Origin of the sequence: Arthrobacter sp. CAN_C5 (assembly GCF_017875735.1) — a bacterium.
GTDB lineage: Bacteria > Actinomycetota > Actinomycetes > Actinomycetales > Micrococcaceae > Arthrobacter_D.
In genome coordinates this window covers 1,662,619-1,718,661 of the sequence record NZ_JAGGMZ010000001.1, presented here as the reverse complement: position 1 = coordinate 1,718,661, position 56,043 = coordinate 1,662,619, and the positions used below count along the sequence as shown (strand labels likewise).

Annotated in this window: 50 protein-coding genes, 6 tRNA genes, 2 pseudogenes and 4 riboswitches (2 of these 62 cut by a window edge); of the genes and pseudogenes, 28 read left to right on the top strand and 30 right to left on the bottom strand. The window is 64.7% G+C overall.

Going from position 1 to position 56,043, the window contains the following annotated elements; all coding sequences use genetic code 11:
• Positions 1-1,068, bottom strand: partial view of a replication-associated recombination protein A gene (locus H4V95_RS08140; RefSeq protein WP_196866195.1) — the 5' portion only. The gene continues 324 nt to the left of window position 1, outside the view; only the first 1,068 of its 1,392 coding nucleotides appear in the window; the start codon lies at positions 1,066-1,068; its stop codon lies beyond the left edge, outside the window.
• Positions 1,069-1,179: 111 nt separating this feature from the next.
• Here H4V95_RS08140 and H4V95_RS08135 point away from each other — a divergent pair, with 111 nt between their 5' ends.
• Positions 1,180-1,836: an acVLRF1 family peptidyl-tRNA hydrolase gene (locus H4V95_RS08135; protein WP_312883974.1), complete on the top strand. Its 657-nt coding sequence runs from the start codon at positions 1,180-1,182 to the stop codon at positions 1,834-1,836.
• A gap of 98 nt (positions 1,837-1,934) precedes the next feature.
• Here H4V95_RS08135 and rpe read toward each other — a convergent pair whose 3' ends face one another.
• The 5 genes from rpe to H4V95_RS08110 form a co-directional block, all read right to left on the bottom strand.
• Positions 1,935-2,606 carry a ribulose-phosphate 3-epimerase gene (gene rpe, locus H4V95_RS08130; RefSeq protein ID WP_196866196.1) on the bottom strand — a complete coding sequence of 224 codons (672 nt, stop codon included), beginning with the start codon at positions 2,604-2,606 and terminating at the stop codon, positions 1,935-1,937.
• 100 nt (positions 2,607-2,706) lie between these two features.
• Positions 2,707-4,227 (bottom strand): RsmB/NOP family class I SAM-dependent RNA methyltransferase, encoded by a 1,521-nt coding sequence (locus H4V95_RS08125; protein ID WP_196866197.1) that lies wholly within the window; start codon positions 4,225-4,227, stop codon positions 2,707-2,709.
• A gap of 13 nt (positions 4,228-4,240) precedes the next feature.
• Positions 4,241-5,203: a methionyl-tRNA formyltransferase gene (gene fmt, locus H4V95_RS08120; protein WP_196866198.1), complete on the bottom strand. Its 963-nt coding sequence runs from the start codon at positions 5,201-5,203 to the stop codon at positions 4,241-4,243.
• Positions 5,200-5,805, bottom strand: coding sequence for a peptide deformylase (def, locus tag H4V95_RS08115; RefSeq protein WP_209731314.1), 606 nt, complete (start codon positions 5,803-5,805; stop codon positions 5,200-5,202). Before def ends, fmt begins: the two co-directional genes overlap by 4 nt.
• Positions 5,806-5,998: 193 nt before the next feature.
• Positions 5,999-6,877: a cytochrome gene (locus tag H4V95_RS08110; RefSeq protein ID WP_196866200.1), complete on the bottom strand. Its 879-nt coding sequence runs from the start codon at positions 6,875-6,877 to the stop codon at positions 5,999-6,001.
• A gap of 173 nt (positions 6,878-7,050) precedes the next feature.
• Between H4V95_RS08110 and H4V95_RS08105 the strand changes: the two genes are divergently transcribed.
• The 4 genes from H4V95_RS08105 to H4V95_RS08090 all read left to right on the top strand — a co-directional run bounded on the left by H4V95_RS08105 (position 7,051) and on the right by H4V95_RS08090 (position 7,477).
• Positions 7,051-7,124: transfer RNA gene (locus tag H4V95_RS08105), tRNA-Gly, on the top strand.
• Between the two features lie 55 nt (positions 7,125-7,179).
• Positions 7,180-7,253: transfer RNA gene (locus H4V95_RS08100), tRNA-Cys, on the top strand.
• 25 nt (positions 7,254-7,278) lie between these two features.
• Positions 7,279-7,350: transfer RNA gene (locus H4V95_RS08095), tRNA-Val, on the top strand.
• Between the two features lie 50 nt (positions 7,351-7,400).
• Positions 7,401-7,477, top strand: a tRNA-Gly gene (locus tag H4V95_RS08090).
• A gap of 367 nt (positions 7,478-7,844) precedes the next feature.
• Here H4V95_RS08090 and H4V95_RS08085 read toward each other — a convergent pair.
• Positions 7,845-8,159, bottom strand: coding sequence for a multidrug efflux SMR transporter (locus H4V95_RS08085; RefSeq protein ID WP_196866201.1), 315 nt, complete (start codon positions 8,157-8,159; stop codon positions 7,845-7,847).
• A 15-nt stretch (positions 8,160-8,174) separates the two neighbouring features.
• Positions 8,175-8,236: riboswitch (guanidine-III (ykkC-III) riboswitch) on the bottom strand.
• Positions 8,237-8,396: 160 nt separating this feature from the next.
• Between H4V95_RS08085 and H4V95_RS08080 the strand changes: the two genes are divergently transcribed.
• Positions 8,397-8,648, top strand: a complete 252-nt coding sequence (locus tag H4V95_RS08080) for an antitoxin (RefSeq protein WP_196866202.1) — start codon at positions 8,397-8,399, stop codon at positions 8,646-8,648.
• A gap of 113 nt (positions 8,649-8,761) precedes the next feature.
• On the opposite strand, the gene zapE is transcribed toward H4V95_RS08080, so the two are convergent.
• Positions 8,762-9,796 carry a cell division protein ZapE gene (zapE, locus tag H4V95_RS08075; RefSeq protein WP_196866203.1) on the bottom strand — a complete coding sequence of 345 codons (1,035 nt, stop codon included), beginning with the start codon at positions 9,794-9,796 and terminating at the stop codon, positions 8,762-8,764.
• 154 nt (positions 9,797-9,950) lie between these two features.
• Between zapE and H4V95_RS08070 the strand changes: the two genes are divergently transcribed.
• From H4V95_RS08070 to H4V95_RS08060, 3 genes and pseudogenes are all read left to right on the top strand, one after another.
• Entirely contained in the window at positions 9,951-10,850 is a 900-nt protein-coding gene (locus tag H4V95_RS08070; protein WP_196866204.1) for a sulfurtransferase, read from the top strand.
• Positions 10,847-11,290, top strand: coding sequence for a SufE family protein (locus tag H4V95_RS08065; RefSeq protein ID WP_196866205.1), 444 nt, complete (start codon positions 10,847-10,849; stop codon positions 11,288-11,290). Before H4V95_RS08070 ends, H4V95_RS08065 begins: the two co-directional genes overlap by 4 nt.
• 46 nt (positions 11,291-11,336) lie before the next feature.
• Positions 11,337-12,234, top strand: a pseudogene (locus H4V95_RS08060) (IS5 family transposase).
• A gap of 24 nt (positions 12,235-12,258) precedes the next feature.
• Here H4V95_RS08060 and H4V95_RS08055 read toward each other — a convergent pair.
• Positions 12,259-13,500 carry an alpha/beta fold hydrolase gene (locus H4V95_RS08055; RefSeq protein ID WP_196866206.1) on the bottom strand — a complete coding sequence of 414 codons (1,242 nt, stop codon included), beginning with the start codon at positions 13,498-13,500 and terminating at the stop codon, positions 12,259-12,261.
• A 112-nt stretch (positions 13,501-13,612) separates the two neighbouring features.
• Here H4V95_RS08055 and H4V95_RS08050 point away from each other — a divergent pair, with 112 nt between their 5' ends.
• The 4 genes from H4V95_RS08050 to H4V95_RS08035 all read left to right on the top strand — a co-directional run bounded on the left by H4V95_RS08050 (position 13,613) and on the right by H4V95_RS08035 (position 16,815).
• Positions 13,613-14,104, top strand: coding sequence for a hypothetical protein (locus H4V95_RS08050; RefSeq protein ID WP_196866207.1), 492 nt, complete (start codon positions 13,613-13,615; stop codon positions 14,102-14,104).
• Positions 14,105-14,118: 14 nt separating this feature from the next.
• A complete protein-coding gene (gene msrB, locus H4V95_RS08045) occupies positions 14,119-14,541 on the top strand; it encodes a peptide-methionine (R)-S-oxide reductase MsrB (protein WP_196866208.1) in 423 nt (140 codons plus the stop codon).
• 217 nt (positions 14,542-14,758) lie between these two features.
• The gene (locus tag H4V95_RS08040; protein ID WP_196866233.1) at positions 14,759-16,078 is read left to right on the top strand and encodes a DUF6421 family protein; all 1,320 of its coding nucleotides are present in this window, start codon (positions 14,759-14,761) and stop codon (positions 16,076-16,078) included.
• Positions 16,075-16,815 (top strand): SDR family oxidoreductase, encoded by a 741-nt coding sequence (locus tag H4V95_RS08035; protein WP_196866209.1) that lies wholly within the window; start codon positions 16,075-16,077, stop codon positions 16,813-16,815. The genes H4V95_RS08040 and H4V95_RS08035 overlap by 4 nt, the downstream gene beginning before the upstream one ends.
• Positions 16,816-16,827: 12 nt before the next feature.
• Here H4V95_RS08035 and H4V95_RS08030 read toward each other — a convergent pair whose 3' ends face one another.
• On the bottom strand, positions 16,828-18,387 hold the full coding sequence (locus tag H4V95_RS08030) for a sulfatase-like hydrolase/transferase (protein ID WP_196866210.1): 1,560 nt from the start codon (positions 18,385-18,387) through the stop codon (positions 16,828-16,830).
• A 227-nt stretch (positions 18,388-18,614) separates the two neighbouring features.
• On the opposite strand from H4V95_RS08030, the gene H4V95_RS08025 reads away from it, so the two are divergent.
• The 9 genes from H4V95_RS08025 to H4V95_RS07985 all read left to right on the top strand — a co-directional run bounded on the left by H4V95_RS08025 (position 18,615) and on the right by H4V95_RS07985 (position 28,211).
• Positions 18,615-19,700 carry a low specificity L-threonine aldolase gene (locus H4V95_RS08025; RefSeq protein WP_196866211.1) on the top strand — a complete coding sequence of 362 codons (1,086 nt, stop codon included), beginning with the start codon at positions 18,615-18,617 and terminating at the stop codon, positions 19,698-19,700.
• A gap of 95 nt (positions 19,701-19,795) precedes the next feature.
• Positions 19,796-20,404, top strand: coding sequence for a DUF3000 domain-containing protein (locus H4V95_RS08020; protein WP_196866234.1), 609 nt, complete (start codon positions 19,796-19,798; stop codon positions 20,402-20,404).
• An 81-nt stretch (positions 20,405-20,485) separates the two neighbouring features.
• Complete coding sequence (locus H4V95_RS08015; RefSeq protein ID WP_196866212.1) at positions 20,486-21,799, top strand: HRDC domain-containing protein; 1,314 nt, start codon at positions 20,486-20,488, stop codon at positions 21,797-21,799.
• Between the two features lie 116 nt (positions 21,800-21,915).
• Positions 21,916-23,175 (top strand): thiolase family protein, encoded by a 1,260-nt coding sequence (locus H4V95_RS08010; protein ID WP_196866213.1) that lies wholly within the window; start codon positions 21,916-21,918, stop codon positions 23,173-23,175.
• Positions 23,172-25,283, top strand: a complete 2,112-nt coding sequence (locus tag H4V95_RS08005; RefSeq protein WP_196866214.1) for a 3-hydroxyacyl-CoA dehydrogenase NAD-binding domain-containing protein — start codon at positions 23,172-23,174, stop codon at positions 25,281-25,283. Before H4V95_RS08010 ends, H4V95_RS08005 begins: the two co-directional genes overlap by 4 nt.
• 234 nt (positions 25,284-25,517) lie before the next feature.
• A complete protein-coding gene (locus H4V95_RS08000) occupies positions 25,518-25,982 on the top strand; it encodes a MarR family winged helix-turn-helix transcriptional regulator (RefSeq protein WP_209729798.1) in 465 nt (154 codons plus the stop codon).
• A gap of 76 nt (positions 25,983-26,058) precedes the next feature.
• Positions 26,059-26,481 (top strand): organic hydroperoxide resistance protein, encoded by a 423-nt coding sequence (locus tag H4V95_RS07995; protein ID WP_196866215.1) that lies wholly within the window; start codon positions 26,059-26,061, stop codon positions 26,479-26,481.
• Positions 26,482-26,663: 182 nt separating this feature from the next.
• Entirely contained in the window at positions 26,664-27,749 is a 1,086-nt protein-coding gene (locus H4V95_RS07990) for a hypothetical protein (RefSeq protein ID WP_209729796.1), read from the top strand.
• A 9-nt stretch (positions 27,750-27,758) separates the two neighbouring features.
• Complete coding sequence (locus tag H4V95_RS07985) at positions 27,759-28,211, top strand: HEAT repeat domain-containing protein (RefSeq protein ID WP_209729794.1); 453 nt, start codon at positions 27,759-27,761, stop codon at positions 28,209-28,211.
• Positions 28,212-28,380: 169 nt separating this feature from the next.
• Here the strand turns inward: H4V95_RS07985 and H4V95_RS07980 are convergent, their stop codons facing one another.
• From H4V95_RS07980 to thiM, 4 genes are all read right to left on the bottom strand, one after another.
• Positions 28,381-29,100, bottom strand: coding sequence for an EAL domain-containing protein (locus H4V95_RS07980; protein ID WP_245345620.1), 720 nt, complete (start codon positions 29,098-29,100; stop codon positions 28,381-28,383).
• Positions 29,101-29,219: 119 nt separating this feature from the next.
• Complete coding sequence (gene thiD, locus H4V95_RS07975) at positions 29,220-30,080, bottom strand: bifunctional hydroxymethylpyrimidine kinase/phosphomethylpyrimidine kinase (protein ID WP_196866486.1); 861 nt, start codon at positions 30,078-30,080, stop codon at positions 29,220-29,222.
• Positions 30,068-30,739 (bottom strand): thiamine phosphate synthase, encoded by a 672-nt coding sequence (gene thiE / locus H4V95_RS07970; protein WP_209729789.1) that lies wholly within the window; start codon positions 30,737-30,739, stop codon positions 30,068-30,070. Before thiE ends, thiD begins: the two co-directional genes overlap by 13 nt.
• Positions 30,736-31,569 (bottom strand): hydroxyethylthiazole kinase, encoded by an 834-nt coding sequence (gene thiM / locus H4V95_RS07965; protein WP_395939829.1) that lies wholly within the window; start codon positions 31,567-31,569, stop codon positions 30,736-30,738. The genes thiE and thiM overlap by 4 nt, the downstream gene beginning before the upstream one ends.
• Positions 31,561-31,661, bottom strand: a riboswitch (TPP riboswitch). (Overlaps the previous gene by 9 nt.)
• Positions 31,662-31,751: 90 nt before the next feature.
• A riboswitch (TPP riboswitch) is annotated at positions 31,752-31,847 on the top strand.
• A 58-nt stretch (positions 31,848-31,905) separates the two neighbouring features.
• Here thiM and H4V95_RS07960 point away from each other — a divergent pair.
• Positions 31,906-32,671, top strand: a pseudogene (locus H4V95_RS07960) (3-oxoacyl-ACP reductase).
• A gap of 52 nt (positions 32,672-32,723) precedes the next feature.
• On the opposite strand, the gene H4V95_RS07955 reads toward H4V95_RS07960, so the two are convergent.
• The 6 genes from H4V95_RS07955 to H4V95_RS07930 all read right to left on the bottom strand — a co-directional run bounded on the left by H4V95_RS07955 (position 32,724) and on the right by H4V95_RS07930 (position 40,522).
• On the bottom strand, positions 32,724-33,686 hold the full coding sequence (locus H4V95_RS07955) for an aldo/keto reductase (RefSeq protein WP_196866490.1): 963 nt from the start codon (positions 33,684-33,686) through the stop codon (positions 32,724-32,726).
• A gap of 71 nt (positions 33,687-33,757) precedes the next feature.
• The gene (gene ndk / locus H4V95_RS07950; RefSeq protein WP_196866491.1) at positions 33,758-34,174 is read right to left on the bottom strand and encodes a nucleoside-diphosphate kinase; all 417 of its coding nucleotides are present in this window, start codon (positions 34,172-34,174) and stop codon (positions 33,758-33,760) included.
• A gap of 41 nt (positions 34,175-34,215) precedes the next feature.
• Complete coding sequence (locus H4V95_RS07945) at positions 34,216-34,665, bottom strand: DUF4233 domain-containing protein (protein ID WP_196866590.1); 450 nt, start codon at positions 34,663-34,665, stop codon at positions 34,216-34,218.
• Positions 34,666-34,699: 34 nt separating this feature from the next.
• Complete coding sequence (locus tag H4V95_RS07940) at positions 34,700-36,106, bottom strand: bifunctional folylpolyglutamate synthase/dihydrofolate synthase (protein ID WP_395939828.1); 1,407 nt, start codon at positions 36,104-36,106, stop codon at positions 34,700-34,702.
• The gene (gene ileS, locus H4V95_RS07935) at positions 36,103-39,444 is read right to left on the bottom strand and encodes an isoleucine--tRNA ligase (protein WP_209729787.1); all 3,342 of its coding nucleotides are present in this window, start codon (positions 39,442-39,444) and stop codon (positions 36,103-36,105) included. Before ileS ends, H4V95_RS07940 begins: the two co-directional genes overlap by 4 nt.
• A 307-nt stretch (positions 39,445-39,751) precedes the next feature.
• Entirely contained in the window at positions 39,752-40,522 is a 771-nt protein-coding gene (locus tag H4V95_RS07930) for an SDR family oxidoreductase (protein ID WP_209729785.1), read from the bottom strand.
• Between the two features lie 31 nt (positions 40,523-40,553).
• Here H4V95_RS07930 and valS point away from each other — a divergent pair, with 31 nt between their 5' ends.
• Entirely contained in the window at positions 40,554-43,172 is a 2,619-nt protein-coding gene (valS, locus tag H4V95_RS07925; RefSeq protein WP_196866494.1) for a valine--tRNA ligase, read from the top strand.
• 86 nt (positions 43,173-43,258) lie between these two features.
• Here the strand turns inward: valS and H4V95_RS07920 are convergent, their stop codons facing one another.
• Together H4V95_RS07920 and H4V95_RS07915 are read right to left on the bottom strand one after the other, a co-directional pair.
• Entirely contained in the window at positions 43,259-44,104 is an 846-nt protein-coding gene (locus tag H4V95_RS07920; protein ID WP_312883973.1) for a response regulator transcription factor, read from the bottom strand.
• 78 nt (positions 44,105-44,182) lie between these two features.
• Positions 44,183-44,257: riboswitch (cyclic di-GMP riboswitch) on the bottom strand.
• A gap of 63 nt (positions 44,258-44,320) precedes the next feature.
• Positions 44,321-44,752, bottom strand: coding sequence for a MarR family winged helix-turn-helix transcriptional regulator (locus H4V95_RS07915; RefSeq protein ID WP_209729781.1), 432 nt, complete (start codon positions 44,750-44,752; stop codon positions 44,321-44,323).
• A 210-nt stretch (positions 44,753-44,962) separates the two neighbouring features.
• On the opposite strand from H4V95_RS07915, the gene H4V95_RS07910 reads away from it, so the two are divergent.
• Positions 44,963-45,691 (top strand): TetR/AcrR family transcriptional regulator C-terminal domain-containing protein, encoded by a 729-nt coding sequence (locus tag H4V95_RS07910; RefSeq protein ID WP_209731313.1) that lies wholly within the window; start codon positions 44,963-44,965, stop codon positions 45,689-45,691.
• A 23-nt stretch (positions 45,692-45,714) separates the two neighbouring features.
• On the opposite strand, the gene H4V95_RS07905 is transcribed toward H4V95_RS07910, so the two are convergent.
• The 6 genes from H4V95_RS07905 to H4V95_RS07880 form a co-directional block, all read right to left on the bottom strand.
• Complete coding sequence (locus H4V95_RS07905) at positions 45,715-46,344, bottom strand: DsbA family protein (protein WP_209729779.1); 630 nt, start codon at positions 46,342-46,344, stop codon at positions 45,715-45,717.
• A 60-nt stretch (positions 46,345-46,404) separates the two neighbouring features.
• The gene (gene clpX / locus H4V95_RS07900; protein ID WP_196866497.1) at positions 46,405-47,697 is read right to left on the bottom strand and encodes an ATP-dependent Clp protease ATP-binding subunit ClpX; all 1,293 of its coding nucleotides are present in this window, start codon (positions 47,695-47,697) and stop codon (positions 46,405-46,407) included.
• A 161-nt stretch (positions 47,698-47,858) separates the two neighbouring features.
• Entirely contained in the window at positions 47,859-48,533 is a 675-nt protein-coding gene (locus H4V95_RS07895) for an ATP-dependent Clp protease proteolytic subunit (RefSeq protein ID WP_171587068.1), read from the bottom strand.
• Positions 48,534-48,585: 52 nt separating this feature from the next.
• Positions 48,586-49,182: an ATP-dependent Clp protease proteolytic subunit gene (locus H4V95_RS07890; RefSeq protein WP_024475965.1), complete on the bottom strand. Its 597-nt coding sequence runs from the start codon at positions 49,180-49,182 to the stop codon at positions 48,586-48,588.
• A gap of 233 nt (positions 49,183-49,415) precedes the next feature.
• Positions 49,416-50,978, bottom strand: a complete 1,563-nt coding sequence (tig, locus tag H4V95_RS07885; RefSeq protein WP_209729777.1) for a trigger factor — start codon at positions 50,976-50,978, stop codon at positions 49,416-49,418.
• An 87-nt stretch (positions 50,979-51,065) separates the two neighbouring features.
• A tRNA-Pro gene (locus H4V95_RS07880) sits at positions 51,066-51,139 on the bottom strand.
• Positions 51,140-51,271: 132 nt separating this feature from the next.
• On the opposite strand from H4V95_RS07880, the gene H4V95_RS07875 reads away from it, so the two are divergent.
• A tRNA-Gly gene (locus tag H4V95_RS07875) sits at positions 51,272-51,345 on the top strand.
• 83 nt (positions 51,346-51,428) lie between these two features.
• Here the strand turns inward: H4V95_RS07875 and H4V95_RS07870 are convergent.
• Positions 51,429-52,346, bottom strand: a complete 918-nt coding sequence (locus H4V95_RS07870) for an Fpg/Nei family DNA glycosylase (protein WP_209729775.1) — start codon at positions 52,344-52,346, stop codon at positions 51,429-51,431.
• A 5-nt stretch (positions 52,347-52,351) separates the two neighbouring features.
• Positions 52,352-52,825, bottom strand: a complete 474-nt coding sequence (locus tag H4V95_RS07865) for a ribose-5-phosphate isomerase (RefSeq protein WP_209729773.1) — start codon at positions 52,823-52,825, stop codon at positions 52,352-52,354.
• A 176-nt stretch (positions 52,826-53,001) separates the two neighbouring features.
• On the opposite strand from H4V95_RS07865, the gene pepN reads away from it, so the two are divergent.
• Positions 53,002-55,554: an aminopeptidase N gene (pepN, locus tag H4V95_RS07860; protein ID WP_209729770.1), complete on the top strand. Its 2,553-nt coding sequence runs from the start codon at positions 53,002-53,004 to the stop codon at positions 55,552-55,554.
• Between the two features lie 31 nt (positions 55,555-55,585).
• Positions 55,586-56,043 carry the 5' portion of an OsmC family protein gene (locus tag H4V95_RS07855; protein WP_209729768.1) on the top strand. It continues 37 nt past the right edge of the window, so the window shows 458 of its 495 coding nt (coding positions 1-458); the start codon lies at positions 55,586-55,588; its stop codon lies off the right edge, out of view.

Genomic DNA, 56,043 nt, shown 5'->3' with positions numbered 1-56,043 from the left:
GAGGATGATCCTGCCCTCGGGCATCCCGATCAGCGCCACCGCCTGGGCGGCTGCCACCGCGGTTTGCAGGGCAGTCGGATCCGCCATCCCGACGTCCTCGGCCGCCGAGATCATCAGCCGGCGGGCGACGAAGCGTGGGTCCTCCCCCGCCTCCAGCATCTTCGCCAGGTAGTGGAGGGCGGCGTCGACGTCCGAGCCCCTGAGCGACTTGATGAAGGCGCTGGCCACGTCGTAGTGCTGGTCCCCGGCACGGTCGTAGCGCAGGGCTGCCACATCGACTGCCTTTTCCGCGTGCTCCAGCTCCACGATGACTGGTTCCCCTGGATCGTCCGTCGCCGAATGGGCAACCCCCGCCGCGGCTTCCAGAGCAGTCAGTCCGCGGCGGGCATCGCCTGCGGCGAGCCGGACCAGGTGTTCCATGGCGCCGTCGCTGACCCGGACCGACCCGTCCAGCCCCCGCGGGTCCTGGACCGCACGTCCCAGGAGGGCGGCGATGTCTGCCTCGGTCAGGGGCTTGAGCGTCTGGAGCAGCGACCGGGAGAGCAGGGGGGACACCACCGAGAAGGACGGGTTTTCGGTCGTGGCCGCGATCAGGACCACCCAGCGGTTCTCGACGCCGGGCAGCAACGCGTCCTGCTGTGCCTTGTTGAACCGGTGAATCTCGTCCAGGAACAGGACGGTGGTGGTGCGGTGCAGGTCGCGGGCGGTGAGCGCCTCGTCCATGACCCGGCGCACGTCCTTCACCCCGGCGGTAATGGCCGACAGCTCGACGAACGTCCTGCCGCGGCCCCGCGCAATCACGTGGGCAAGGGTGGTTTTACCAGTGCCCGGCGGTCCCCACAGAATGACCGACGACGGGCCGGCCGGTCCCGTACGGTCTGCGTCGCCGGCCAGGGTCCGCAACGGCGAGCCGGGGCCCAGCAGGTGCTGCTGGCCCACTACCTCGTCGATGGAGCGTGGACGCATCCTCACGGCGAGGGGGCTGCGGTGACGCTCGGCGCTGGTCGCGCTCCGGGCGGGTGCGTCGTCGTCGTCAGACCCGTAGGCGGCACTGAATAGATCATTCACACTGCCAAGGCTACTGTGAAGCACTGACGGCAGAGATATCGGCCGTCCGCCAACCGCGGGCCGCAGCCGGCCTTCCGGAAAGAACGGCGTCGCGCCGGATCGGAGTCAATCGTGGGATCACCCCGCCACGTACTGGTGTCTCCGGAGCGGCTGCCCGGCTGGGTGGAGCGGTTCGCCGCCGGCAACGGCGGGTTGAAGTCCACGTCCGGGCACGACGCCGACGCACGATCGCGTGGAGGGCTGCTGCTGTGGGGGGCGAACGGGTGTGTGGCCGAACTGTACCCACCCCGGGAGGCCCCTGCCCCCGGGTCCGGCGCTGATCCGTCGGTGGACGGGCTGATCCCCTCCGCGACCAGCGAAGACCCGATTGGTCTGCTCCTGGTCCGGCGGGGAGGTTATGCGGTGGGAGTTGCCGAGGCAGGGAAATTGCTTGTCTCGAAGACCGGCACCAAGTACGTCCAGTCGCGTACCGCCGCCGGCGGCTGGTCGCAGCAGCGTTTCGCCCGACGTCGGGCCAATCAGGCGTCGGGGCTTGCCGACGCTGCAGCAGTCCACGCCGCGCGACTGTTCGGCGAGCACCCGCCCGGTAGCCTGCAGCTCGGCGGCGACCGCACGCTCGCGGCCGAAACGCTGGCCAACCCGGTGTTGCGCCGGTTCCAGTCAGTGCCGCAGTTGAGGTTCCTGGTGGTGCCCGATCCCCGCCTGGACATCCTTAAACAGGCAGCCGGCGATGCGCGCTCCATCAGGATCACGATCACCGACCCCTAAGCTGACCCCGAACCTGCCGACGGTGATGGCGTCGCTGCTGCACCCTGGCGCTACCGCGCATCAGCGCCCTCGCGCTACCGCGCATCAGCGCCCTGGCGCTACCGCGCGTTGGAGGCGCGTTGGGCCGCGCTGCGGAGCCGCCCGACGGCGTCGTCCGGGTTGTCCGCCCCGTAGACCGCCGACCCTGCGACGAAAACCGTCGCCCCGGCCTCAGCCGCGCGAAGAATGGTGTCTTCGGTGATACCGCCATCCACCTGGAGGGCGACCGGAAGGTTGGCGCCCCGGATTGCTTCAGCTGCCCGGCGGATTTTGGGGAGCATGACATCCAGGAAGGACTGCCCGCCAAAGCCCGGTTCGACAGTCATGATCAGCAGCAGGTCCACTTCGCCCAGCAGGTCCAGGTACGGCTCGACCGGCGTTGCCGGTCGCAGCGCCAGCCCCGCTTTCGATCCGATGCTGCGGAGCTCGCGGGCGAGACGAATCGGGGCGGCCGCGGCCTCGGCGTGGAAGGTAACCGAAGCGGCACCCAGTTCGGCGTAACCGGGAGCCCAGCGGTCGGCGTCGTCAATCATCAGGTGCACATCGAGCGGGAGGCTGCTGACCTCCTGGATGCGCTTGACCACCGGCAAGCCCAGCGTCAGGTTGGGGACGAAGCTGTTGTCCATCACGTCCACATGAACGGCATCCGCCGAGGCGATGCGACCCAGCTCGCTCTGCAGGTTGGCGAAGTCGGCGGACAGGATGCTCGGGTTGATGCAGCAGGCGGTCATGGAACTCCTTGAGCGGATGTGTCGGTGGTCTTCCCACAACCTACCCCGATCGGGTGGGGTACCCGGTTCTGGCCGGTCCGGTTTCCAGGCGGTCCGCTTTCTAGGCGGTACGGCGGATCAGCGCGAGGAACATCGCATCGGTGCCGTGGACGTGAGGCCACAGTTGGGCGGTCTTCTCGTGGCCGGCCGCCAGCGAGCCGGTGAGGCTGACCTCGTCGAGGGCCTCCCCCGCGTCGATCAGTTCAACGTCGTCGCGGCGCCGCAGGCAGTCCTGCACCACTGCCGAGGTTTCGGCGGGATGTGGCGAACAGGTGACATAGGCCACCACGCCGCCGGGGCGGACTGCTGTCAGGGCAGCCGCGAGCAGATCACGTTGCAACGCCCCGAGTCCGCCGATATCCGAGGGCTTCCGCCGCCAGCGGGCTTCCGGACGCCGGCGGAGGGCCCCCAGCCCGGTGCAGGGCGCATCGACGAGAATCCGGTCGAAGGTGTCCGGGAAGTCATCGGCAACCGTTCGGCCGTCCCCCACCCGCACGGTCCAGACGGCAGGATCGAGCGGCCGCAGGGCCTGGCGGACCAGCTGGGCGCGGTGTTCGGCCGGTTCGTTCGCCACCAGGGTATGACCACCCTGTTGCGCGAGGGCGCCGAGCAGTGCGGCCTTGCCACCAGGCCCGGCGCAAAGGTCGAGCCACTGCTCGGCGCCGTGGTCGGCCGACGTCGGGCCGCCGTCGAGCGACACAGCGGCAAGTGCCCGGGCGACCAGCTGGGAGCCGGCGTCCTGGACCCGGGTGGTTCCGACCCTGATGCTCTCGAGCCGGCCCACATCACCCGCCGAGAACAGAGCCGAGTCCTCGGCGAGCTCGCCCGGCACGGCTCCGGCGTCAAACGCTTCATCAAGGGATCCCAGTCCGGGGAGGGCGAGCAGGTTGACCACCGGCGCGGCATTGTTGGCGGCGAGGAGAGTCTCGATTTCGGAGACATCCCTGCCGTGATCGACCAGCGCACCTCGGAGGGCGCGGACAATCCACTCCGGGTGGCTGTGGGTGATGGAGCTGATCTTCGTAGCGTCCGTGAGATCAGCGGTCAGTTCAGCGACCCATTCCTCAAGCGACTTGGCCGACACCCGCCGCAGCACCGCATTGATGAGTGCTGAGGGTCCGGCGCCGATCACGGCCCGGGCCAGGCCGACTGTCTGGTCCAGGGCCGCGTGAGCGGGCACCCGCATCGCGAGGAGCTGGTGGGTTCCGATCCGCAGGGCATCAAGAATGGCCGGGTCAAGTTTTTCCAGCGGCCGGTCGACGCACCTAGCCAGGACAGCGTCGTAGGTTCCCTGGCCACGAAGCGCCCCGTAGGCCAGTTCAGTGGCGAAGCCCGCATCGCGCTTGTCGAGGCGGTGCTTGCGGATGCTGACGGGCAGCACCAGGTTCGCGTAGGCGTCGTCGGCCTCGACGGCGCGCAGCACCTCGAAGGCTACGAGCCGTGCCGGGTCGGCCCGTCGTGTCCGCTCGGAGGGCGCGGCGGTGGAGAACCCGCGCGGTTCGGCACGGTTGCGTTCCCGTCCGGCCGCATTACGGCGTCGTTCCGGCCCGCCCTTGCTGCCCTGTCCCTGTTGCTTGGTCACGAAATCTGCCTCGTCACGAAAAAACCAGCTCTCCTTGTTGTCCTGCGCCGCGCGCCCAGTCGGCTGCGCGCATCTTCTTTTTCCCAGCCGGCTGAACCTCACCGAGGACGACTGCACCCGAGCCAGTGCCCACGATTACGGAGCCGGCTTCGAGGGACACCACACCCGCGGCCAGGTCGGCGACCGCATCAGTGGAGGCCGGATCGGTGGAGGCCGCATTAGTGCGTTGTTCCAGCAACGACACCGGACCCAGCTTCACCCGCTGGTCTCCGAGGAGGGTCCAGGCACCCGGCTCGGGGGTGACACCGTTGATCCGCCGCCGGACGGCAAGGGCAGGCTGGGCCCAGTCCACCCGCGCGTCGTCGATAGTGAGCTTGGGCGCGAGGGTGATGGGACCCGCTTGGGGCACTGCCTCGGCCCGTCCCGCGTCCACCGCGGAGAGGGTCTGGACCAGCAGCACGGCCCCACCCTGGGATAACCGCTCCAGCAGGTCACCACTGGTGTCGCCGGGCCGGACCGCTTCGGTCATGGTGCCGAAGACCGGACCCGTGTCGAGGCCCGCTTCGAGACGGAAGGTCGAGGCCCCGGTGATCTCATCGCCGGCCATGACGGCGTGCTGGACGGGGGCGGCTCCGCGCCACGCGGGCAGGAGGGAAAAGTGCAGGTTGATCCAGCCGTAAACCGGGATGTCCAGGGCCGGCTGAGGGACCAGTCCGCCGTACGCAACGATTGCTGCCACGTCGGTGTTCAAGGCGGCGATCTGCTCTGTGACCGCGGCGTCGATCCGGTTGGCGCGGATCACGGGTAACTCCAGTTCGGCTGCCCGCGCCGCTACGGGGCTGGGTGTCATGATCCGTTTGCGCCCCAGCGGGGCGTCCTCGCGGGTCAGTACCCCGACGACGTCGAACCCGGCATCCACGAGTGCGTCGAGGGACGGCACCGCCACACCGGGCGTCCCGGCGAAGAGGACCCTCATCGTCTGGTTCCGTGGGTGCTGGGCTGGCCGCCCTGCACGGTTGACGCGGTGCCAAGCCCGAAGCTTGAGCCGATGCTCTCCGACCGCTCGCGGGTGGTCTGGTCCGCCACCGAGGAATAGCTGGAGCTCCGGATTGCGCGCATGGCGTCCTTCCGGTGCTCCCCCACCAAGCGGTCAATGTACAGCGAGCCGTTCAGGTGGTCTGTCTCGTGCTGGAAGCAGCGTGCGAGCATTCCGGTTCCTTCAAACTCGACCGGTTCACCGTTGAGGTCGAGGCCGGTCACCCTGGCCCAGCTCACGCGTGGCACGGGGTAGCCGAGTCCCGGGATGGACAGGCACCCTTCCGGTTCCTCGGGTTCGGGTTCGGTGCCCACCTCGAGTACCGGGTTCACCACGTGGCCCGACGCGTCGCCGATCCGGAAGGTAAAGACCCTCAGGCTCACCCCCACCTGGGGTGCCGCAAGGCCTGCTCCATGCACGTCGTCCATGGTTTCCACCATGTCAGCTACCAGCCGGGCCAGCTCCGGACCGAACTGGGTGACCTCGGCGGCGGGGGTTCTCAATACCGGGTCGCCGATGATCCGAATGCTCAAGACGGCCATGCTGTGAGTGGTCCTAACGTCGTGGATGGTGTGCTGCATGATGGGCAACTGTTGTCAGTGGGTCACTGTTGTCAGTGGGGCACTGTTTTGATGGGTGAACTGATCTGAATCGTGGGTCCTGCTCTTCAATAGTGCGCTGTGATGCGATGCCATTCTAGGCGCGAACCCGGCCGCACCCTCAGCCGGCCCGTTCTCAGTGGGCAGATCCGCTTGCGACGGCGCCACCTGCGGTGACGGGAGGTGGCCCGATGGGGAGCAGCGCCCGCCCGGCGGCGGCCGCATCCAGACCGGCTTCCCACGACCGGCGCAGCGCGCAGAAGCGGAACCAGTGCTCCTTGAGGACCTCAGGGTTCGCACGCATGGCGCGCACCTCGGTCTTGCCGATTGCGACGCCCAGCAGGATCAGTTCGTGGTCGTACTTCCATGGCTCCCAGGTGCCAGCCTCCCCGTCGACCAGGCTCTCCTGGGCCTTCATGCCGGCGACGAGCTGCATCACCACCTTGTCATCGAGGGGCTTCACCTGCCCGTCGCGGTCGGTGTTTTTGGTTTTGAAGTCGATCAGGCACAGCCGTCCACCGATTTCGGCGAGCAGGTCGAGCGTGCCGGCGTAGCCGACCTCGTGGTTCCAGACGGTGAGTTCGGCAGCGATCGGCCGCACCTGGTACTGGGTCCACCATTCGTCGAAGCGGGCGGCGAACGCTTCCTCGTCGTTCTCAGCGAGGGCTGCCCGGGCGCCGTCGACGTCGTGAGGCTTCTCCAGGTCCCGAAGGGCAACCTGTTCGCAGTAGTAGTGCACCCGGGTGCCCCGGTCGGCGGCCTCGTCACGGTAGCGTTCCGCGGCCACGGAGGCGTCCTTGACCACGGTGCGCAGCTGCGAGGGGTTGTCCAGCGCGGCGGGCACCCGCGGATCGTTCGCGACGGCGTTGGCAGCCATGTAGCCGATCCAGCCATCGAGGGAGGCGGTGGCCTGCGAGATGACGGTGGTGATCGAGGGGACGATCGGACGGTCGGTGGTCGAACGGGAATACATGCGTCCGTGCTCAGTCGAATGAGCCAGCAGCGGTTGAGTCATACATCCAGTCTGACACCGGATACTGACAATCTATAGTCGGCCCCATTCCGGCGTCGTTCGACCCGGATTGGACGAACCCCATTTCCTCCTATAGAGTTTTTACTCGTTGGAAAACGACGAATAACCCTGCAAATCCACGGATTTTCATGAGGTTGTGAATCATCAATCAACATGCGGACGTAGCTCAGCTGGCTAGAGCACCACCTTGCCAAGGTGGATGTCGCGGGTTCGAATCCCGTCGTCCGCTCGCAAGTCACTGTAACTATCGGAGCACCTTTCGATGGTCTTGGTTTACCAGGCACGGTGGGGTGGCCGAGAGGCGAGGCAGCGGCCTGCAAAGCCGTATACGCGGGTTCGAATCCCGTCCCCACCTCCAGTACGGAGCTTGCACCCATCTCGATGGGCGATTGGCGCAGCGGTAGCGCGCTTCCCTGACACGGAAGAGGTCACTGGTTCGATCCCAGTATCGCCCACTCAGAGCGGTTCCCGTGGTTCTTCGGAATTCACCGGGTACCGCTTTTTCGCGGACGTAGCTCAGCTGGCTAGAGCACCACCTTGCCAAGGTGGATGTCGCGGGTTCGAATCCCGTCGTCCGCTCCACTTCCACCACCCGCGTCTTACACATGATCCCGGCTACGGCCGGGGTATTTTTCTTTAACGAGCTTTGACCAGGAACGCCTCGCGGCTCCCCCACCCGGTTGCCGGCTCGATGCGGGCCAACACAAGTGCTCACCAACCCGGCAACTGCAGTGAGCATAGACGCTCATGCTCAGCAGCTCCCCGCGGTGAATGAGCACTTGTGCCGGGCCCAGCGGTATTCCAGCCCACCCAACGAGCTCAGTCAGTGGGACTGTCTAGACAATCCCACTGACCAGCCTCGGTCAGTGGGATCTCGGGATAGGAACACCCCATTCCAGGTAAGTCACCAGCCAGAGCGGCATGCGGGCCAACAGGAGGGCCTCTGCAGTTAGTGCAGCAGTTTCAGCCCGATCACGCAGGCTACAATCCCGAGTACCAGCAGCACCTTGATCACCGAGGCGGATTCGCCGTCGAAAATCATCGCGTACGCCACGGTCAGCGACGCGCCAATGCCCACCCAGACCGCATAGGCGGTCCCTACGGGAAGGGTGCGCATCGCCCACGCCAGGCCAACCATGCTGAGGGTCACCGCCACACCGAAGATGATTGACGGAACCAGCCGGGTGAATCCCTCCGACTTTCCAAGGGCTGTGGCCCAGACGGCTTCGAGGACGCCGGATACCACTAGAACAATCCATGCCATGACAGTCTCACTCCTGAAACGCCGTCTTGTCGCTGGCCGGGTACGGCGCACCTCGTCCGGGTGCCATCTGGCTTTTCAAGGCTGTCACATCGCCGCCCCAGCGGCAATACAGCCCGGAAATACGCCGTCGGCGGACACTCAGGCAAACCACAGGCTGCGTGCTTGGAACTGCCAACCGAGCGCCCTAAGATGGCTCGCAGAGGGAGCATCAGGTTCCCGGATCGAAAGGAGGTGCCTGTGTCTGTATTTGACGGGCTCAAAGGCAAGGCCGGAGTGCTGAAGGAAAAGGCAACCGAGCTGGTGGGCGAGAACTCTGGAAAGATCAAGGAAGGCATCGGTCACGCTGGCAACTTCGTTGACAGCAAGACCGGAGGCAAGTACGCCGACAAGATCGACAAGGTTCAGACCAAAGCCTCCGAAATGGTTGACAAGACCGACCGCGGGGACACCGACCGGCCAGCTGGCCCCGGAGTTCCTCCGGCCGTGTAAGGCCTATTGCTCGACAAAAGAAGCGCCGGTCCTGCCGTGAGGCAGTACCGGCGCTTTTTGCATGCTCACCCGGTGTCCGGGCCGGGTCTGGCCGATCCGGCCCAGGGCGGGAGCTAAGCTTCGCTGCCCTGACGGGCCAGGGCCGTCAACCGGGACACGGCCCGGTGGTACTTCTTCATGTAGCCGCCGGTCATCATTTCCTCGGTGAAAAGCTGGTCGAATGCGACGCCACTGGCAAAGACCGGAATGTCCTTGTCATAGATGCGGTCCGCGAGGACCACGAACCGCAATGCGACCGCCTGCTCCGAGATGGTGCCCACGTTGTGCCAGGCGATGTAGTCCACGCCATCGATCAACTGGCGGTACCGGCTCGGGTGCACCCCTGAGAGATGTTTCACCAGGTCACTGAAGACGTCCTCGGCCAGCATGCCATCGGGCCCGTCCTTGAGCTCGCGCACGCGGTCATGGAGACCTGATTCGCTGAAGGGCTCAGGCGCCTCGGGGAGCCCACGGTGGCGGTAGTCCTCACCGTCGATGCGCAGCACGTCGAACTGGTCAGCGAGCACCTGGATTTCCCGCTGGAAGTCGACGGCCGCAAACCGTCCGTCGCCCAGCGAGCCGGGCAGTGTGTTGGAAGTCGCCGCGAGCTTGACCCCGGCGTCGGCGAGCTCACGCATCAGCCGGGACATCAGCACCGTATCTCCCGGATCGTCGAGTTCGAACTCGTCGATGCAGACCAGCGCGTACCCACTCAGCGCGTCGACCGCGCGTCGAAAGGACAGAGCGCCCACCAGGTTGGTGTACTCCACGAAGGTACCGAAGGCCTTCTTGCCCGAGGTGGCGTGCCAGAGCGACGCCAGGAGGTGGGTTTTACCGACGCCGAATCCGCCATCGAGGTAAATTCCCGCTCGTGTGGGGGCCTTCTTTGCGCCGAATAGTTTCCGCAGGCCGGTCGGTTCGGGCTGGTTGACCGTGTCCGCGAAATCGGACAGCGCCTTGACTGCCTCTGCCTGGGACGGCTGGTCGGGGTCGGGACGGTAGCTGTCAAAGGACACGTCGCCGAACCGGGGGGACGGATAGAACCCGGTCAGCAGTTCGTCGACCGAAACTTTGGGGGTCCGCTGGGAAAGCTGTTCGATAGTTGCCACGGTAGGCAAGAATACGGCACATCCACCGGAGCACGTGTCCCGGGACCACCCATCGCGGGGCATTTGTGGCGTGCGGTGAACCTCTGGAAATATTTCAGGGCAGGCGTGGTTACGCTAGTAGAGACCACATATTCTTCGCGAGAAAGGCCTACGGATGTCAGTCGCAGCAGATTCCGATGAGAAGTTCGCTCACTATGCCCACCCCGAACGGCTCGTCTCCACCGCCTGGCTGGCGGACAATCTCGACACAGATTCCCTGGTGGTGGTCGAGTCGGATGAGGACGTCCTCCTCTACGACACGGGCCACATCCCCGGTGCAGTGAAGGTGGATTGGCACACCGACCTCAACGATGAGGTCACCCGCGACTACGTTGACGGCGCCGCTTTCTCCCGCCTGATGTCCGCCAAGGGCATCACCCGGGACACTACCGTTGTCATTTACGGTGACAAGAGTAACTGGTGGGCAGCCTACGCCCTCTGGGTCTTCACCCTGTTTGGCCACGAGGATGTCCGGCTCCTCGACGGCGGCCGCGACAAGTGGCTCGCCGAGGGGCGCCCGACCACCACGGACGTGCCAGCCGTTCAGAACGTCGAGTACCCGTTGGTGGAGCGCAATGACGCTCCGATCCGCGCGTACATGGGCGACGTACTCGAGCACCTGGGGAAGCCCCTGATCGACGTCCGCTCGGCCGACGAATACACCGGTGCCCGCACCCACATGCCGGCCTACCCTGAGGAAGGCGCACTCCGCGGTGGGCACATCCCCTCCGCCGCGTCGGTCCCCTGGGCCCGCGCCGCTGCCGAGGACGGGACGTTCCGCAGCCGGGCCGAGCTCGATGCCATCTACCGTGACGAGGTGGGTCTGAAGGACGACGACGACGTCGTTGCCTACTGCCGCATCGGCGAACGGTCCAGCCACACCTGGTTTGTCCTGTTCCACCTGCTCGGTTTCAGCAAGGTACGCAACTATGACGGCTCCTGGACCGAGTGGGGCAACGCGGTACGGGTCCCCATCGTCAAGGGCGAAGAGCGTGGCGAGGTTCCCACGTCATGACCGCGCCGCTACCCGCCAAGCTCGACGAGATCGTCGAGGATTTCCAGGCGCTGGACGAGCCTGACCGGTTGCAGTTGCTGCTGGAGTTCTCCCAGGGGCTCCCGGCTCTCCCTGCCCATCTCCAGGAACACCCGGAGTTGCTGGAGCAGGTCGTGGAGTGTCAGACCCCTCTGTTCCTCAGTGTGGAAATCGGCGACAGCCCCGAGCGGATTGTGCACCTCTACTTCTCTGCGCCGCCGGAGGCTCCCACCACCCGCGGGTTCGCCGGGGTTCTCCATGAGGGCCTGGACGGGCTTCCATCGGCTGAGATCCTCGCCATCCCCGACGACGTTCCGGACCGTCTGGGCCTGACCCGGGCGATCACGCCGCTGCGGATGCGCGGCATGACCGCCATGCTCGGCCGAATCAAACGGACGGTGCGTGCGGGCCAAACCGCCTAGGGCGTGTCTCCTTATTGTTCGGTGAGGTCTTTGGGATGCTGGTGGTATGTCACGTACTGCTGTTTTGTCGGATGCTCAGTGGGCTCGGATTGAGCCGTTGATGCCAAGCTCGGACGGAAGCCCGGGCCGCCCCTTCAACAATCACAGGCTGGTCGTTGAGGGCATCGTTTATCGGTTCCGGGCAGGAATCCCGTGGCGGGATCTGCCGGAGTGTTTCGGGTCGTGGAAGACGGTGTGGAAACGCCACCGCCGGTTCAGCAGCGATGGCACCTGGGACAGGATCCACACCCAGTTGCTGGCAGAAGCTGACGCGGCAGGGATGATCGATTGGGAGGTTTCCGTGGACTCGACAGTGAACCGGGCTCACCAACACGCAACCAACCTTCCGCGCACCACAGGGGGACCTGTCGAATTACATGAAACTGCGCGAGGAGCCTCCTGACCACGCGATCGGCCGCTCCCGTGGCGGGTTGACGACGAAAATCCATCATCTCTGCGACGGGAAAATGCGGCCGTTGGTGATGCTCATCGGACCGGGCCAGGGCGGGGACTCACCAATGTTTCCGCTCTTGCTCGATGCGTTGCACGTCCCGCGGATAGGCAAAGGCAGGGCTCGGACCAGGCCGGACCGGGCGTTGGGAGATAAGGCGTATTCTTCCAAAGCTAACCGGAACCTCCTGCGTTCCCGCGGGATCCAGGCGGTCATCCCGGAACGCTCCGACCAGCAAGCGAACCGTAAACGCCGCGGCCGCAGTGGTGGAAGACCCGTCGGTCTCGACAGGGAAGCCTACAAACGGCGCAACGTCGTTGAACGTTCCTTCAACACCTTCAAACAATGGCGCGGTCTGGCCACCCGGTACGACAAACTCGCCCTCACCTACCGCGGAGGAGTCGTACTCCGAGCCATCACTATTTGGCTCAAAGAATTAGGAGACACGCCCTAGGTGTCAGGTCACGATCCGGAAAGATCAGTTTCTGACGCCGGGCCGGGCCCTGCCGTGCAGCACCGGCGCCAACCAGTTGGCGACGGTCTGCTCCCATTTCACCGGGTCGACATTCCATTCCTTGGTGTGCCTGGCCCGGTGGAACCGTTCGAACCTGACAAACGCCGGGTTCCGCTCGGCGAGTTCTTCGGAGGCGCCCACCGGGACGAATTCATCATCCTCGCTGTGGATGATCAGGGTGGGGATAATCAGCTGCTCGGCCCGGGCCACCCAATCGAGACTCTTCAGATCGAGCGGTGCCGCCAGACCGGTGGCCTTCCGTCCGGCACGGTTGGTCAGGAGCCACTGCCCCAGCCGCCCGATGGGTGCTGGGATGCGGTTGAGCTGGGCGTGATAGGCGAGAACCTCGATCCAGTTGACCACCGGCCCATCGAGGACCAGGGCCCTGATGCGTTGCCGGTGACGGGAGAGGTCGGCGGTCTGCAGGCAGATGGCACCACCCATCGACCAGCCAAAGAGCACCACACCCTCGGCACCGTGGGCCACCGCGTAGTCAATGGCGGCCTCGACGTCCCGCCACTCGGTCATTCCCAGCCCGTACCGGCCATCGGCTGCGTGGGGGGCTTCGCCGTCGTTCCGGTAAGACGCTAACAGGGAGGTCATTCCGAGCGAGCGGGCCAGGCGCACCGCCCGCAACCCTTCGGTGCGTTGCACTCCCCTGCCGTGCACCATCACCGCCCAGTCCGTTGAGGTTTTCTCGGCACGAATCAGCCACGCGGGTGCAACTCCCCCTTCGACGGGGATGCCCACCTCTTCATCAGCAAAGCCGACGGACGACGGCGAGGAAAAGACTGCGCCGCTCCACCACCCGCGGGTGGCCCCGGCAAGGTTGCCCGAATAGACGGTTTCCACCTCCCGCTGCACGGTACCCTCACGGGGAACGTAGGAGCGGATGGCACCGATGCGCGCGTGGCCCCGGCCGCCGTCGAAATACAGGCTGTAGGTACCCTCGACAGTCGTGTCGTCATTGGCGGGGAGGATGACCTGCTGGCCTGTCCCGGAACCGATCACCGCCAGTATGTCCAGGTTCTCGTCCCTGACGCGCGCCGGGGTGACGACTTGCCGCGCGAAGTGTGCGGCAAGACCCGAGGTGGCTACCGCGACGGTCGAGCCAACTGCGCTGCCGATACCCACCCCGAGCATCGTCCAGCGGAGCCAGGGTGCAGTGGTGGAAGACTCCGACGCGGTGACGGGGAAATTTCGCATACCCCATTCTTGCCTGTGCTCCCTGCGATCGGTGGCAAACCATTGCGGGGTGTCGCAGGCTCCGCCGTCGCTAAAGCTAGGGTCGCGGGAGGTTGAGCACTAGTCTTGGCTCATGGCCGAGACGATAGTGGTACTGACCGAAGAGAGCCTCAACGATGGCGACGCAAAGAACCTGCTGACCCTGGTCGGAGAGGAACCCGCCACGCTGCTGGTCTTGATTCCCGATGACCGGCACAAGAATGTGATGGTCGAGTTCTTCCACCACCTGAGCCTGCTGGAATTCGCCGACGCCTTCCGCGAACTGTCCAAGGGGCAGCAGTCCGCCCAGGAATCCCGGGGGACTGCCGAGGCTGCCCTCGAGGCTTCCCTGCGGGTTGCCGAGAACCACGGGCTCCGTGCGCGCGGGTTCATTGCGGCCGGCAACGCCGTGGAGGCGATGGTCGACGCCGTCAGCGAGCATGACGCACGGCAGGCGGTGGTCATCACCCGGCCGCACGCCGTCGCGGACACGCTGCACACCGACTGGGCCAACCAGGCCCAGGACCGGCTGGGAGTGCCTGTGCTGCATCTCTATTCCGGTTCGGGATTTATCGGGGGTTCCTAGGCGTTGAAGAAGTCATGAGCACAACAGAACCCAGCGAAGTCCCTGTCCAGAAGACCGATGACGAGTGGCGTTCCGAGCTAACCAGTGAGGAATACCGCGTCCTCCGTCAGGCTGGCACGGAGCGGCCCTACACCGGCGAGTACTACGACACCACTACCAAGGGCGTGTATCAGTGCCGCGCCTGCGGCCATGAGCTTTTCACCAGTACCGAGAAATTCGATTCGCACTGCGGCTGGCCCTCCTTCTGGGCCCCGCTGGCCGAGAACACCGTCCGCTATCTGCATGACAATTCAATGGGGATGCAGCGCACCGAGGTTCGCTGCGCCAACTGCGATTCACACCTTGGCCACCTGTTCGAGGGAGAGGGCTACGGCACACCCACCGACCAGCGGTTCTGCATCAATTCCGTCTCCATGAAGCTGGTGGAACAGGCCTAGGCAAACCCCGGGGGAGGTCCAGCATGTCTGGGCCTCCGCTGCCGTGCGCTTCAACGAAGCATAAGAGTTACTTATACTCGATGGAATATTCGGTAAGGAAACCTTGAGGGTTGCTACGCTCATTTCCATGACCCCGACGACGACGAACCCCAACCTCACGGCAGCAGGCGCAAGCCCCCTCCAGACCACGGACCGGACGGCTGGCTCGCCCCAGAACATGCCGGCGTGGCATCGGCTCAAGGCTGCCGCCACGTCCCTCCAGACACTCCAGGTCAAGGACGGCTCGGTCCCTGAGCCAGCCGACCACCAGAGCGCCTCGGCGGCAGTGGACACGATTGTCGAAGCCATTGAGGAGCTTGCCCCGTCCTTTCCCCACGACGCCGGATACCTGACAGCCGCCGTTCAGGACTTCACGACGTGGCGCGACGCGGGCTTCGGCGTCCCCAACTTCCTTGCCTCCCTCCTGAAGTTCCAGCCCCAGCAGCACCGGGTCGACGGGCTCCAGCACCTGGTGGTGTTCCCCATGTACACCCAGAATGGCAGCACCAACCGGCTCGTGGAGGCCGTCCTCATCGAGGTGCTGTGGCCCGAGTTCATTGCTGAGCTTGAGGCCGGCGACTACTCCAACAAGCTCTTCGTCCCCATCCGTTTCCTCGACTTCACCGCCGGTTACGACACCAACTCCGCTGTCCTCTTCCCGGAAACAGTCGCGGTCAGCTCCACCCCCCAGTTCACGTGGGGTGCCATTTTCGCGGACCGCGAGGCGGCACGCTTCCGGAGGGTTGTCGCTGCCGCGGCCGGGATCACCCAACTGGACCTTCCCGCCGAGGCCGCGGAACTCGTCGCGGACCAGCAGCTTGCCGAGCGGACCTTCGTGATGTGGGACCTCATTCACGACCGCACCCATATGCGCGGCGATCTGCCGTTCGATCCGTTCATGATCAAGCAGCGCATGCCCTACTTCCTCTACTCGCTCGAGGAACTGCGCTGTGATCTCACGGCCTTCCGGGAATCGGTGCGGATCGCCCTGGACGAGTCGGCTCCGGACGAGACCCGCCGTCATGCCCGGCTGGTGCAGTACGCGGTCATCTTCGACCGGATCTTCCGCTTCTCCATCACTGGTAGCAGGGTCCGGAACTACGACGGCCTGGGAGGTCAGCTCTTGTTCGCGTGGATGCACCAGCACCACGTGCTGCACTGGACCGACAGCCGCCTAAGCATCGACTGGGCGGAGGTTCCCGCCGTCGTCATCGCCCTTGGCGAGAAAATCGAACAGCTCTACTGGCGCTCGATCGATCGGCCCAAGATCGCCCACTGGCTTGCTGCCTACCAGCTGGTGACCGACACCGTCACGCCGCACCCGGCGTCGGTGTGGGCGAAGGGTCCCGACGCGCTCGAACTGACCGGTCCGCCGCGCGGGCTCACCGATGCCGTTCTGGACGATGAGTTCCCCCTGTCGATGTTCTTTGAAGCTCTGGATCGCAAGATGAAGCCAGTGATCGAATCCACCGCGGGCATCACCGGGACCGCAGCGTGAGCGCAGCCGTGCCCTCACTCGACGGCCTGACCATCGTCGTTGCCGGCGCTGCCGGAGCGTCAGGGGTAGCCTGTGCAACCCTGTTGGCGGGGCACGGCGCAACGGTTGTCGCCGTGGGGTCCCATGCTGGCCGGCTTGAGAAGGCCCTCGGCCACCTCGACCGCGTCGACCGGCGGGTGTGCGACCTCGCCGACGCACCCGCCGTCAACGATCTGGCCCACGCACTGGCGACCGACTACCTCTCGGTCGATGGACTGATTCACCTGGTGGGCGGGTGGCGCGGTGGGAACGGAATAACGGGACAGGCCGACGACGATTACAACGCCCTTCACACCAGCGGCTTCACCACACTGCGCAATACCAGCCGCGCCTTCTACGCTCCGCTGCTCGCCTCGTCGACGGGCCGGCTGGCGATTGTCTCCTCCACGGCCGTCCAGCGCCCGACGGCGGCAGTCGCCTCCTATGCGGCCCTCAAGTCGGCGGCGGAGACGTGGACGCGAGCGGTCGCGGACGGGTTCCGGAGCGACCAGCAGGCAGGGGACGACGGCACGCCGCTCACCGCCGCGGCCACCATCCTGGTGGTCAAGGCACTCCTGGATGACGGGCTACGGGCGAAACATCCGGACCGCAAGTTTCCGGGCTACACCCACGTCAATGATCTGGCGACAGCGGTGGTCGGGCTTTACGCCGCGGACGCGCGTTCGATCAACGGTGAGCGGCTCGTCCTGGCGGGGTGAGCGCTGCCGTCGCTATTGCGCGGCCGCGTCCTCGCCGCTCCAGGCCTCCGCGTAGAACTCCGGGGAAAGGGAGGTCACCAGCTCGGCATAGTGGCTGGGTTCCAGCGCCTGAGCGGATCCGGCGGGGGCCTCGGGTGCGAACGCGGAGATCCCCAGCCCGGCTTCCCGGCCAGCCAATGTCAACCCTGCGGCCTCCAGGATCGTGGGGTACATGCTCAGTTGGTCCACCCGGGGTCGCAGTGCGGCATTCCCCTCCCCGCCCGGCAGCCAGATCCGGTTGAAGATTGTGCGGTTGCGGTGGTCCCCCAGTTGCTCCTGGAACGCATGGCCCCCGCCGATCTGCTTGAGATGGTCGCCCATGATCACCACCGCAGTGTCCTTGAGATAGCCCTGCTGTTCCAGGTGCTCCACGAAGCCAGCCACCTGGGTCATTGAACAGAAGAATGCCGAGGTGACCTCGTCCTGGGTGTCCACCTCGCAGTAGTCGTAGATGTGGACCGGCTCGTGTGAATCCAGGGTCAGCAGCGAGAGGTTGAAGGGTTGACCGGTCCTCTCGGCGGTGGCGTGCAGCTCGTCGACCTCGTCCCTGGCGTTGGCGAGGAGGCGTTCGTCGCTGAGCCCCCAGTCGCTGCGGAAGGCTGTGGCAGGCTCACCCGCGGCGCGCCAATAGGACAGGTCCTTCACTTCCGAGTAGCCGTGGCTGCGCAGGAAAATATCCTTCGCGGCGAATGAGGCGTTCGCACCGCCCAGGAAGACATTCGTGTAGCCGTGCTGACCGAGAACATCACCGAGGCAGGTTGCACCGTCGAGGTAGCTCTCGACCTTGCCGCCCAGCGCGTTGTACGCGCCGCCGCCGGAGCTCGAACCAATACCCTTGAGCGGGATACCGCACTGCGTCGAGGTAATGCCGGACATGGTCCAGCCTCCACCCTCGTACTGCTGCAGGTCGTCAACGGTCTGCCAGCCCTCCGCTGCCGGCGTGACCTCCTTGAGCGGGGCGAACGCGTCCTTCTCAAACAGCTCGTCGTCGGCAAGAGTCCCCTCGCCTGACTCAAGATAGATGAGGACCAGATTGCGCTTGTCCGTGTCGCTGGTGACGGTCGGCTCGATATAGAAGTCGTCGACCTCGTAGTCGGAGTTGACTGCCTCGATGTAGTCCCTCACGCCCACTGTCGCGGCAAAGGCGGCCGAGCCACCGATGACCACTGCGGCCACCAGCACAGTGGAGACCGTGCGCATGATCCAGGGGGCGCGGCGCGGCCGGCTGATGCCACCATTGTTGCGGACCTTGCGGCGGCGGAAATACTGCCAGAGAGCGAGCCCCACCGTGATGAGCAGCGGCGCGACGCCGATCCCCAGGATACTGATCCAGACGATGGGTCCGCCTCCCCCATCGGTTTCCACAGCGACAATGTTCAGGAGCATCTGGTTGACGGAGATTTCGCCCCAGAAGAACTGGATGATGGCGGCGGCGATCAGCAGCGCCAACCCTACTCCGATCAGGGCATGGACCACTACCCGTCCCACGACGACACCGACCCGTCGGGTCGCGGAGAAAACATGGTCGTACATGGCACCCTCTGCCTTCTTTGATGGCTGGATCGTGGGCTGAACGCCATGACATCCAGCCGGTTTTCGGGCCCACAAGAGCGTAGTACCGATAGCTGCTGCATTCAACAGATGCCCGGCTCCCGGCATCGGATTGTTATCCCAGCTCTGACGGCCGCTGGAACGTCTTCGTCACCCCTGACGGGGACGCCGACGCCCGTCGCAGGCGCTGGCTGGGTGATAATTGAGAAGTGACTGAAACCATCGCCCCCATAGCCTCCCTGCACAACCCCGATATCCGCGGCTTTGCGTCGGATAACTACTCAGGAGTGCACCCTGAAGTCCTCGCCGCGCTTGCCGCTGCGAACGGAGGACACCAGACCGCCTACGGCGACGACGTGTACACGCACCGGTTGCAGGAAATCATGCAGGAACACTTCGGGGCGGGCACCGAGGTATTCCCCGTCTTCAACGGTACCGGGGCCAATGTGCTCAGCCTGCAGTCTCTGCTCCCCCGGTGGGGGGCGGTCATCTGCGCGCAGACCGCCCACATCAACAAGGACGAAAACGGGGCCCCCGAGCGGATCGCCGGGATCAAACTCCTTACCGTTCCCACCCCCGACGGGAAGCTGACGCCCGAATTGATCGACCTTGAGGCGTGGGGGTGGGGCGATGAGCACCGGGCCCAGCCACTCGCCGTGTCGATCACGCAGACCACCGAACTGGGCACCCTCTACACCGTCGACGAAATCAGGGCCATCGCCGACCATGTCCATGACCGCGGCATGCATCTCCACATGGATGGTGCGAGGCTCGCGAACGCCGCGGCTGCGTTGAACCTGCCCCTGCGCGCCTTCACCCGGGATGCCGGCGTCGACATCCTCTCCTTCGGTGGCACCAAAAACGGGTTGCTGTTTGGGGAGTGCGTGGTGGTGATGAACCCCGAGGCAGCCACCGGCCTGACGTACCTGCGCAAAATGAACATGCAACTGGCCTCCAAGATGCGGTTCATCTCGGCCCAGCTGATCGCCCTCCTGGAGGACGGTCTATGGCTGCGTTCAGCCGCGCACTCGAATGCGATGGCGGCGCGGCTCACCCTGCTCGTGAAGGAGATTCCGGGCGTGCAGCTGACGCAGCAGACAGCCGCCAACGCGGTCTTCGCGGTGCTTCCCCGGGACGCGGCCAACCGGGTCCGTGAGCAGTTCAAGTTCTACGACTGGGACGCCGTCACCGGTGAGGTGCGCTGGATGTGCTCGTTCGATACCACCGCCGAGGACGTTGATGCCTTTGCCGAGGCAATCCGACGGGAGACGGCAGCCAGCATTGCCCCGAGCTAGCACAACCAGCTGCTGACACATCGGCGAGCCTGACCGGTGCGCGGGCGCACGTGCCATAGCCTTCCTGAGTGAGCGCAATTGGCGATCTGACCCCGATGCCCCGCGAGTTCCAGTCGGCCCTGACCGAACTCCGGGAAGCAAAATGCCGCAGCGAGATCCGGCTGGATGAAATACCGGCCCCCTCGCGGTTGGCACCGTTTGCCGTGGCCCTCGGAGCGGAGGTCTTCCAGGCCGGACCGCAGCGGATGCCGGTCCACGGACCGGCACGCGCTGCGTTCGCCGGGACCGAACCCGAGGAGCTGGCCACGGGCCGGTTCATTCTCCTGCATGACCCGAGCGGATCAGACCTGTGGGGCGGCACTTTCAGGGTGGTCACCTACATCCGGGCCCAGCTTGAACCGGAGATGGGTAATGACTCGCTCCTCGGATCGGTGGCCTGGACCTGGCTGGCCGAGGCACTGCAGAACCACGGCGCCGAATACGGCTCGGCTGGCGGAACCGCGACCCGCATCCTTTCAGAAAGCTACGGCACCCTCACCGACCGGCCCGACAGGATCGACATCGAGCTCCGGGCATCCTGGACCCCGGAAACACCGAGGGTACGGAACCATCTGGAAGCGTGGGCGGACATGGTCTGCACCTTCGCCGGTCTGCCACCCTTGCCTGACGGAGTGGCCTCGCTGCCCAGCCGGCGTCGTCACTAAGCCGTTCACCCCCGTGGCTCCAACTGAGGCATGCGCCCACTGGCACAGCCGCCTGGACGGCGCGGCTAGACTGGATCCATCATGACCTCGCAGACTTCTGAGCATCCTGACAATCGCGCCCCGGATGCTGGCGCGCCAGTTGAGGACGTCGCTGAACCGCTCCCCCTTCCCCTGCTTAATGAGCCCAGCGACGGCGTACCGCTGGTCATCGACACCCGGGCCGGACTGGAGCGCGCGGCCCGCGCGCTGGCCCAGGGCACCGGTCCCGCAGGGGTCGACGCCGAGCGCGCCTCAGGGTTCCGGTACGGGCAGCGGGCTTTCCTGGTGCAGATCCGCCGGGCCGGGGCTGGCACGTGGCTGATTGATCCTGAACCCTTTGAAGATCTGCGGATCATCGATGAATCTCTTGAGGGAGTCGAATGGATTCTCCACGCCGCCTCCCAGGACCTACCCTGCCTGTCAGAGCTGGGCATGTGGCCCGACCGGCTGTTCGACACCGAACTCGCGGCGCGGATTGCCGGGATGCCCCGGGTGGGTCTCGCCGCGGTGATCGAAAGCTTGCTGGGGTACACCCTTGCCAAGGAGCACTCGGCCGCCGACTGGTCCCGCCGTCCCCTGCCGGAGCCGTGGCTCCGGTACGCCGCGCTCGACGTCGAGGTCCTGACCGAACTGCGCACCGAGCTGATTAGTTTGCTCTCCCGTGACGGGAAGCTCGAGATTGCCGAGCAGGAGTTCGAGCACATCCGGAGTACGCCGCCCGCCGAGCCCCGGGTCGATCCGTGGCGCAGGACGTCCGGCCTACACCAGATCAGGGATCGGCGGCAGCTGACGGCAGTGCGCCAGCTGTGGCTTGAGCGCGAGGACCTGGCGAAGAACCGCGACATCGCTCCCGGCCGCCTCATCCCGGACTCAGCCATCCTTGCCGCGGCCAAGGCCATGCCCAGCACGGTCCCCCAGCTGCTGGGAACAACAGGCTTCCATGGTCGCGCCGCCGCGAGGGAGGCACCACGTTGGCTCCGCTGCATCAGCGAGGCGCGAACCCTCACCGCCCTCCCTGAAATGCAGCTGCCCACCAATTCGCCGCCACCCCCACGGGTCTGGGCGGACAAGGACCCCGAGGCAGCGGCACGCCTCGCAACCGCCCGCCCCCGGCTGGCAGTCGTCGCCGAGAGCCTCAACCTGCCCATCGAGAACCTATTGACTCCCGACTACCTGCGGCGGGTGGCCTGGCGACCGCCAGCCGAGATCTCCCTCGAGTCGATCAGTGGGGCACTGGCCGAGCTGGGTGCACGCCCCTGGCAGGTGGAAAAAACAGCGGCCGTCCTCACCGTCGCCTTCCTCGATCCCGATCCCCTGCCAGAGAAGGCACCGCGGACCTCCGATCCGAACCGCTAGAAGCTCCCGATAGGGACCTGCGATCGGGCAGTGTTCTTGCAGGCTAAGTTACCCGCTAGTAACATAAGGTCGAATTGCAATCACAGATCGTATGAAGACTCGATGAGGAGCAACAGGTGAGCACCACTACAGGGCCAGCACAGACCGGTGCAGGACGCCGGATCAGGGACGTCGTCTTTGTCGATGGCGTCAGAACCCCGTTCGGCAAGGCCGGGGAAAAGGGCATCTACGCCGGAGTGCGCGCCGACGACCTGGTGGTGAAGTGCATCCGCGACCTGATGCGCCGGAACCCCGGGCTTCCGGCCGAGCGGATTGACGACGTCGCCATCGCCGCCACCACCCAGACTGGCGACCAGGGACTGACCATCGGGCGCACCGCAGCGCTCCTGGCGGGCCTCCCCCGCACTGTTCCCGGCTTCGCCATCGACCGGATGTGCGCGGGCGCCATGACTGCCGTCACGACGACGGCGTCGGGCATTGCCTTCGGCGCGTACGACGTCGTGATTGCCGGCGGTGTCGAGCACATGGGAAACCACCCGATGGGCGCTGATACCGATCCGAACCCCCGGTTCATTTCTGAACGGCTGGTGGATCCCGCCGCGCTGAACATGGGCAATACCGCCGAGAACCTGCACGACCGCTTCCCCGCCATTACCAAGGACCGGACCGACGCGTACGCCGTCGCCAGCCAGACGAAGCTGGCCGCCGCCTACGCGGGCGGGCAGATCCAGCCCGATCTGGTCCCCGTCGCCTCCCGCAAGGAAGGCACCGGATGGACCCTCAACACGGTCGATGAGCCGCCCCGGCCGAACACCACCACCGAGGACCTCGCCGCCCTGCGCACCCCGTTCCGTTCGCATGGTCGGGTGACCGCTGGCAACGCTGCGGGCCTGAACGACGGCGCCACGGCGGCTCTGCTCGCCTCCGCGGAAACCGCTGCTGAACTGGGCCTGCCCGCCAAGATGCGACTGGTTGCCTACGCCTTTGCCGGCGTGGAGCCCGAGGTGATGGGAATCGGACCGGTACCCGCCACCGAAAAGGCCCTCCGCCAGGCGGGGCTGTCAATCGAGGACATCGGCCTGTTTGAGATCAACGAGGCCTTCGCCGTCCAGGTGCTCTCCTTCCTGGACCACTTTGGCATCGCCGACGACGACCCACGCGTGAACCGCTATGGCGGCGCCATCGCCGTCGGGCACCCCCTGGCCTCCTCCGGAGTGCGGTTGATGCTGCAGCTGGCCCGGCAGTTCGAAGAGGACCCGTCGGCGCGGTACGGCATGACCACCATGTGCATCGGCCTGGGCATGGGTGCCACGGTGATCTGGGAAAACCCTCACCACCCGGACTATTCGACGAACGCAGCGGAGGACGCAGCATGAGCTTTGACCGTTATGAGAAACTCGCGGCGCTGGTGCCCGACGAGGTCATCACCCACTCCTACGTGCAGGACATCGACCTGCCCCAGGAGGGCGGGACCCTCGCGCTGATTACCCTGGATAACGGGTTGGATCACACCAAGCCCACTACCCTCGGGCCCAACACGCTCATCGAACTCGGCACAGTGCTGGAGGGGCTGAAGACCCGCGCGGCCAACGGCGAACTGGCGGCCGTCGCCATCACCGGGAAGCCCTACTTCCTGGTTGCCGGTGCCGATCTGTCGACCGTCAAAACGCTCAAGGCCGCCGAGTACGGTGCCCTGATGGCTGAGTTGGGCCACGAGGCCTACAACCTTCTGGGGAGCCTCGGCGTCCCGAGCTTCGCCTTCATCAACGGCGTGGCGCTCGGTGGCGGCCTGGAGGTGGCTCTCGCTGCCGACTACCGCACCATTTCCACTGGTGCCAACGGCATTGGCCTGCCCGAGGCGTTCATCGGGCTCGTCCCGGGGTGGGGTGGGGTCTACCGCCTCCCGCGGCTGATCGGTCCGGCCGCTGCCATGAAGGTGATGATCGAGAACCCGCTCAGCAACAACCGGATGCTCGACGGGCGCTCGGCGTTCGACCTCGGTATCGCCGATACCTTGCTGGAGCCAGCCGACTTCCTTGAGCAATCCCTCGCCTGGGCAGCCGGCGTCCTGAAAGACAGCTCAGCCGTCGACGCGCGCCGTGCCACACACGCCGCATACACCGACGCCGACTGGGATGCTGCGGCAGCAGCCGGGCGGGCCTTCGTGGACGCGAAGACCTCCAACGCCGCACCTGCGCCCGGGAAGGTCCTCGACCTTTTTGAAGCCGGGAAGAACCGTACCCGCGAGGAGTCGGCCGCCGCCGAGTGTGAGGCCCTGACCCACCTCATGCAGACGCCCGAGTTCCACGCGACCGTTTACGCGTTCCTGGATCTGGTGCAGAAGCGGGCGAAGCGTCCGGCAGGTGCCCCCGACCGCAAGCTCGCGCGCAAGGTGACGAAGGTCGGCGTCGTCGGTGCCGGTCTGATGGCCGGACAATTGGCGCTGCTCTTCGCTCGGCAGCTCAAGGTCCCCGTGGTCCTCACCGATATCGATCAGCAGCGCGTCGATCAGGGGGTAGCCTATGTCCACGCCGAAGTAGACAAGCTGCTGTCGAAGAAGCGGCTGTCCCCCGATGCGGCCAACCGGACCAAGGCGCTGGTCTCCGGTTCCGTCTCGAAGCAGGCCTTCGCTGACGCCGACTTCGTGATCGAAGCGGTCTTTGAAGAGCTCAGCGTCAAGAAGACGGTCTTCGCGGAGGTGGAGGCAGTGGTGTCACCCGAGTGCATCCTTGCGACCAACACCTCCTCGCTGTCGGTCACCGAGATGGCGGCCGACCTCTCCCACCCCGAACGCGTTGTGGGTTTCCATTTCTTCAACCCGGTAGCGGCCATGCCCCTGTTGGAGATCGTCAAGGCGCCGCACACCGACGACGCCGTCCTGGCCACGGCTTTCGCTCTGGCCAAGGAACTCAAGAAGTCAGCCGTGCTGGTGCAGGACGCGACGGCGTTTGTGGTCAACCGCATCCTGGGCCGGATGTTTGGTGAGATCACTGCGGTGTTCGACGAGGGCACCGACGCCGCGACCGCCGACAACGCGCTGCGCCCGATGGGGCTCCCCATGACGCCGTTCCGTCTGCTCGCCCTGGTGGGACTACCGGTGGGTCAGCATGTCCAGGAGTCCCTGCACGCGTCATTCGGTGACCGGTTCCACGTATCGGCCAATCAGCAAAAGCTGATCGACGCCGGAATCAAGGGACTATGGGTCAGGGGCGAGGACGGCACCGAGACGGTGCCCGAGTCGACCCTGGCGCTGATGTCCCGTGGCGATGCGCCGTCGGACAGCGCCGAGGTGCTCCGCCGAACCCAGGATGCCCTCGCCGACGAGATTGGCCGGATGCTCGATGAGGGAGTGGTTGCCGCGCCCGAGGATATCGACCTGTGTGTCATCCTCGGTGCCGGCTGGCCCTTCCACATGGGCGGAATCACCCCCTATCTGGATCGGGTGGGCGCATCCGAGCGGGTCAACGGGAAGACCTTCCACTAGGACCCGCCCCCTCAAGACCCGCGACCCCGAACGGCGCCCGTTCCCCCCTCTCAGGGGGCGGGCGCCGTTCCCGGTTCTGGCCCAGTCCGCTCACTCGCACCGGAGGAACTCCACCGGCTCCGCTGTGGCACCACGTGCCGCCGGCAGTGTCCCGGGCAGGAAGGCAATCCCCATCACGATCAGGCCGTCGGGAGATAAGTTGTGCACAATTTAGTTTACTGATTGGATAGAGTCATGGAAGGTGACCTTCGGCTCGAGAACCAGCTGTGTTTTGCGCTCTACGACGCGGCCCGCACCATGGCGGGCGCCTATCAGACCGCGTTGACACCCCTCGGGCTCACCTATCCGCAGTTCCTCGTGTTGCTCGTCCTCTGGGAAAAGGACGGCAGTACCGTGTCGCAACTGGGGTCCCGGCTGCATCTTGATAGCGGCACACTCTCACCGCTGCTTAAACGGCTGGAGGCACTTGGGTTGGTGGAGCGTCGCAGGGAAAGCCAGGACGGCCGCACGGTCACCATTCGCCTGACCGAGCGCGGCGCGGGGCTCGAGTCCCAGGCCGCCACGCTCCAGGGAGACCTACGGGACCAGCTCGCAATGAGCGATGAGGAGCTCGCAGCGCTCCACGTCCTGGCAGCACGTTTCTGCAGTGTTGCCAGGTCGCCAACGGCTGGAACACCGTCACCGGCGGAGCACGCCTGACCTCCACCTTGACCGCTCGACCTTCACCCAGCACCAGACCAACCACCGACCGCTTGACCAATCACCGAGGAGAACCATGAACGCCATCTACACTGCCGAGGCCATCGCCACCGGAGCCGGACGCAACGGCCGGACCCGCACCGACGACGGGCAGGTTGATTTTGCCCTTGCGGCACCGAAGTCGCTGGGCGGTTCCGGTGAAGGGACCAACCCCGAGCAGCTGTTCGCGGCCGGGTACGCCGCCTGCTTCCACTCGGCGCTCCAACTTGTCGCCCGGGAGGCCAAAGCCGATCTGGGAGACTCCAGTGTGGGTGCGAAAGTGGGCCTGGGCCGCAACGATAACGGTGGTTTCTCACTTCAGGTAACCCTTGAAGTGGTTGTGCCCGGCCTGTCACAGGACGAGGCACAGGCCCTGGCGGACAAGGCGCACCAGGTATGCCCCTACAGCAACGCGGTCCAGGGCAACATCGATGTTTCTGTGATGGTGTCTGACGACTGAGCCGGGGCTTCATTCCTGCCCGGTGCCTAACCCTGGTGCGGCGCCACAACGACGGCAGCGCGCCGGGTGCGGTAACGCCCCAGTAACGCGGACTGGTCCACACTTAATCTGCTTCGACCTGAGTCGATGTGGAGCGACGCCCGGTCAACCGGTGGCGGCTCCGGAAGTGTGAGGAGTGCTCCATGACGTGGTCCGGCTGGTTCAATCACGGCGCCCCTGCCGGCGGTTTCGCTGGCGGACCGTCGATCGTGTCCCGCAACAATACGGTCTGCAACATCTACGTCCGCGGCGCAGACAACGCCCTCTGGCAGAAAGCCTTCTGGAACGGCGCCTGGCACGACTGGGGCCGCCACAACGACGGCGGTGTTCTCGCCTCCGAACCCGCCCCCGGCTCCATGGGCGACAACCACGAACACGTCTTTGTCCGCGGCACCGACGGCAACGTCTGGTCCAAAGCCTGGACTGGAAGCGGCGGCTGGTCCGGCTGGTTCAACCACGGCGCCCCCGCCGGCGGTTTCGCCGGCGGACCGTCGATCGTGTCCCGCAACAACAGGGTCTGCAACATCTACGTCCGCGGCGCAGACAACGCCCTCTGGCAAAAAGCCTTCTGGAACGGCGCCTGGCACGACTGGGGCCGCCACAACGACGGCGGTGTTCTCGCCTCCGAACCGGTCGCCGACACCATGGGGCAGGAGCATGAGCACGTCTTTGTCCGCGGCACCGACGGCAGCGCCTGGTCGAAGGCGTGGAGCCTGGTCCCGACCGTTGTCCTGCATCTGAAGATCCTGACCGCTCCCACGAGCTTCACCGTGGACCAGATGGTGCAGGCCATGCGGACCGTCTACGCCAGCCGGGGCATCAATGTTGCTCTCGGTTCCACCGAGAACCTCAACCTCCCCTTGCTCACGGACCTCGATGTGGGCGGGTGCACCATGGGATCGACCACCACCGAACAGAACCAGCTGTATGGAAACCGGGCCAATGTCGGCAACGACCATGTGGCGGTCTATTTCGTGAGAAGTACCAATCCGCCGTCGAACGGATGTGCAGCCTTCCCAGCCGGCCGCCCCAGCTGCGCGGTGTCCTCCACGGCCAGCAGCTGGACCCTCGGCCACGAGGTAGGCCACGTGCTGGGCCTACCCCATGTCACGCCGACCGACCGGTTGATGACGGGTGGGGGCACCTGGAATGTCACTAATCCGCCACCCGATCTCGACGGTGCGGAAACCACTACGCTGGTCAACAGCGCACTAACAGTGAACGTTTAGGAGAGCGCCATGTCAGTAACCATGGAGGAAGTCCGGGCAGCCCTTGACCCGGATGAGGTCGACTACCCCGAAGCCTCGAGGCTCGGCCCAGAGGCCCTTCCTCATCTGCTGACCCTGGTCCGTGAGACGGAACCCGGACTTGCTGCCAAGGCCGCCTACCTTGCCGGTGCGATCGACAGCGCACAGTCGGAGGAGGTCGTTGCGGCGGCGGCGGCGAACGACGACGCCCGGGTTCGGGTGGCCGCGGCCGAGGCCGCGGCGATGCTGCCTCCGGAGTCGGCCAGCAGGGTGCTGGGCAGTCTCATGCTCGATGATGATCAGGGGGTGCAGAAGCTCTCGCTGCGGTCGGTGTCTACCGGACTCTCCGCCGAGGTGCGCGACAAGGTGGCCGAGGTCTCTGAAGGTGCACCAGATCCCGGCCTGCGCAAGCTCGCCGCCGAAGCACTCGGTCGGATGCGTTAGCAGACCGCCTGGCTGTTCTCGATGAGGACGGGCTACTGGCGTTGCACCAACGTATCCGGCGTGCACGCAATAAGTACACGACGAGTTATCGCCGGAAAGCGGCGGGAGAAGTGGTCGAATCCGGTGGCCGGGGGAAGGCTGCCAGACGCCAGGCAAAGCGCGACAGCCGCTAGCTACCAACCAACACGTGACGCAACGGCGGAAGCTCCTCGAACGCTGGCCTCGCGAACCAGTACCCCTGGAACAGGCTGATTCCGACCGCCTTGAGCGCGAGGTACTCCCCTTCGGTTTCGATACCCTCGGCGAGGACGGTGATGCCAAGCTTGTGCGCCATATCGACGACGCTGGCGACGACGATCTGCCGGGCCGGGCTCGCGTCGATCCCACGGATGAGCAGCATGTCGATCTTGATCAGATCGGGCTGAAACTCGACGAGCAACCCCAGCCCCGCGTGCCCGGCCCCAAAGTCGTCGATGGCGGTGGTGAAGCCGTGCCTGCGGTATTCGGTGATGATGTTCGTGAGGTGGCCGGTGTCGGACACCTCCTCGTTCTCGGTGAACTCGAACATGATTGCGGACGTCGGGAAGCTATAGCGGGCGGCGGCCTGCAGCGTGGCGCGAAGGCAGGCAGCCGGCTCGTAGACAGCGTTTGGCATGAAGTTGATGGAAAGCTTCAGTTCCTGATCCGCAGGGAACAGCCGCGAGGCCAGTTCGATCGCCTTGACCCGGCAATCCTGGTCGAACCGGTACTTCTGCTCCGGTGTCACCCGCGAGAGGACGTCGTAGGCACCTTCGCCGGCGAAGCCCCTGACCAGTGCCTCATAGCCCCAGACCCGCCCGGCGACGGCGTCATAGATCGGCTGGAAGGCCGTGCTGAAGTCAAAGTCCAACTTTGACGAAGTTCTGCAGCCGTCACATGCCATGGGGATCCTCTCGGGGGTTGGGTCTACGGTATGTCACGGGGGCCGGATGTCAGTCGATTTCGGCGTGTCGGACCGTTCCCAGGTATTCACTTGCCCGGCAATGCTGCTGGCCATAAGTGGTGGAAGTGGTTGATCGGTCCGCTACCGTCACCAACCTGCAATTCGTCGGCGTAAGTCAAGGCCTCCTGCAGCCACTTCTTCACCTCACTGACGGCGATACCCCAGTCCCCCGTGCGCGCCATGACGGTCGCAACGGCAGCGGACAATGAACACCCTGTTCCATGGGTGTTGTCGGTCGGGACTCGGGGAGCGAGGAACTCGCGAAGGGTCTCCCCGGCCATTCCTGCCGCATCCACCAGGGCATCCGGGCTCGAATCCGTGAGCAGGTGCCCACCCTTGACGAGGACAGCCGTTCCGGTGCTGGCAGAGAGCCGCTGCGCCTGGTCCAGGGCCTCCGGCCAGTGCGTGGCAACCGGAGCGCCGACCAGAACCGCGAGCTCGGGCAGATTAGGCGTTACCAGGCTTACCGTTCCGACCAGGCCCCGCATGGATGCTTCCGCCGAGTCAGCCAGCAGTCTGTCGCCGCTGGTGGCAATCATGACGGGATCAAGCACCACCAGCTGTGGTTGAACGCGGAGGAGCCACTCGTGGACAACCTCGATGGTCGCCACGTCACCGAGCATCCCGACCTTCACGGCGTCGATGGTCACGTCGTCGCTCACTGCATCCAACTGTTCACGCAGAAACGGGGTCGGTGGAGTGTGCACCGAGCGGACGCCTCTCGTGTTCTGCGCGACGAGCGCTGTCACGACAGCCATCCCGTAACCGCCCATCGCGGCAATACTCTTCAGATCGGCCTGGATGCCCGCCCCGCCCGTGGGATCCGTTCCGGCGATGCTGAGAACGCGGGGGACCCGGCGGAGGGCAAGCGGCCCTAGGATCGCCATTGGCCGGCCAACTCTCGCGCTGCTGCCTCCGGATCGGTCGACGCACAGACGGCTGAGACGACCGCGACCCCTGCAGCCCCGGCGTCGCGGAGGGGGCGTACATCGGATACCCCGATCCCGCCAATTGCCACACACGGCAAAGAGCTTCCCGAAGCCAGAGCACCGAATCCTTCGGTTCCCAACGGATCGGGATGATCAGCTTTGGTGGCTGTCGCATGGATGGCACCAATCCCCAAATAGTCCACGGTCGAAGCCGGCAGGTTGTGAGCGGTCCCGATTTCGCTGCCGGTGGCAGCGCTGAGGCCTACGATCGCACCCGGACCGACGATTGACCGCACCAAATGGACGGGCAGGTCGGATTGACCAACGTGCACTCCGGCGACCTGTGCTCCGCGGGCCCGAGCAGCCAGGAAGACGTCAACCCGGTCGTCGACCAACACGGGGACAATCGATCCAACCGATTCGGCAACCGCGAGAAGTAACTGGAGCAGACCCCTGGTTGACGCGTTCTTGTCGCGCACCTGAACCATGGTCGCGCCGCCGGCCACCGCCGCTGCAACGACGTCGGCTACCGGAGTAGGTTGGCACAGGCCAGTGTCAGTCACAAGGTACAGAGACAGCTGGTCCCGAAGGGTCACCGCCTCGTTCCATCGCTTCATCGCGCGCCGTCCGATGGGCTCACCGCAAGGAGATTCAGACCGGAGGCGACGTCGTCGGGTGTCACGGCAGCCAGCCGGTCGAGGAATTCGATGGCGAAGCTCCCGGGTCCGTTTGCTCGCGCCGCCGCCTGCTCCGCTGCGAGGGTGTACACACCCGTGGCCGCAGTGGCCGCGAGAACGGCATCGTCGGTTAGAGCGGCGAAGGCAGCCATGACGGCCCCCAGCGCGCAGCCCCCACCCGTCACCTTCGTAAGCAGGGCATGCCCGTTCGCTACGACTACGGCATCTCCATCCGGACCAACCATGAGATCGTGGGCGCCTGATATGGCCACAGCCGACGACGTCGACCGTGAGAGTGACCGGGCCGCGTGCAGAGCATCCAGAGGATCGTCGGTGGAATCGACTCCGCGACCACCAGAGCCCGCACCCGCCAAAGCGAGGATCTCGGAGGCATTCCCCCGAATGATCCTCGGGCTCCGCCCCGCCAGCTGACCGGCCAGCTCCGTGCGGACAGAGAGGAATCCGACGGCCACGGGGTCCAGCACCCACGGCGTCCCGGCGGCATTCGCCGCAACCACGGCTTCGGTCATCGCCGTCTGCTGATCCCGCTGGGGAGTTCCCAAATTGATAAGGATCCCCGACGCGACGGAGGCGAACTGCTTGGCTTCCGAGGGAATATCCACCATGGCCGGCGCCGCCCCGACCGCGAGGAGGACATTGGCGGTGAAGTTGGTCACCACCGCGTTGGTAATACATTGGACCAAGGGGGTGGTGGACCGTAATTCTTCGAGCAGTCGAGCACAATCAGATGATGCATGACGAACAGTCATCCACGACATCCCTTCGCTAGTTCGAACTAGATCAGGTTCAACGGGTGTCAATTCTCAGCTGCTTCTGGTGAGCAGCACCCCGTGCCATGGTCACCACCCTAACCGCTACGCCCCAGACCTACCCAAATCCCCGCGCCAGCCCTGCCGGGTAGCGGGACGGTCTCCCCGCCGGTTACTGTGTCAGGAGCGACACGGGGTGCCGGTTCTTGCTGGCTGAGATCATACCCGTCGAACCTGATCCAGTTCGGACTGGCGAAGGGATGTCCATCCGGTCTTTTCGGTCGGTTCATGCGTCTTTTCGCCCCGCTTATCACACGACTTCAGACGGGGTACTGCATGCAACTCACCGAACAGATTGTCCTGGTTACCGGAGGCGGTCGGGGCTTGGGCCGGAGCATCGTCGAGGCGTTCTCGGCTGAAGGCACCCGCGTAGTCATTAACTACCGGGCCAGCTCAGCCCAGGCTCACGAGCTCGCCGCCCAGATCGGTCCGGAACGGGCATTGGCTGCAGCAGCGGATGTAACGGACCCTTTGCAGGTCGGCGATCTTCTCGAACGAGCGCGGGTGCACTTCGGAGCTCCTGTCACCACGGTGGTGAACAACGCGCTGGCATCATTCACTTTCAATGGGGATGCCCGCTCCACCGCAGCGGAGATCAGTTGGACTGATTTCAGCGCCCAGTTCGCCGGCAGCGTCAAAGCCAGCCTGAACACCACGCAGGCAGCACTTCCGGGAATGCGTGGGCACAACTTCGGGCGCATCATCAACATCGGCACGAACCTGTTCCAGAACCCTGTGGTGCCTTATCACGACTACATCGCGGCGAAAGCAGCGCTGCTTGCGCTGACCCGGACCCTGGCGAAAGACCTTGGCCCGCAAGAACATCACTGTCAACATGGTCTCCGGGGGGCTCCTGCGCACCACTGACGCCAGCGCCGGGACCCCCGACGACGTCTTCGATTACATCGCCGCATCAACCCCGCTGGGGCGGGTGACCACTCCGCAGGAGTTCGCCGACGCTGTCCTCTTCTTCGCCTCGCCCTGGGCCCGGTCCGTAACTGGGCAGAACCTGGTGGTTGATGGCGGGTTGGTGATGGACTGATCAATGCCTTGATCAGTCCCGGCTCCCAGGCGGCCAAGGAGCTTCGACTGGTCTAGGCGGCCCGCGGGAAAATGCGGTCGAGCTCCTGCAGTTCCGTTTCTGAGGGTACCCAGCACACCGCTTCGGCGTTCTGCTCGATCTGTTCCGGCTTGGTGGCGCCCGCAATGACCGAGGCGACGGACGGCTGGGCCGCCAGCCAGGAGAAGGCAACCTGCAGTTCGGTCAGGTCACGGGCCCTTGCGAAGGCTCCAAAGTCGGCGAGCTGGTCCCAGTCGGCGCCGTCCAGCAGGTTGGTGCGGGAGTGGGTGAGCCTGCTGCCCGCCGGAACCTTCGATGCACTGTACTTGCCGGTCAGCAGTCCGTTGGCGAGGGGAAAGAAGGGGAGCACGCCGATCCCGTACGCTTCGGCTGCGGGGACAACCTCGGCTTCGATCCCGCGTTCGAGAAGATTCCAGTGGTTTTGGGCCGAGATGAAGGGCGTGTATCCGCCGAGCTGGGCTACGAACTCGGCCTCGGCGAGCTGCCAGCCGGCCCGGTTGGAATGGCCGATGTACCTGACCTTGCCGCTGGTGACCAGGGCGTCCAGCGCAGAAAGGGTCTCCTCGATGGGCGTCAGCGGGTCTGGCGCGTGGAACTGGTACAGGTCGATCCAGTCGGTGCCCAGGCGTCGCAGCGATGCGTCGACAGCCTTCATGATGTACCGGCGCGATCCGCGCGCACCCCAGTCCGGACCGTTGGCGCCTTTCAGGTCCAGGCCGAATTTGGTGGCGATGAGCACGTCGTCGCGGTTCTTGACGAGTGCCTTGCCCAGCATTTCCTCGCTCAGGCCGGGGGTTTTGCCGTAGGAATCGGCCACGTCGAAAAAGTTGATTCCCGCATCGATGGCGGCTCCGATGACGGCGTTGGTGCCACGCTGCGTCTCGGTGGGCGTTCCGGAGCGGCCCAGGTTGTTGCAACCGAGCCCCACCACTGAAACGTTCAGTCCGGAGTTGCCAAGTCTGCGATATTCAGTCATGGGACTACGCTACAACATCGGTTACCCGGGGCACCTTCTGGTGCCCCGGGTAAAATCTCTCATGTTCGGGTTCAGGCGAACCAGATACCCATTTCCCGCTGCGCCGATTCTGCCGAGTCCGAACCGTGGACCAGGTTCTGCTGCACCTTCAAACCCCAGTCCCGGCCCAGATCTCCCCGGATGGTGCCGGGTGCGGCGGCTGTTGGCTCGGTGGCACCGGCGAGGGACCGGAATCCTTCGATGACCCGCTCGCCCTCAAAGATCGCGGCGACGATGGGCCCACTGAGCATGAACTCGACGAGCGGTTCGAAGAAGGGCTTGCCGACGTGCTCCTCGTAGTGCTCTTCGAGCATTGCACGGGTGGCCGACACCATTTTCAGGTCCACCAGGGTGTACCCCTTGGCTTCAACCCGGGCCAGAATAGTCCCGGACAGAGCGCGGGAAACGCCGTCGGGCTTGATCAGTACAAGAGTGCGTTCAGCGCTCACAGAAGTCCTCCAAAGTGTTGGGTATGGCCAGTGGAACTCTACTAAACATTAGTGCCGGGCTCTGACCCGCCCTCGGGGTTCGCCCGTTCCCATTCGGCCTGCTGACGGTCACGCTCCTCGTTTTCGGCGTCAAGGCGGATCCCGGTACGGATTCCGTACAGCCAGGTCAGGGCGAACAGCACCCCGATCAGGAACATGGTGGGTTCGATGAACCCGGTAGCGATGATGACCAGTTGCAGCACCCAGCCGATGGCAATGCCGTACGGCTTGGTCAGGAACGCGCACGCCCCGACCAGTGCGATGGCCAACGCAATCCCCACGGTTAGGATCAACACTGGTGAGATGGTGTCGCGCAACAAGCCGAATGCGGCGAGGGTCGCAAACAAAACCACCAGCGCTTCGAGGGTGAGGACCACTGAGGCAAAGGTGACTTTGATGGAACGCCGTTTCTTCGGCATTCCGGGTCGCCACTCCCGCTGCGCCTTGGTCATACGGCGTTTCCGGTTTTGCTCCATGTGCACTCCCCTACTTACCCAGCAGGGTGCGGGCCTCCCCCACCACCGTGATCGAACCGGTGATGAGGATGCCCCCTGCGAGGTCGTTGTTTTCCTCGGCCTTCATGACGGCCCATTCAAGCGCGTCGTCGAGCCGTTCGGCGATGTGGACGTGTTCCTCGGCGAACCCGGCCGCTAGCGCGTCCTGCAGCAGATCAGCAGCAGGGATGGCGCGCGGTGAATTCGACTGGGTCAGGCAGACGTCCTCGAGGATGCCACCCAGTTCCTCATGCAGCTCGGCCAGGATGGCTCCCGCATCCTTGTCCTGGAGCACGCCGACCACCAGGATCAACCGGCTGAAGTCGAAGGCTTCCTTGACGGCTGCCGCGGTTGCCTTGGCGCCGGCCGCGTTGTGCGCCGCGTCGACGATGATGCTCGGTGCCGTGCGCACCACTTCGATCCGCCCCGGCGAGGTGACGGTTCGCAACCCTTCGCGGACCACCGCGGCGTCGAGTTCACGGGTCCCGCCACCGATGAATGCCTCGACGGCGGCGACGGCGACGGCGGCGTTCTGCGCCTGATGCGCCCCGTGCAGGGGCAGCAGCAGTTCCTCGTACCGGCCGGCTATCCCGTTGATGGACAGCACCTGACCGCCGACGCCGATGGTCCTGGTTTCGACCCCGAACTCAACTCCCTCGAACCGGAACTCAACGCCGACTTCGCGAGCCTTCTCGAGGAGCACCTGGGCGGCCTCGTGGGGCTGGGCCGCGCTGATCAGGAAGCCGCCCGGTTTGATGATCCCCGACTTTTCCAAGGCAATATCGTATTCGGTGTCACCGAGCAGCTCGGTGTGATCGAGGGAAATCGGCGTGACAACTGCTACCTGGCCGTCGCCCACGTTGGTTGCGTCGGTGATGCCGCCGAGCCCTACCTCGATGATGGCGACGTCGACGGGCTCGTCGGCGAAGACCGCGAACGCGAGAATGGTGATGCTTTCGAAGTAGGTCAGCCGGGGGTCCCCCGCCGCTTCCAGTTCACCGTCGATGATTTCCAGGAACGGCCGGATCTCATCCCAGATCCGGACGAAGGTCTCATCCGAGACCGGTTCGCCGTCGATACTGATCCGTTCGGTGACGCTGCTCAGGTGGGGGCTGGTGTAGCGTCCGGTCCGCAGCTCGTGGGCCCGCAGGATGCCCTCGACCATGCGTGCGGTCGAGGTCTTCCCGTTGGTCCCGGTCAGGTGGATGATCGGGTACGCCTTGTTGGGTTCGCCAAGGATCTCCATCGCCCTGAGCATCGGCGCCATCCGGGGTTCCATTTTGTTCTCGGGCGCCCGGCTGAGTAGTTCAGCGTAGACGCTCTCGACCGAGAACCGGTCAAAGCTCCCTACCGGGGCCGGGCCTTCGGCGTCCATTGGTTCCGGGGTCTGCTGGCTCATGGGTGCCTCTCTACTGTGACTGTGTACTCGCCGACGGTCAGCGCGCCGTCAGCCGGCGATGCGGCGACGACGTGCAGGTCGGTGGTCAGCGTTTCCGCCTTGATCAGCGGTGCGTTGGCTGTCAGCGCGTCCACCAGTTCGGGTGCCGCGCGGAGCGTGGTCGTGATCCGGTCGCTGATGTGCAGGTCAGCGTCGCGGCGGGCCTGTTGGATGGCACGGATGGCGTCCCTGGCCGCTCCTTCGGCGGCGAGTTCGTCGGTGACCTCCGTGTCGAGGACCAGGAACCCACCCCCGGGCAGGACTGTGACAGCCTTCCCGGAGTTGTCGCCGTCGTCGGACACGACCGTCTCCAGGGTGTACTCGTGGGGCTCGAGCGCCAGTTCACCGGCGGTCACCGCACCGTCGGCGGTTACCGACCAGTCACCGGACTTGGCTGCCTTGATGGCGGCCTGGACGTTTTTGCCCAGCCGCGGGCCGGCGGCACGGGCGTTCACCACGAGCTTGCTCACAATCCCGAATTCCTCGGGTGAGGCGTCGGCCGCGTCGATCAGCCGGACCTTCTTGATGTTCAGCTCATCAGCGATGATCCCCTGATACTGACCGTCAAGGTTCCCAGCGGACGGCGCTACCACCGTGAGGTTGGCGAGCGGCAACCTCACCCGCAGGTTGGCCGCCTTCCGCAGGCTGGAGCCGGTGGAGCAGATCTGGCGGGTGCGTTCCATCCGCTCGACGAGGTCGGGAGCCTCGGGGAACGCCGATGCCTCGGGCCAGTCGGTGAGGTGCACCGAACGCCCGCCGGTCAGTCCACGCCAGATTTCCTCGGTGACGAGGGGCAGCAGCGGCGCTGCCGCCCGGCAGACAGCCTCGAGGCAGGTGTAGAGCACGTCGAAGGCGTCGGTGTCTTCGTCGAAAAACCGCTGCCGGCTCCGGCGGACGTACCAGTTGGTCAACGTATCCAGGTAGCGGCGCAGGGTCTCGCAGGCGTCGCTGATGTTGAAGGCATCCAGGGACGCCGTCATGTCCCGCACCAGATTTCCGGTGTAGGCGAGGATGTAGCGGTCGACGGGCTCCGCGAGGCGGTCGGCCTGCTCCGGGCCCACCGTTTTCGCTTCGTATCCGGTACCGCCAGCGGCGGCATTCGTGTACAGGCTGAAGAAGTGCCACACGTTCCAGAGCGGGAGGATGACCTGCCGGACGCCGTCGCGGATGCCCTGCTCGGTGACGATCAGGTTGCCACCGCGCAGGACCGGGGAGGACATGAGGAACCAGCGCATCGCGTCGGCGCCGTCACGGTCGAGGACCTCGGTGACGTCCGGGTAGTTGCCCAGGCTCTTCGACGCCTTCTGGCCGTCGTCGCCCAGCACGATGCCGTGGCTGATGACGTTCCGGAACGCAGGCCGGTCGAACAGCGCCGTGGAGAGGACGTGCAGCATATAGAACCAGCCGCGGGTCTGACCGATGTACTCCACAATGAAGTCGGCGGGGTTGTGCGACTCGAACCATTCCTGGTTCTCCATCGGGTAGTGCACCTGAGCGAACGGCATGGAGCCGGAGTCGAACCAGACGTCCAGGACGTCCTCGACCCGGCGCATGGTGGACTGACCCTCCGCCGGGGAGCGGGGGTCGTCGGGGTTCGGCCGGGTCAGCTCGTCAATGAACGGGCGGTGCAGGTCGGGCTCGCCGGCCTTGTTCAGCGGCAGCCGCCCGAAGTCGGCCTGGATCTCGGCGAGAGAGCCGTAGACGTCGGTGCGGGGGTACGCGGGGTCGTCGGACTGCCAGACCGGGATAGGGCTCCCCCAGTACCGGTTTCGGCTGATCGACCAGTCCCGGGCGTTCTGCAGCCATTTGCCGAACTGTCCGTCCTTCACGTTCTCAGGGATCCAGTTGATGCCCTGGTTCAGGTCCACCATCCGGTCCTTGATTTTCGTGACCTCGACAAACCAGGAGGACACCGCACGGTAGATCAGCGGGTTGCGGCACCGCCAGCAGTGCGGGTAGCTGTGGACGTAGCTCGCCTGGCGGACCAGCCTGCCGCTGTCCTTCAGCACCCGGGTGATCGGCTTGTTGGCGTCGAAAACCTGCAGTCCCACAATGTCGGCGAGGGGCCCGTGCCCGTACATCGGCAGGAAGCGCGCCCCTTCATCCACTGACAGGATGACCTGGATCCCGGCCTCCTCGCAGATCTTCTGATCCTCCTCGCCGTAGGCGGGCGACTGGTGCACGATGCCGGTGCCGTCGGTGGTGGTCACATAATCGGCCACCAGGAAGCGGAAGGCGTTCCGATAGCCGCCCTGTTCGGGGTCAGTCAGGTAATCCCACAGTGGTTCGTAGGCCAGATCGGCCAGCTCGGCGCCCTGCAGGGAACGTTCGACGGCGGCGGTCGCCTCCTTCGCGGAGGCGTAGCCGAGGTCCTTGGCATAGTTGCCCAAAAGATCAGCGGCGATGAGGAAGCGGCGGTCGTCGTCGGCCAGTGACGCTCCAGCGGGCACCACTGCGTAGGTGATGTCCGGCCCGACGGCGAGGGCAGCGTTGGTGGGCAGGGTCCAGGGCGTGGTGGTCCAGGCGAGGGCCTGCACGCCGGCGAGATCCTGGGACAGCGCGGTGGAACCGGCGAGGATGGGGAAGGTCACCGTGACGGTCTGGTCCTGGCGGTCCTGGTAGACGTCGTCGTCCATCCGCAGCTCGTGGTTGGACAGCGGCGTTTCGTCGTTCCAGCAGTACGGCAGGACGCGGTAGCCGTTGTAGGTGAGGCCCTTGTCATACAAATTCTTGAACGCCCAGATCACCGACTCCATGTAGTCGACGTTCAGGGTCTTGTAGTCATTGTCGAAGTCCACCCAGCGCGCCTGGCGGGTCACGTAGTCCTGCCACTCCCCGGCATACTTCATGACCGATGACCGGCAGGCGTCGTTGAACTTGTCGATGCCCATGGCTTCGATCTGGGCCTTGTCGCTCATGCCGAGCTGCTTCATGGCCTCGAGCTCGGCGGGCAGCCCGTGGGTGTCCCAGCCGAACCGGCGCTCGACACGGTGCCCGCGCTGGGTCTGGTACCGGCCCACTAGGTCCTTGGCGTAGCCGGTCAGCAGGTGCCCGTAGTGGGGCAGGCCATTGGCGAAGGGCGGCCCGTCATAGAAGACGAACTCGTTGGAGCCATTTTCGCCATCGCGGAGGTCTGCGTCGCGAGCGTCGATTGAGGCCTGGAAAGTGCCATCGGCGTCCCAGTACTTGAGGATTCGCTCCTCGATTTCCGGGAAGCGCGGAGACGCCGAGGAAGAAGAGGCGTCGGCGGCGCTGTCCAGGCTGGTGGCCTTCGGGTAGATCTGTGGCATGTTGTTCATCCTGTAGGCAAGGTGTGGTTCAGTTACCTGCGAGGACGCGTCCATCCGCTGGGGTCAGTCTGCAACCCCCGCGCCGAACCCGCGGTACCACCTCACTTGCCGCCGGCGAGAAATATCCTCGCGGCTGCCACTTCGTGACCGCTGTGACGGGCTTACCCGTCCGGTTCTACTGACCTGCCGGATATCTGACCTGTTGCAGGTTAGGCGCGGCGGGGGTTCTTCCGGAAGCTCACCGGTGATCGCCGGGTCAAAGCTGTTGCCCCCAGTCTAGCCGATATCGGCTCCCTTGGCCGGACTGCCTGCCCGGCTACTGCTTCCGGATCACCTTGTGGGCTGCGGCCTGCGCCAGCGGCCGGACCACAATCTCGTCGAGGTTGACATGGTGGGGCACGGTGACGGCGTAGGCGACGATGTCGGCGACGTCCTCGCTGGTCAGCGGCTTCTCGACGCCGTCGTACACCTTCGAGGCAGCGTCGGCGCTGCCCAGCCGGTTCAGGGAGAACTCCTCGGTGTGCACCATGCCCGGGAGCACCTCGATGACGCGGACACCGTGCTCGGCCTCCTCCAGCCGGAGCGCACGGGTCATCGCGCGTTGGGCAGCCTTCGCCGCGTTGTAGCCGGCGCCGCCCTCGTAGGAGACCATGCCGGCGGTGGACGTGAGGTTCAGGACCGTGCCACCCTGGGCCTGCGCGCGGAGCAGGGGAAGGAACGCGCGGGTCATTTTCATGGTGCCCACGACGTTCGCCTGGTACATCCACTCCCAGTCGGCGGTCTTCGCGTCGATCATCCGGTCCGCCCCGCGCGCGCCCCCGGCAATGTTGATGAGCGTGTCAGCGCCACCGGCGTCGGTGACAGCCTCGATGAGGTGCTCGACGTCGTCGTCCGCGGTGATATCGGTGGGGACAGCGATGGCACCGGTCTCGGCGGCGAGGTCCGCCAACCGGTCCGCACGCCGGGCAACAGCGAAGACCCGCCATCCCTGGGCTGCGAGGAGACGGACAGTGGCCTCGCCAATGCCGGTGCTCGCGCCGGTGACAACTGCTGTGCGCTGCGTGGACGTCGTTGGTGTGGAAGTCATGGATCCAACTTATCGTGAAACAATTGACCGTATGGCTGAACACACTCCGGGCACAGACACGCCCGCAACAGTAAATGTCCCAGACAAACCGGTTCTCGAGGGTCTTGAATCCCGGCTCGCTGCACAGTGGCGGGCGGACGGCACCTACACCTTCGACCCCGAAACGTCCCGGGCGGAGGTGTATTCGATTGACACTCCCCCGCCGACCGCATCCGGTTCCCTGCACGTGGGACACATGTTCTCCTACACCCAGACCGACGTCGTCGCCCGGTACCAGCGGATGCGCGGCAAGAACGTTTTCTACCCCATGGGCTGGGACGACAACGGTCTGCCCACCGAACGCCGCGTCCAGAACTACTACGGTGTCCGCTGCGACCCGTCGGTCCCCTACGACGCCGGCTACACCCCTCCGGCCGAGCCGCCCAAGAACCAGCGCGACTTCGACGCCGTCTCCCGCCGAAACTTCATCGAGCTGTGCGAGCAACTGGCCGTCCAGGATGAGCTGGTCTTCGAGAACCTGTTCAGCACCCTTGGCCTGTCGGTCGACTGGAACCTGACCTACCGCACCATCGACGACACCTCACGGGCCGTCAGCCAGCGGGCCTTCCTGGACAACCTGGCGGCCGGGGACGCGTACCTTGCCGAGGCACCCACCCTCTGGGACGTCACCTTCCGCACCGCGGTGGCGCAGGCGGAACTGGAAGACCGGGAGCAGCCTGGTGCCTACCACCGGATCGCCTTCCACACACCCGGCGGGGAGAAGATCTTCATCGAATCGACCCGTCCCGAGTTGCTTCCCGCCTGCGTGGCGCTGGTGGCGAATCCCGACGACGAGCGGTACCAGCACCTGTTTGGCACCACCGTCACCTCGCCGCTGTTCGACGTCGAGGTGGAAATCAAGGCGCACCCCCTCGCGAAGCCCGACAAGGGCACCGGCATCGCCATGATCTGTACGTTCGGTGACCTGACCGACGTCATCTGGTGGCGGGAACTGCAGCTGCCAACCCGGGCGATTGTGGGACGTGACGGGCGAATCCGGTCGGAGACCCCCGAGTGGATCAGCACCGCCAAGGCACAGGAAAACTATTCGACGATCGCCGGCAAGACCGTGTTCAGCGCCAAGGAGGGCGTCGTCGCGCTGCTGCGTGCCAGCGGTGAGCTGGAGGGTGAGCCGAAAAAGGTTCTCCACCCGGTCAACTTCTACGAAAAGGGCGACAAGCCCCTCGAAGTCGTCACCAGCCGGCAGTGGTATCTCCGCAATGGCGGCCGGGACGAGGCCAAGCGGGAGAAGCTCATCCAGCGCGGCCGGGAAATCGACTTCCACCCCGCGTTCATGCGGTCCCGGTACGAGAACTGGATCGAAGGGCTCAACGGCGACTGGCTGGTCTCCCGGCAGCGCTTCTTCGGGGTGCCGATTCCCGTCTGGTACCGCCTGGATGCCGACGGCGAGCCCGACTACGAGGCACCGATCGTTCCTTCCCACGAGGCACTCCCCGTGGACCCGGCGGCCGAGCCTGCGCCCGGCTTTGAGGAGAGCGCCCGCAACCAGCCGGGTGGTTTCGTCGGAGAGAATGACGTCCTGGACACCTGGGCCACCTCGTCACTGACGCCGCAGATTGTGGGCGGCTGGCCGAAGAACCCTGACCTGTTTGCCAAGGTCTTCCCGTTCGACCTCCGACCGCAGGGCCACGACATCATCAGGACCTGGCTCTTCTCGAGTGCCGTCCGCGCCGACTCGCTGCAGGATTCGGCGCCGTGGCGCCACGCGGCGCTGTCCGGCTGGATCCTCGATCCGGACCGCAAGAAGATGTCGAAGTCCAAGGGCAACGTGGTGGTACCCACCGACGTGCTCGAGGAGTTCGGGGCCGACGCCGTCAGGTACTGGGCTGCCTCAGCCAAACTGGGTGCGGATACGGCCTACGAGATCGCGCAGATGAAGATCGGGCGCCGCCTGGCCATCAAGCTGCTGAACGCGTCGAAGTTTGTGCTGAACCTCGGTGCCACCGAGCACACGGTCCTCACCGATGACACCTCGGTGGTCACGAACCAACTGGATCTGTCCCTCCTGGCCCAGCTGGCACAGGTGATCGATGCGTCGACGGCTGCGTTCGAGAAGTACGACTACGCGCGGGCGCTGCAACTGAGTGAGACGTTCTTCTGGTCGTTCACCGACGACTATGTGGAGCTGATCAAAGACCGCGCCTACGGTGCGGCCGGTGAGGCCGAACAGGCTTCGGTGCTTGCCACGCTGGCGACGACGCTTGACGCGCTGCTGCGGATGTTCGCGCCCTTCCTGCCCTTCGCCACCGAAGAGGTATGGAGCTGGTGGCGCAGCGGGTCGGTGCACCGGACCGAATGGCCAACGTCTGATCAGCTCGCCGGGACCATTCGCACCGCTGACACCGGTGTTCTCGGCACCGTGGCACTGGCGCTCGGCGGTATCCGCCGGTCGAAGTCCGAGGCGAAAGTGAAACAGCGCACCGAGGTGCTCAGCGCCGTCGTGAACGGCTCAGCGGCGCAGTTGCGCCAGCTCAACGCCGGTCTGAATGACCTGTTGGCTGCGGGCAATGTCCGCGAGTTGCGCCTTGCGGAGGCCGAGGGCGAGCTCTCGGTCTTCGAGGTGGAGTTGGCACCCGTCGACGCGGTCTAGCCAGGTCACCTCGTACGCAGGAAGGCCCCGCGGAATTACGGAGGCCCCGCAGACCGGTTGGTCTGCGGGGCCTCTCGTTACGACTTTTATGCGGTCGCCAGGTCCACCTTCGGCAAACAGTGCGGTCCGGTGGTCCGGGAAGAGTCATCTCTCACAGTCGCGGAAACGATCCTGTATCCGATTCCCCGGACCGTGGTGATGAGTTCTGCTTCCCCCTGACGGCGTGGTAATTTCCGGCGAAGATTCCCGATATGGACTTCAATGCCACGTTCGTCCGAACTGCGACTTCCAGTGAAGCCCTGATAATCCGATCCCCGGGCGATTCCTGCCAGGGTGGACTTGGTCCGCACGGCTCCGTCGCACGACAACATCTCGTGCAACAGATCGAATTCACTCTTGGTAAGAAGGACCTCATCATCATCGATGCTGACCGTGCGTGTCGCGTGATCAACCATCAGGTCACCGTGTCGGAGGACATTCGAGGTGCCCACAGGGTGGAGCCGGTCCACCTCAGATCGCTCGTTGACGGCCGGCCGCAAAATTGAATCAGGTGTCACTGTTGAATAGGGTGTCACTGTTGTACGTCGCGGACGGCGCAGCACGGCATCGAACCGTGCTCTCAATTCGCGCGGACGGACTGGCTTGGCGAGGTAGTCGTCGGCGCCAGCGTGAAACGCGGTCAAGATATCCACCTCATCGGCATGAGCGCCCAGCATCACCACATAGCAATCGCTGAAGGATCGGATACGACGGAGTACCTCGAATCCGTCAATTCCCCGCAGCTCCGCTCCAACGACTACCAAGGCAGGGGCGTGACCCGCCACCAGTTCTGCGCCGCCAAGGCCTGTCGCACTGGAGTGCACCTCGAAGCCAGCCAGTCGCAGTAGATTCAACACCCAAAGGCGCGTGTCGTTGTCATCTTCAATGACCACTGCGGTTCTTGGTCCGGAAGGAATTTCCATGGCCCCCGTGGGTGGAGGAGACTGTTGTCTGATCATGACGCCCTACTGTTCGGTGGCCCGGCTGACCGCGTGGGTCCCGTGGCTTTGCGTCCCCGGCTTGCACCGGGTTTGCCGTTATCGTTGGCGGAAGGCCCAGCTACGAAGAGACACAGCTGAACCGTCCGGGTGAGGCGCTACTGGTGAGGCTCAGGCAGGGGTAGGTTCCGGGGTGGCCTCAAGAGAACCAAGGACGGCTATAAGTGCCGTGCGTAGACTCTGGTCGATCAGGCTGGCCGATTCTGATGTCGACTCGGATAACTGGTCGATCCTCTGAAGCACTTTGTCACCCTGCTTCGTGATGACAGTTCGAATAGTCCGCCCGTCCGATGAATCGCGGTCGCGGGATACAAAGCCCCTGATCTCGAGCTTCTCAAGGATCTTTCCCATCGTTTGTGCCTGAACCTGAACAATGGCAGCCAATCCCGACTGACTAATCGGACCGCTTTCGGACAACGCTTTGAGAGTGGTTGCACCCGTTTGAGTGACTTCCAGATCGAGGAGACGCTGATTCTGTTGATTCTGGTTCAACCGGGCGGCAGTGCTCAGTAACCGGCTGGTTGTCCACAGTGTCTTGTCCATGCCTTCTTCCTTCACTCTGAGCATCAATATGAAGGGATAGCGGAAACTATCCGACAAATTGCGAATCCACATCAAGCGGCGGGATCGAGACCCGGAGTATGCTTTCGTAGGGCGCTCTCCAGTGGTCATATACACTGTAGATACTACGTTGTAGAGTCTACGATGTAGACCCGCCACTTGCAAGCGCACTGACTAAAGGTAGGCGTGAACATCTCTACAAGTCGAAGGCCGGTCCCCACCAAGCCTACTCAGCCTGAGGATTCGGGGGATACAGGCAAGCGTGCCCAGTTAAGCAGGGAAGCGGTTCTCCACGCTGCCCTGGAACTGGTTGACGACGACGGCCTTGACGCCCTGTCCATGCGGCGATTAGGGAACAAGCTGGGGAAAGACCCAATGGCTCTTTACCGTTATGCCCCGAACCGCGACGCGCTCCTCGACGGCGTCACCGAACTCCTGCTGGATCAATGGGTAATCCCGAGGTCGGGCCAAGCGCCGTCCTGGCAGGAGCAACTGCGCGAAGCCGCCCAGGACTTCCGGACGCTAGTTCTGGACCACCGCCACGTTGTCCCGCTATTGGTAACGCGTCCGCTCTCGACACCCATGGGGCTCAGGCCACCTGGCGCGCTTCGACCTCTTGAGCAGATCCTGTCCATCTTCAATAGTGCCGGGTTCTCCCCCGCTGATTCGCTTCACGCTTACCGGACCTACTACGGGTTCCTCATCGGACATATCCTCAACGAGCTGGAGGAATTCGTCGTCAACCCCGACGAGGATGAGGTGGCGCTTAAGCTGGGACTGCACCGGCTCCCGAAAGCAGAATTCCCGCACCTGCGTCGGCTGGCACCCATGCTGCTCAGTTACGACGGAGAAGCCGAACTCGACCAGGGGATTCTTCTCATCCTTGAAGGCCTCCAGAAACAGTTGGACACCCGGGGATAAACGACCAGGTGCCCAACTGTGGTTCAGTCGAAGGAAGGGCTCTCGGTGCGTGAGCGCTTGAGTTCGAAGAATTCGGGGAACCCAGCCAGCATGACGGCTCCGTCGAAAATCCGTCCGGCGTCCTCGCCGCGCGGGATGCGGGTCAGGACCGGGCCGAAGAACGCGGTGCCGTTGAACGCGACCACCGGCGTTCCGACCTCGTCGCCGACCCGGTCAATCCCGTCCTGGTGCGAGGCACGAAGCTGGGTGTCGTACTCGTCGCTCGTGGCATAGGCGGCCAGCTCGGCTGGAAGCCCGACCTCTTCGAGGGACTCGCTGATCACCGCGTCGAAATCCTTGCTCTGCCCCTCGTGGATCCGGGTGCCCATGGCGTCGTAGAGCTTCTTGATGTTGTCGCTGCCGTGACGTTCGGCGGCGGCGATGATGACGCGCACGGGGCCGTAGGCCTTCTTCATGAACTCCTGGTAGTCCTCCGGCAGGTCCCGGCCGTCGTTGAGAACAGCGAGGCTCATCACATGCCAGTCCACCGTGATACTGCGGACCTTCTCCACTTCCTCAATCCACCGGGAGGTGATCCAGGCGAACGGGCAGGCGGGATCAAACCAGAAGTCGGCTTTTTGGACACTGTCTGTGGAAGTAATCGTTTCAGTCATATTCCGTACAACCCGGGCTGCAGCCGACGTATTCCGGTCGTCCGCAGGAAAAATCCGGCGCTAGGCCGACTTGTTGCGGCGCTTCGCGACGACGTCGTGCGAGATCAGGGTTGGCTCGGCCTTCTTGCCAACCACATCCTCGGTGATGACGACCGTGGCGATGTCGTCCCGGCTTGGCAGGTCGAACATGACCGGCTGGAGGACTTCCTCCATGATGGCCCGCAGCCCGCGTGCGCCAGTACCCCGTTCAAGAGCCTGGTTGGCTATTGCCTCCAGGGCCTTTGGCTCGAACGTGAGCTCGACGCCGTCGAGCAGGAACATCTTCTGGAACTGCTTGATCAGCGCGTTCTTGGGTTCAGTGAGGATCTGCATCAGCGACTTCTGGTCCAGACTGGTGACCGTGGTGATCACCGGCAGGCGTCCAATGAACTCGGGGATCAGGCCGAACTTCAGCAGATCCTCGGGCATGACGTCGCCGTAGCTGACTTCTTCACTCTTCAGGGAACTGAGCGGGGCACCGAACCCGATGCCTTTGCGTCCTGCCCGGGAACCGATGATCTCCTCCAGGCCCGCGAAGGCCCCGGCAACGATGAACAGCACGTTGGTGGTGTCGATCTGAATGAATTCCTGGTGCGGGTGCTTGCGGCCGCCCTGCGGGGGTACTGACGCGACGGTGCCCTCAAGGATCTTCAGGAGCGCCTGCTGCACGCCCTCACCAGAGACGTCGCGCGTGATGGAAGGGTTCTCGCTCTTACGGGAGATCTTGTCGATCTCATCGATGTAGATGATGCCCTGTTCGGCCTTCTTGACGTCATAGTCAGCCGCCTGGATGAGCTTCAGGAGGATGTTCTCGACATCCTCGCCCACATAACCGGCCTCGGTCAGGGCTGTTGCGTCGGCGACAGCAAAGGGCACGTTCAGCCGGCGGGCGAGAGTCTGCGCCAGGTAGGTCTTGCCACAACCGGTGGGCCCGATCAGCAGGATGTTCGACTTGGCGATCTCCACGTCCTCGGTGGGCACCGCGTCCGAGAGGTTTCCGGTGCTCCTGGGGGTGTGACCGGACTGGATTCGCTTGTAGTGGTTATAGACGGCGACGGCGAGGGAGCGTTTCGCTGGTTCCTGGCCGATGACGTATTCCTGCAGGAAGTCGAAGATCTCACGGGGTTTGGGGAGTTCGAAGGTACCGAGGTCCGCAACCTCGGACAGTTCTTCCTCGATGATTTCGTTGCAGAGGTCGATGCATTCATCGCAGATGTAAACGCCGGGTCCGGCAATGAGTTTCCGGACCTGCTTCTGGCTTTTCCCACAGAAAGAGCACTTAAGCAGATCTGTGCTCTCACCAATGCGAGCCATGTGTCAGTCCCCTTACGTGGATCTGTTGAATAGACAGCGTATTCTCCGGGCAGGCCCGGTCACGCTACCTTCGAGTCTAGGACAATCGGGACGGGTAATCAGCACAAAAAGGCCCGTGGTGCGATTGTGTCGCATCACGGGCCCGGTCCCGGGAAAGGACGTTACGGTTTGTTGATCTTCGGAGGTGTCATCTTGCGGGAGGTAAGGACCTCGTCCACCAGACCGTACGCCTTCGCGTCGGCGGCGGTGAGGATCTTGTCCCGCTCGATGTCGATGTTCACCTGCTCCGAGCTCTTGCCACTGTGCAGTGCCAGGGTGTCCTCGAGCCACGTGCGCATGCGCATGACCTCGTTGGCCTGGATTTCCAGGTCCGATGCCTGTCCGCCCTGTCCTCCGCCGAGTGCCGGCTGGTGGATCAGGACGCGGGCGTTGGGCAGTGCGAGCCGCTTGCCCGGGGCTCCTGCTGCCAGCAGTACGGCTGCCGCGCTGGCTGCCTGACCGAGGCAGACAGTTTGGATTTCGGGCCGGATGAACTGCATGGTGTCGTAGATCGCCGTCATGGCGGTGAACGAACCACCTGGGGAGTTGATGTAGAGCGTGATGTCCCGCTCCGGGTCGGTGGACTCGAGCACCAGCAACTGGGCCATGACGTCATCAGCTGAAGCGTCGTCGACCTGGACGCCGAGGAAGATGATGCGGTCCTCGAACAGCTTGGTGTACGGATCCTGGCGCTTGAAACCGTAGGGGGTGCGCTCCTCGAACTGAGGAAGGACGTAGCGGTTGGACGGCATCTGGGGTGCGGCGCCGCCTGCTGCGGCTCCAAAATTGTGGTTCATGGTGTCTCCTGGGGTGGTCTCTGCTGTGGTCGGTAGGGGCAGGCCGCAGCGGTTAGTCGCGCTGCGTGCCGCCGCCGCCGGATACCGTGTTGGCGTGTGCAGCGATCTTGTCGAAGAAGCCGTACTCGAGACCCTCCTGGGCGGTGAACCACTTGTCGCGGTCGTTGTCCTTGAGGATCTTCTCGACGGTCTGGCCGGTCTGCTCGGCGGTCAGCTCAGCCATCACACGCTTCATGTGAAGAATCAGTTCGGCCTGGATCCGGATGTCGGAGGCGGTGCCACCGATTCCACCTGACGGCTGGTGCATCAGCACGCGGGCGTGAGGGGTCGCGTACCGCTTGCCCTTGGTGCCCGAGGAGAGGAGGAACTGTCCCATCGATGCGGCAAGCCCGGTGGCGACGGTGACGACGTCGTTGGGGATGAACTGCATCGTGTCGTAGATCGCCATCCCCGCGGTGACGGATCCGCCCGGCGAGTTGATGTACAGGAAGATGTCCTTGTCCGGGTCTTCAGCGGACAGAAGCAGCAACTGCGAGCAGATGGCATTGGCGTTGTCATCCCGGACCTCGGAGCCGAGCCAGATGATGCGCTCCTTCAGGAGCCGGTTATAGATGTAGTCGTCCCGGCCCGCGGGGTCTACGGTTGCCATGGTCGGCGTGGTGGGTTCGATTGCCATTGGAAGTTAGCCTCTCACTCTGGTTGGTCTGCCGAGTGTCGGCAGCCGACCGTTTGTCTCTCATTGGACAGTAACTTGTTTCGAGGCCCGTTTTATCCCGGCGCGGAGGCTGTTCGCTGACGGCGCACGATTGCGGCGGGCAACGGGCTTTAACGGCTGAGGGCCGCTTCCCGGCAGGGAAACGGCCCTCAGACACGCATGATTGACTAGGCCTTGGCGGACTCTTCGTCGGCTGCTGGCTTGGCCTTCGCGGCAGCCTTCTTCGGTGCTGCCTTCTTGGCTGCAGGCGCCTTGGCGGCAGCCGTCTTCGCTGCCGGCTTCTTCTCGGCGGCAGGCTTCTTTTCTGCTGCAGGCTTCTTGGCCGCTGGCTTCTTGGCTGCTGGCTTCTTGGCTGCTGGATTCTTGGCCGCAGGCTTCTTCTCGGCGGGAGCCTCGTCGTCGGCGGGAGCGTCGGACGGCACCTCGTCTGCTTCGTCGCCGGGGCGAACGAATTCGCTCAGGTCGACGACCGAGCCGGAGCTGTCCTTGACCACTGCGAGTTCGAGGACCTTGGCCAGTGCCTTGCGGCGACGGACTTCTCCGACAATCATCGGAACCTGGCCGCTCTGGTCCAGCATCTGGGCGAACTGGTTCGGCTCCATGCCGTACTGGCCCGCGGTCGACACGATGTAGTCGATCAGCTCGGGCTGGCTGACACCGATTTCTTCCTTCTCGGCAATCGCGTCGAGGATCATTTCGTTGCGGAACGCCTGCTCGGTGTTTTCGCGGATCTCGGTGCGGTGCGCTTCGGTGTCGTGACCCTCAGCGTTAGCGTGGGCGTTCTCACCGGTGAAGTGCTGCTCCAGCTGATCTTCGATGAACGCCGCAGGAACGGGGACCTCGATCAGCTCGATGAGCTTTTCGAGGACCAGGTCGCGTGCTTCAACGCCCTGCTCGGTCACCTTCTCCTCGGCTGCCCGCTTGGTCAGGTCTTCGCGGAGCTCAGCGATGGTGTCGAATTCGCTGGCCAACTGGGCGAAATCGTCGTTGGCCTCAGGGAGTTCGCGTTCCTTGACTGCCGTGACCTCTACCTTGACCTGCGCCTTGGCACCAGCGTTGTCGCCGCGGGCCAGGGTGGTCTCGAAGATGGCGTCTTCGTTGGCGCTCAGTCCCGTGACGGCCTCGTCCATGCCTTCAAGCATGGTTCCGGAACCGATCTGGTAGGAGACGTCCTGGGCGGCGTCGACCTGCTCGCCATCGACGGTTGCCACCAGGTTCAGGGTGAGGAAGTCGCCGTCGGCTGCTGGGCGGTCCACCGCGGTGAGGGTGCCGAACCGGCCGCGCAGCTCGTCCAGAGCCTTGTCGACGTCGGCGTCGGAAGCCTCAGCTGCTTCAACAGTTACTTCAAGACCCGAGTACTCGGGAAGGGTGATCTCCGGGCGGACATCCAGCTCGACGGTGAACAGGAGCTGTCCATCCTTGGCGGCGGGGTCCGGCACTTCGGTGATCTCAACCTCAGGGCGGGTCAGGGGCCGGATTCCGGTTTCCTGAACAGCGCTCTGGTAGAAGTCATTCAGACCGTCGTTGATGGCGGTCTCGATGACGTAGCCGCGGCCCACACGCTGGTCAATCAGCTGGTTGGGAACGCGACCCTTACGGAAGCCCGGAACCTGGACCTGCGCGGAGATGGTCTTGTAAGCCGCATCAATGTTCGGCTTCAGCTCCTCGAAAGGAACTTCAACATTGAGCTTCACTCGCGTGGGAGTGAGGTTTTCGACAGCGCTCTTCACGACGTAGTACTCCTGAATGATTGAAGATGTTTGACCACACGGCGTCCGTGGAATTACCGGAACGGCATCCGCGGCGATAATGCAGAGTCGGGGTGACAGGAGTTGAACCTGCGACTTCCTGCTCCCAAAGCAGGCGCTCTACCAAGCTGAGCTACACCCCGTAAGTGCAGCCATTAGTCTACGTAACTTTTGCCCCAGTTGCACATTTGGCTAAATGGCCTTGCCTGTGGTGTAGTTATAGGCGTTCCGACGGTCTGAGCAGCTGAAGCAGTGAAGGATTAGCTCGGATTCTTGGGGATGTAGCTTAGTGGTAAAGCCTCAGTCTTCCAAACTGATGATGCGGGTTCGATTCCCGTCATCCCCTCCAGAGACAAACGAAAAGCACCAGCCTCACGGCGGGTGCTTTTCTCGTTAACTGGGTTTTCTCGTTAGCTGATGTGCTGGCTACACCTACTGAGCCTGACAGTCTGGGCACCAGTAGAGCTTGCGCGCGGCCAGGTCCGCCAGCGCCACGGGGGTGCCGCAGCGCCGGCAGGGCAGCCCGGCCCGTCCGTAGACATAGTGAGCGTCCTCACGCTTCACCCGTGTTGCTTTCGAACCACGGTCGACAGGCAGGGTGGTGATGATCCTTCCGTCCCGCACCCCGTCACGCATGATCTGCCCAATGTCCTGCCACAGCGCTGACGCCTCCGCAGCACTGACTGACTTCCCGGGGAGCCTGGGGTTGAGCTTCCGCCTGAACAGGGCTTCGGCGCGATAAATGTTTCCCACCCCGGCGATCACCGCCTGGTTCATCAACAGCAATCCCACCGGGCTTGCGCTCTTGCGCACCCCGGCTGTGAAGCGCGCGGCGTCGTCTCCGGTCGTATCGTCGTGCAACGGATCGGGCCCCAGCCGGTCGATGACGGCGTCGCGTTCCGGGCCGGTGATGACCTCGCACGCTGTGGGACCACGCAGATCCGCCCAGCCGGAGTCGCTGGCAAGGCGCAGCCGGACCGCTCCCACGGGGTCCGGGGGCCCGGTGTAGGCGGCATCGGGGGTCCCATCGATTTCCCGCTCCCCCACCCTGCGAGGCGCGCCGATGCTTGAGGCGCCCATGAAAGACCGGTCCCCACCGAAGCTCCATGCCCCGTACAGGCCCAGGTGTACCCGCAGGAAAATCGGCGGCGTGTGACTGTCGTGCGGGGCGTCCGCGAACTCGACGAACAGTTGCTTGCCGTGAGCAGCCGCGCCCATCAGCACGCGGCCGTTCAGCCCGGCCGCGCCGGCAGCGAACCGGCCCTGCGGGCTTGAGGCCGCCAGTCGCTGACCGCCGAACACCGACGAAAGCTGTGACGCCAGCCGGTGAATCGAATGGCCTTCGGGCATACCCGCTACCCCCCGACGCTGCCGGTGGTCTCGTAGGCAGCGATCTGCCCGATCCGGCGAACATGACGTTCCGCCTCGCTGAACGGCTCGGCGAGGAAGGCCTCGATGATGCCGGTTGCCTCCTCAACCGAGTGCTGCCGTCCCCCCACGGCCACCACGTTGGCGTCGTTGTGTTGCCGGGCCAGCTTCGCGGTATCCAGGTTCCAGGCCAGTGCGGCACGCACGCCGCGCACCTTGTTGGCTGCCATCTGTTCCCCGTTGCCGGATCCGCCCAGCACTATCCCCAACGCATCGCGCCCCGCCTGCTGGTCAATGACCACTGCCTGTGCGGCGTTGATGCAGAATCCGGGGTAGTCGTCCTCGGCGTCGTACATTTGCGGCCCGTGGTCGATGACCTCGTAGCCGGAGCGGCGCAGGTGGTCGATCAGGTGGGCGCTGAGCTCCATGCCAGCGTGGTCAGTGGCGATATGAACGCGCATGAAAATTCCGTTTCGAGTGTGGTGTGTGGTTGCCCTCAAGGGTACTTGTTCGGTGGGTGTGCGCGATGGTCGTGGCTGGTGAAACAATGACAGTGCTGCGTAAGCTGCATCACAGAACGCGCCCGCCACCCACAGGGCATTCCCCATGTTTCCCGAAAGGCTCCACCTTGCCAGGCATGAATCTGACCCGCGACGAGGCACGAGCCCGCGCCGAACTGCTCAGCGTCACCTCCTATGACATCAATCTGGACCTCACCCGCGGGGACACCGTTTTCGAATCTCGGACCGTTGTGCGGTTCACGGGTACCCAGGGAGCCTCGACCTTCATCGACGCGGTAACCAACGCCGTCTCGCAGGTGACGCTGAACGGCGTCGACCTCGATCCCGCAGAGGTTTCCGACGGCGTTCGCATCCAGCTACCCACCCTCGCTGCGACGAACGAGCTGGTCGTCGTCGCCGAGATGCTCTACATGAATACCGGAGAGGGTCTGCACCGCTTCGTCGACCCGGTGGACAACGAGGTTTACCTCTATACCCAGTTCGAGGTACCCGATTCACGGCGGGTATTCCCTGTCTTCGAGCAGCCCGATCTGAAGGCAACGTTCCGTTTCACTGTCACGGCCCCGTCGCACTGGGATGTCATCTCCAATTCGCCCACCCCCGAGCCCGTGGCTGCCGGTTCGGCCGATGACGGCGGAGCGACGTCCACCTGGTCCTTCGATCCAACCGGCGTCCTGTCCTCCTACGTCACGGCCCTGATCGCGGGCCCGTACCAGTCCGTCCGCAGTGAGCTCACCAGCTCGGACGGCCGCGTCATCCCGCTGGGTGTTTTCGCACGAAAATCACTGATGCAGCACCTCGACGCGGAGAACGTCTTCGACCTGACGCGGCAGGGTTTCACCTTCTTCGAGGAGCAGTTCGGTACGCCCTACCCCTTCCCCAAATACGACCAGCTCTTTGTTCCCGAGTTCAACGCCGGGGCGATGGAAAACGCCGGAGCGGTCACGCTTGTTGAAAGCTACGTCTTCAGGTCCCGGGTTACCGACGCCACCGTCGAGCGCAGGGCGATCACCATCTTGCACGAGCTGGCGCACATGTGGTTTGGCGACCTGGTGACCATGCGGTGGTGGAACGACCTCTGGTTGAACGAGTCCTTCGCCGAGTTCATGTCCACGCTCGCCGCCTCCGAGGCGACCGAGTTCAAGCAGTCCTGGACCACCTTCGCGTCGCTGGAAAAGGCCTGGGCTTACCGCCAGGATCAGCTCCCGTCCACCCACCCGATCGTCGCCGAGATCAATGACCTGGAAGACGTTCAGGTCAACTTCGACGGCATCACCTACGCGAAGGGTGCCTCGGTGCTCAAGCAGCTGGTGGCCTGGGTGGGCCAGGACAAGTTCATGGAGGGGGTGAGGGAGTACTTCGGGAAGCATTCCTGGAAGAACACGGAACTGGTGGACCTGCTGTCCGAACTGGAGGCAGCCAGCGGCCGTGATCTGAAGGAATGGTCGTCGCTGTGGCTGGAGACTGCGGGAGTGAACACCCTCCGCCCCGACATCGAGACCGACGACGGCGGCGTGATCACCAGCTTCGCTGTGCTTCAGTCCGCAGTGGCCGACTACCCCACGATCCGCCCGCACCGCCTGGCGATCGGGTTCTACACCCTGGATGGCGCAGGGAAGCTGCAGCGCACCGACCGGGTGGAGCTCGACGTCGACGGCGAACGCACCGACGTGGCGGAGCTGGTGGGCCGGTCCCGTCCGGACCTGGTGCTGCTGAACGACGACGATCTTGCCTACGCGAAGATCCGCCTGGACGAGGTGTCACTGCTGACCGCGACCCGTCATCTGAAGGATTTCAACGACTCGCTCCCCCGCACCCTGGTCTGGGCGTCGGCCTGGGACGCGGCGCGGGATGGGGAGACCCCCGCACGGAACTATGTCGAGTTGATCCTTCAGAACATCGCCTCCGAGTCCGACTCGTCGGTGGTGTTGGTGCTGTTGCGCCAGCTGGCGACCACGCTCGCGTTTTACGTCAATCCCGCGGACCGCTCCGCGATGACCGTCACGGCGGCGGAGAGCCTCTGGGAGCTGGCACGCGGAGCTGACGCCGGATCGGATTCGCAGTTGCAGTTCATCAAGGCATTTGCGGGCCATGCGCAGACCGACGCCCACCTGGACACCGTGGAGGCCATCTTCTCCGGTTCGCTGGTCCCGGAGGGGTTGGAAATCGATGCCGATCTCCGCTGGGAACTTGTCACCTCGCTGGTGGCGGGCGGCCGGTTCGGGCAGTCCGACATCGACGCGGAGCTTGAGCGCGATGCGACGGCGACCGGCCAGCTCGCGGCGGCACAGGCCAAGGCGGCCATCCCGACGGCTGAGGCCAAGGCGGATGCCTGGCGCAGTATCGTTGAACAGTCCGATCTGCCCAACGCTGCGCAGCGCTCGGCGATCACCGGTTTCATGAGGGTCCACGATCCTGAGCTCCTAGCACCCTACGTGGACAAGTTCTTCGCTGCAGCCCCGGAGGTCTGGGCCAGCCGCACCCATGAGATCGCCCAGCAGATCATTGTGGGCCTGTACCCGTCGAGGCTGAACACCCAGGACACCCTGGCTAAATCGATGGCTTTTCTGTCCACGCTCGACGCCGACAGCACCTCGCTTCGACGGCTGGTGGTGGAGAGCCAGGACGGGATTGTCCGGGCCTTGAAAGCGCAGGCCGTCGACCGGTAAAAACGGGTGGGTTCGGGTGTAGCTTTGAGCCATGAACCTCTCCGAGCACCACTATCGGGTCAACACCATCTGGACGGGTAACCGCGGCGAAGGCACTCGCTCCTACCGCGGTTACGGTCGGGAAAATGAGGTCTCAGCTAAGGGTCCGCCGTTGCTTCTGGGCACGGCGGACCCCACGTTTCATGGGGACGAGGACCGCTGGAACCCGGAGCAACTGCTGCTCGCCGCGCTCTCCCAGTGCCATCTGCTCGCGTACCTTCACATGGCGGTGAAACACGGCGTGGTGGTGACGGCGTACGAGGATACCGCTGTCGGAACCATGCGCCTGAACGCTGACGGCAGCGGGGAGTTCCTCAGTGTCACTCTCAAACCCCGGGTGACAATCACCGACCAGTTGATGAAATACACGGCACAGTCCATCCACCGTGAGGCCGCTGCGTCCTGTTTCATCGCGCGGTCGGTCAATTTTCCGGTCAACCACGAGCCAGT

What these genes read in the sequence shown, in the direction of transcription:
- rpe (WP_196866196.1), bottom strand. Translation starts at nt 2,606, where the DNA reads ATGACCGCCTGCTGCATCAACCCGAGCATCCTGTCCGCCGACTTCGCC.
- fmt (WP_196866198.1), bottom strand. Translation starts at nt 5,203, where the DNA reads ATGAGGGTCCTCTTCGCCGGGACGCCCGGTGTGGCGGTGCCGTCCCTC.
- def (WP_209731314.1), bottom strand. Translation starts at nt 5,805, where the DNA reads ATGGCCGTCTTGAGCATTCGGATCATCGGCGACCCGGTATTGAGAACC.
- H4V95_RS08110 (WP_196866200.1), bottom strand. Translation starts at nt 6,877, where the DNA reads ATGACTCAACCGCTGCTGGCTCATTCGACTGAGCACGGACGCATGTAT.
- H4V95_RS08085 (WP_196866201.1), bottom strand. Translation starts at nt 8,159, where the DNA reads ATGGCATGGATTGTTCTAGTGGTATCCGGCGTCCTCGAAGCCGTCTGG.
- H4V95_RS08070 (WP_196866204.1), top strand. Translation starts at nt 9,951, where the DNA reads ATGTCAGTCGCAGCAGATTCCGATGAGAAGTTCGCTCACTATGCCCAC.
- H4V95_RS08065 (WP_196866205.1), top strand. Translation starts at nt 10,847, where the DNA reads ATGACCGCGCCGCTACCCGCCAAGCTCGACGAGATCGTCGAGGATTTC.
- H4V95_RS08055 (WP_196866206.1), bottom strand. Translation starts at nt 13,500, where the DNA reads ATGCGAAATTTCCCCGTCACCGCGTCGGAGTCTTCCACCACTGCACCC.
- H4V95_RS08050 (WP_196866207.1), top strand. Translation starts at nt 13,613, where the DNA reads ATGGCCGAGACGATAGTGGTACTGACCGAAGAGAGCCTCAACGATGGC.
- msrB (WP_196866208.1), top strand. Translation starts at nt 14,119, where the DNA reads ATGAGCACAACAGAACCCAGCGAAGTCCCTGTCCAGAAGACCGATGAC.
- H4V95_RS08040 (WP_196866233.1), top strand. Translation starts at nt 14,759, where the DNA reads ATGCCGGCGTGGCATCGGCTCAAGGCTGCCGCCACGTCCCTCCAGACA.
- H4V95_RS08030 (WP_196866210.1), bottom strand. Translation starts at nt 18,387, where the DNA reads ATGTACGACCATGTTTTCTCCGCGACCCGACGGGTCGGTGTCGTCGTG.
- H4V95_RS08020 (WP_196866234.1), top strand. Translation starts at nt 19,796, where the DNA reads ATGCCCCGCGAGTTCCAGTCGGCCCTGACCGAACTCCGGGAAGCAAAA.
- H4V95_RS08015 (WP_196866212.1), top strand. Translation starts at nt 20,486, where the DNA reads ATGACCTCGCAGACTTCTGAGCATCCTGACAATCGCGCCCCGGATGCT.
- H4V95_RS08005 (WP_196866214.1), top strand. Translation starts at nt 23,172, where the DNA reads ATGAGCTTTGACCGTTATGAGAAACTCGCGGCGCTGGTGCCCGACGAG.
- H4V95_RS08000 (WP_209729798.1), top strand. Translation starts at nt 25,518, where the DNA reads ATGGAAGGTGACCTTCGGCTCGAGAACCAGCTGTGTTTTGCGCTCTAC.
- H4V95_RS07995 (WP_196866215.1), top strand. Translation starts at nt 26,059, where the DNA reads ATGAACGCCATCTACACTGCCGAGGCCATCGCCACCGGAGCCGGACGC.
- H4V95_RS07990 (WP_209729796.1), top strand. Translation starts at nt 26,664, where the DNA reads ATGACGTGGTCCGGCTGGTTCAATCACGGCGCCCCTGCCGGCGGTTTC.
- H4V95_RS07985 (WP_209729794.1), top strand. Translation starts at nt 27,759, where the DNA reads ATGTCAGTAACCATGGAGGAAGTCCGGGCAGCCCTTGACCCGGATGAG.
- thiD (WP_196866486.1), bottom strand. Translation starts at nt 30,080, where the DNA reads ATGGCGATCCTAGGGCCGCTTGCCCTCCGCCGGGTCCCCCGCGTTCTC.
- thiE (WP_209729789.1), bottom strand. Translation starts at nt 30,739, where the DNA reads ATGAAGCGATGGAACGAGGCGGTGACCCTTCGGGACCAGCTGTCTCTG.
- thiM (WP_395939829.1), bottom strand. Translation starts at nt 31,569, where the DNA reads ATGACTGTTCGTCATGCATCATCTGATTGTGCTCGACTGCTCGAAGAA.
- H4V95_RS07955 (WP_196866490.1), bottom strand. Translation starts at nt 33,686, where the DNA reads ATGACTGAATATCGCAGACTTGGCAACTCCGGACTGAACGTTTCAGTG.
- H4V95_RS07945 (WP_196866590.1), bottom strand. Translation starts at nt 34,665, where the DNA reads ATGACCAAGGCGCAGCGGGAGTGGCGACCCGGAATGCCGAAGAAACGG.
- H4V95_RS07940 (WP_395939828.1), bottom strand. Translation starts at nt 36,106, where the DNA reads ATGAGCCAGCAGACCCCGGAACCAATGGACGCCGAAGGCCCGGCCCCG.
- ileS (WP_209729787.1), bottom strand. Translation starts at nt 39,444, where the DNA reads ATGAACAACATGCCACAGATCTACCCGAAGGCCACCAGCCTGGACAGC.
- H4V95_RS07930 (WP_209729785.1), bottom strand. Translation starts at nt 40,522, where the DNA reads ATGACTTCCACACCAACGACGTCCACGCAGCGCACAGCAGTTGTCACC.
- valS (WP_196866494.1), top strand. Translation starts at nt 40,554, where the DNA reads ATGGCTGAACACACTCCGGGCACAGACACGCCCGCAACAGTAAATGTC.
- H4V95_RS07915 (WP_209729781.1), bottom strand. Translation starts at nt 44,752, where the DNA reads ATGGACAAGACACTGTGGACAACCAGCCGGTTACTGAGCACTGCCGCC.
- H4V95_RS07905 (WP_209729779.1), bottom strand. Translation starts at nt 46,344, where the DNA reads ATGACTGAAACGATTACTTCCACAGACAGTGTCCAAAAAGCCGACTTC.
- clpX (WP_196866497.1), bottom strand. Translation starts at nt 47,697, where the DNA reads ATGGCTCGCATTGGTGAGAGCACAGATCTGCTTAAGTGCTCTTTCTGT.
- H4V95_RS07895 (WP_171587068.1), bottom strand. Translation starts at nt 48,533, where the DNA reads ATGAACCACAATTTTGGAGCCGCAGCAGGCGGCGCCGCACCCCAGATG.
- H4V95_RS07890 (WP_024475965.1), bottom strand. Translation starts at nt 49,182, where the DNA reads ATGGCAACCGTAGACCCCGCGGGCCGGGACGACTACATCTATAACCGG.
- H4V95_RS07870 (WP_209729775.1), bottom strand. Translation starts at nt 52,346, where the DNA reads ATGCCCGAAGGCCATTCGATTCACCGGCTGGCGTCACAGCTTTCGTCG.
- H4V95_RS07865 (WP_209729773.1), bottom strand. Translation starts at nt 52,825, where the DNA reads ATGCGCGTTCATATCGCCACTGACCACGCTGGCATGGAGCTCAGCGCC.
- pepN (WP_209729770.1), top strand. Translation starts at nt 53,002, where the DNA reads ATGAATCTGACCCGCGACGAGGCACGAGCCCGCGCCGAACTGCTCAGC.